The following is a 55738-nucleotide window of genomic DNA, read 5'->3' on the forward strand; positions in this document are numbered from 1 at the left end:
AGCTACGGCCGTCCGGCGCTGCCCTCACCCGTCCGTCGAACTCGGCGCTGCGTCCGGGGCCGCGCACCCGCACCCCGGACCGTGCCCGGAGAAGAGGAGAGCCGCGATGAGTGCTCCCGTCGTGGTCGGAGTGGACGGCTCGCCGTCCAGTCTGGCCGCCGTGGAGATCGCCGCGCGCGAGGCCACCCTGCGCGGCGTCGGTCTGCGGCTCGTCCATGCCTTCGGATGGCCGGGCGCCCATGTACCGTCGGGCGTGCCGCCCTGGAATCCCACCGGCGCGGGCCTGCGCGCGATGGTGGACGGCACGATGACCGAGGCGGAGCGACGGGCCCACACCGCGGCACCCGGTGTCGAGGTCACCCGTGAGGTCGTCGCGGGCGAACCGGTCCTGGTGCTGGAGATCGAGTCGCGCACCGCCGGGCTCCTGGTGGTCGGCAGTCGGGGAACGGGCACGTTCGCGACCCTGCTGCTCGGCTCCACCTCCGCGCACCTGGCCGCCCACGCGCGCTGCCCGGTCATGGTGGTGCGCGGCACCTCGGATCCGGCGGATCCCGTGCTGCTGGCGGTCGACGGCTCCCCGACGGGCGAGGGCGCAGTGCGGTTCGCCTTCGCCGAGGCCTCGGCGCGCGGTACGGACCTGGTGGCGCTGCACGTGTGGAACACCCGGACAGAACGCGTCTACGACGGCGCCGCCGATCCGCCCTTCGTGACGTACGACGAGGGCCGGCTCCGTGACGAGGAGGAGCGGGTGTTCGCCGAGGCGCTCTCGGGAATGCGCGAGAGGTATCCGGACGTGACCGTGCACCGTCGGCTGGTCCGAGGACGGGTGCGGGCCTCGGTGATCGAGGCGACCGCGCAGGCTCAGCTCCTCGTGGTCGGAGCACGCGGGAAGGGCGGCTTCGCGGGTCTGCGTCTGGGGTCGGTGAGCCATGCCGTGCTGCACCACGCGCACTGCCCCGTCGCCGTCGTCCGCTGGGCGAAGGAGTGACGGGCGCAGGAGCGACGAGCGAAGGCCCGACGGGCGGACGCACCGACGCCGCGGGCCCTCGTACGGCCCGGCTCACCGCGCGGGGCGGGAGGCCCACCGGCTGCCCCCGCACCGGATCCCCCCCGCCGGCCCCCCGCGCCGGCCCCCGCCCGGCTCGGGGCCCGGTGGCAGGATCGGGCCCGACTCAGCGGGGCAGAGGCAGCACACTCTCGTCCAGCACCTGCCCCATCGACCGGCGCGGTGAAGCAGGTCCTTCCGGGCCGTAGCCGAGACGGAGCACCATCTGGCGTGGGCGCGGCGGTCGCCCGCCGGCGGAACCAGCTGCTCGCGCAGGTCCGGCCATTCCAGGGCCTGGTGCAGCAGGGAGGCCCGCAGCCCGCGGGCGGTGGCCACCAGCAGGACGTGTTCGAGAGCCTGTCCGGCCCGCAGCCAGTCGGCCCTCCGGTCGTGGGCGCTGCACAGCACCGCGATCGACGGCCGCCTCTCGAAGGGGCGGCTGGTCAGCGCGGAGGGGTGCCGGTGGGCGCCGAAGTACCGCAGCGGGGTCCGCCACCCGTCCCTCGTTCCCTGCCGCACGGATGTCCCGGTCGGCGTCAGACGTCTGCCTCGACGCCCGTCACGTCGGCCTCGACAGCCGTGAGACGGATGCCGGTGACCAGATCCGGGCGGATGCGTACCGCGTGGTCGATGGATCCGCTCACCCAGGGCCGCAGCATCGCCTGATAACGGGCCAGTTCCTCGGGATCGGTGACCGGGCGGGCGTACCCCGTGACGACCACGCTCCAGCCGAGGTGGGTCTCCGGGTCGATGGAGTCGGCCTCGTACGCCACCACGACGCCCAGGTCGTCGGCCTCCTGGGCCCGCGCGGCGGTCAGCGCCGCGCCCTCGTGCGTACGGATGACGATGTCGCCGTCGTCCAGCACGTGGTTGACGGGGCGGACGGTGGGCAGCGCGTGCCGGGTGAAGACGATCCGCCCGAAGGACACACTGCCGAGCAGCCGCAGTGCCTCGTCGCTGTCGAGGTCGACTGACCGCCGGGGCTTGGCGGCTCCGTTGTGGTTGCTGATCGGCATCGTGATCTTCCGCGCGGGTGGGTGTGCGTGCTGAGGGGTGTGCGTGCTGACGGATTTCGGCTCGGGCGGCACTCCATGGAACGGCGGGCGTCCGGGTCGCGGTAGGGCCGTTCGGCCCGAGACCTCGGGCGAACCGGCCCCGGTCCCCGGGCGGGGACCCGTCGGGGCCGCTCAGCTCGCCGGCCGGGAGCGGCGCGACGTGCCCGGTGCCGGGTCCGCGCACGTGTCGGTGTCGTCGATCCGGTGGTCCAGGTCGGCGGAGACTTCGACCACTCCGTCGACGCCGCCGCACAGCCGCACGACGACCGACACCAGGGACCTGCGCTCGACGGTGCCACGGAGCGTGACGTGTCCGTCGACCACCCGGACGAGGATCGCGTCGGGCGCGATGCCCAGGGTGCGCGGCAGGACGTCTGCGGTGATCTCCTCGCGGATGGCGCGGTCGCCCCGCAGGAAGACGCGGAGCAGTTCGGCCCGGCTGACCAGCCCGACCAGCCGGTCGGCCGCGTCGACGACCGGCAGCTGCTTGACCCGGTGCCGCTCCATGACCTGGGCGGCCTCCACGGTCGAGACCGGCAGGAGCGGGTTCGCGTACGGCGCCGTTCGGGCTGCCACCGACCGCCCGCCGAGCGGGCCGGGCCACCATCGCCGTAGCGGGTCCATCCTCCGCTCGCTCCCCGACCCCGAGGGCCGACCGAACCTCCCACTCCGCCGGGAGCAGCAGGACGAGGACGTCGGCCGATGCCGGGGTGCCATGGCGTCCGGGCCGTCGGACTCGTCCGGTCAGGGCCGACCGGCCCCATACACGCCCCCGGTCAGCCCATGGGACCACCTCCCGGTCCGCCGGATGCTCGAAGTGTCACCGGCCCGGAGGAGAACCTGCCATGACGGACGACCTGCTCAGCCGCCCCCCTGTTCACGCCCCGCTCGTGGACGGCACGACCGTGCGCATCCGGGCCGTGCAGTGAGGCGATCGACCCAAATGCAAGGACTCTACGAGGAGATGTCCCCGGAGAATCCGCGGCTGCGGTTCTTCGCGGCGAGCCGGCGTTCGGCCCGGCTGGCGCCCGCCCGGACCATGGCCAAGCACCGAGTGAACGGCTGCCCGTCGTGGACGAGGAGGAGCGCCTCGTCGGCATCGTGCCCCGGCGCGACCTGCTCCAGGTCTTCCTGCGGCCGACGACGAGATCCGCGACATCCTGATCCGGGAAGTGCTGGAGCGCAGACGCAAGAGCGAGACGGAGATCGCCGTCTCCAGGACCCGCCAGGTCGACGGCGTGGTCGGCGTGGTCGGCGTGGTCGATGAAATCATCTGGCGACTGGACGGGCCCCCGCACCATCGAGCCCGCCGGACATGCGCTGCACGGAGTCACGGACCACTGCCTGCGCGGGCTGTGACGCGCAGGCGGTGAAAGGAGGCGTACCGCCATGACCGTCAAAGTCCTGGTCGCCTATGGGACGACCAACGGATCCACCGCCCGGATAGCCGAGGCCATCGCCGAGACGCTGACCGAAGAGGGGCTGACGGCCGAGGCCCGGCCCGCCGAATCCGTCGTCACCCTGCTGCCGTACGACGCCGTCGTGGTCGGCGCCGGGGTGTATGCCGGGCGCTGGCAGAAGAACGCTCGCCGGTTCCTGCGCCGGCACCGCCGCGAACTCCCGTCGCGCCCGCTGTGGTTGTTCAGCAGCGGCCCCCTCGACGCCTCCGCCTCCGAGCGGGACATCCCGCCCGTGCCCGGCGTCCGCAGGGCCATGATCCGCCTCGGCGCCAGGGAGCACATCACCTTCGGCGGCTGCCTGGAGAAGGGCGCCAAGGGCTTCATCGCCCACCGGATCGTGGAGTCCGGCAAGGGAGGCGACTTCCGGGACTTTCCCGCGATCGAGGCGTGGGCGGGCCGGATCGCGAAGGAACTGCGGGGGGCACCGCAGGAGGAGAGGAAGGGCTGACACCGGAGACGGGCGGGTACGGTGCGGCGGGCGGCGGGTCGCCCGCCGCACCGTGTCCGGATCGCGGGAGGCCCCCGCCGTGCCGCCGTCTCCAGCGCCCTGCCGCCTGCCGGCACCCCCGCGATCAGCACCCCGGCCAGGTGCTCGCGCACGCGTCAAGAGCCGGCCTCCTGGCCCCGTCCGACGCGGCTCCGATCGCTGGACGGGCCTCCGGGGAACGGCGAAACGATGTCCGTGTCGTACGAAGTCCCTGCTCCCGAACTGCCCACTCCCGCGCTCCCCCGGCCACGCGGCCCGGCCTTCCGTCCCGCCCGCGCCGCCACCCGCGCGGCCCTCGACCCGTGTGAGCGTCCGGACGAGGTGACGCAGCGGGCGGCTGTCCGAGGCGATGCCGCCGTCAGCGGTGCGAGAGGTCGAGACGGATGTCGACGACCCCCTCGACCGCCCGCGCGGACCGGGTCAGGACCGGTACGAGTCCCCGATCGGGCAGCGAACCGCCCAGTGTCACCACGCCCTCATCGACGGTCACCGTGATCGCCTCCGTGGCCGGGAGCGACGCGAGCACGGAGCCGCGCACCTCCTCCGCGATCTCCTCGTCGGGGCGCAGGAACACCTTGAGCAGGTCACCTCGGCTGACCACGCCCTGAAGCATCCCGAGCGCGTCGACCACCGGGAGCCTCTTGACCTTCCGGCGCGCCATGACGCGGGCGGCCTCGGCCAGCGTGGCGTCGGGGTGGACGGAGACGGCCGGCGCGTTCATCAGCTCGCCGGCGGTCACCGCGCCCGCCTTGAGACGGGCCGCGAAGTCGCCGGAGGTGTCGTCGGCGTCCCGGAACTCCTCCTTGTGCAGCAGGTCGGCCTCCGAGACCACCCCCACGACCCGGCCCTCGCCCTCCAGCACGGGCAGGGCACTGACCTTCCACTGATCGAACAGCTGGACGATCTCCTTAAAGGGTGCGTCGCGCCCCACGGCGACGACCGTATGGGTCATCACGTCGCTCACGGTGTACGGCGAGTCAGGCATCGGGGCCTCCTTCGGGTACGGACGACGGGCCCGGGGGTCATGGCAGCCTCTCCGGCTCCCTGCCGCCCTGGTCGAGCCGGAACGGTGGGTAGACGTCCGTGAGCAGCGACGTGTACGCGGCGACCCGCAGCACCCACCGGTCGAGGCCGATCACCAGATCGAAGATGCCGCGCGGATAGACGCCGGTGAAGAGCAGGGCGACCCCGGCGAAGAACGTCAGGAGCGCGATCAGCCCTCCCGAGGTCCAGGCGACCTGGACGCCGCCCGCGATGATCCCGAGCACCATGTAGTGGGGGATGGCCAGGAGCCACCACTTCACCAGGACCAGCCCTCGGGACAACTGCTCGGGGTACGCCACGTCCAGGTGTGCCGGGTAGTCCGGTACCTCGGCGAGCGTGAAGGGCGGGTAGCGGTCGGTGCCGAGGGCGCCGTACGAGTAGTAGGCCACCCGCCAGCTCCAGCGCAGCACTCCGGTGGTGAAGTCGAACAGAGGGCGTGGATAGCGGCCGGTGAACAGGATCGCGAAGAACGCCACCACGCCCACCAGCACGAACGCCACCCACAGGAAGACCAGGACGACGTAGTGGGGGAGCGCGAGCAGCCACTTCACCAGCCACAGCCAGCGGGACAACTGTGGATCACAGGTCGCGGTCAGCCGGACCGGCTGGACGGGGCTCACACTCGGCGGGACTGTTTCCGATGCCATGGTTCTCGGTCCTTTCCCAGCGGTTCTCGGTCCCCCCGGGGCACGTGCGGATCACTGCCGGGCCCCGGCCCTGCACGGGACAACAGGAGCCCTGGAGCGGACGGACCTCGGTGAGGTCCCCCGGTGGTGCCGGACGGCTCCTCGCTCCCAGCCTCGGACGGACGGAGCCCCGCTCCCAGGGCCTGTACGGGTACATGGGCGGGCCGGGCGTCCCTCGTCGGGCCCGCCCGGTCCCGAGGGCCCTCGCCCCCGTGGGGCCAGGTCTGCACGACGCCCGCCCTGACGAGTCGACCGGCACCGGCCGACGGTGACCGGTGGTCCGAAAAGGGGAGGGACACGTCATGCTTCCGCCTGTGGTCGCGGGTGTGGATGGATCCGCGCAGAGCCCGGCCGCCGCGGAGTGGGCGGCGCGCGAGGCCGCCCGCCGAGGGCGCGCCCTTCGTCCAGTACACGCCTGGAACAGGCAACCCCGCTCCTCGGAGGGCGAGGGCGAGCACGCCGCCCAGCGGTTGCTCCGCCCGGCGGGTCCTGCGCCGCGCGGAGGATCGTGTCGTGCCGGGTGCCCCGAGGTGCGACTGACCGACGAGCAGACCGAGGCCGCCTGTGCGGTGTCCCGTGGCGTCAGCTCCAGGAGTCGCCCTCGGCGAGCGCGGCCAGGGCGCTGTCGAGGCGGCGGGTGGCCTCCTCGGCGACGGGGCACAGGGCATCGAGTTCCGTCAGGGCGACCATGGTGTGCGGATCGAGCACCTGCACGGGGCGAACCCGGGCCGGGTCCGGCCGGAGGGATCAGAGGCGGCCGGTGAGCATGCCGCGCCAGTACACCGGCGGGAGCACGAACCGTGTGAACAGCCACATGTCGCGGCGTTCCCAGGGCCCGGTGATGCTGGAGAGGTACGGTCGAACGCCCTCCGAGGCACCTGACCGCCAGTGATGGCAAGCTGCTCGCCGCTCCCGAGGACCCGTGGCCCCATGCCCGACGCCCCCTACATCGTCAGCGATGTGATGACCTTCCCGGCGGTGGCCGTCCGTCGTGACACACCGTTCAAGGAGATCGTGCGGGCCATGACGGCGCGGCAGGTCAGCGCCGTGCCGGTGGTGGAGGGCGACGGTCGGGTCGTCGGTGTGGTGTCCGAGGCCGACCTGCTGCCCAAGGAGGAGTTCCGGGACCGTGACCTCACCCGGACCGAGCAGCTCCAGCGCGTGTCGGACCTCGCCAAGGCGGCCGCGTCGACCGCCGAGGAGGTCATGAGCACGCCCGCCGTCGTGGTGCGCTCGGACGTCACGCTGGGGCAGGCGGCCCGGATCATGGCGGTGCACCGGGTCAAGCGCCTGCCGGTGATCGACGACGAGGAACGGCTGCTCGGCGTCGTCAGCCGTGGTGACCTGTTGAGGGTCTTCCTGCGGTCGGACGAGGACATCGAGGAGGAAGTGCGGCGCACGGTGGTGGCCTACCTCTTCCCCGCGCTCACCCACACGATCCATGTGTCCGTGCACGACGGGGTCGTCACCCTGCGTGGAGAGGTCCGGGACCCCGCGCTGAGCTGGGTCGCCGAGCGCCTGACCCGCGCCGTGGAGGGCGTGGTGGACGTGCACGCCCGGCTCGGCGACCCGGACGCCGACCCCGGCCCGACGGAGGACGGTTGATCGGTCGATCGGTTCATCGGGGGCGTTTCGGCATCCTCTGTCCGCGGTGGACGACGCTCCAGGAACGCCCGGCCGGTCCGGTGCCGCGTCACTCGTCGGCTGTCGTGATCCGACGACCGGTCAGGCTCACGGTCCGGATCGACACCCACATGTCCCGTGCGCCTCCGGGCCAGGGCGCCGCGTGTGCCTGCCCGGTGAGGCGGCGCACGGCGTCGGCCTCCGTGACGACGCTCGCGGGGCCGACGGCGAGCACGCTCCAGCCCTGGCCCATCGGCTCGTCCACGTGGTCGACCTCGAAGGCGACCTCCGTTCCGACGGCCGCCGCGAGCAGCGAGTCGGGGGCGGTCCGGAAGACGATGGTGTCGTCGACGACCTCGTAGTTGACGGGGACGACCGCCGGGTGGCCGTCGGGTGAGGTCACCGCCACGCGTCCCACGCCGTGCGTGGACAGCAACGCGCGGCATTCGTCCGTGCCGAGGTCCCTCAGACGCGGATGCCGCGGTGCCTGCCCCGAGCCGGGCGGCAGGTCGACGCCTCCTCCGCGCAGAGCGGTGGCGGTGGTGCCCAGGGCGTCGGCCAGGCTGATGAGGGCCGCCTTGCTCGGGTCGGCGGGGTACTCCTCCAGGTACGCCAGGTAGCCGGGCGACATCCGGGCGCGCCGGGCCGTCTCCTCGCGGCTGAGGCCCTGCCGGTGTCGCTCCGTGATCACGCGTCGGCCGATGTCACCGGGACCGAAGGGATGCGCCGACGGCGCCTGTTCGGCGGCGGCCGGTCCGTCGTCCGCCGTGCGTGAGGAGGATCCGTGGGCCGTTCCGGGCGGGGTGTGTTCGAGATGGTTGACGTGGGCGTCGGGGCCGGGGAACACGAGCGTCACCTCGTTCGTGTCCGACCAGCGCACGTCGTAGGGCGGTGTTCCGTCCTCGTGGTGGAGTCCGACGATCTCGCCGTCCCGCCGAGTGGCGCCGGACATCGTGCTTTCGATGACGAGTTGGTCGCCGAGATGAGCTTCCATGGTGCCGCGCTCTCCTCCGGGTCGTCCTGCGTCTCATGCCGTGAACCGGGGCCCGTGGCCGCGGGGGGCCGGGCCGACGGTGGCCTTGCCGTCGGCCCTCGCGCCCGCACGACCGGGCTCAACCGGAGAGTTCGACGCGTCGTGCGTCCGTACCGGGCGGCTCCGGTTCCACCGGCTAGGCGCCGTCGGCGTCTCATGACGGTTCCCTCCTCGGGGCGTCACAGGGGCCAGCCGGTTTCCTGGGGTCTGCTCGGACAGGCGGCTCCCACGCCCTCGATGTCACGCTCGGCGGCCCTGATCAGCTGCCGGGCGACGTTGTTCATGGCACGGCCCGCCGCCAACTCGTCGCCGATCTCCGGCACGTCGCTGTCCGCGGGATGACGGTGCGCCGCGCCGCGCCCGACGATCTTCGTGGCGCCGGTCTCCAGCACCAGATGGGCCTGGGTCGTTCCCTCGTCGTCCTCGAAGAGATGGAGACGAACCTTCCATTCCGACGTGTGCGCCATCGCGTTCCTCCTCATCCGGGCCCGGACCGATGCGCCGCGACCCTGGTCTCGACGCGGTGCCGGACCTGTGCGGTGAGTCCGGTCAGCCGCTCCGAGAACGCGGCACGCGGCGCGACCGGCGCTCCGATCCGTCGGGCCGACGACGGCAGCTCCGCGATGTCGTCGGCGCACCTCGCCCGGCACTCGTCGAGCGTGGCGGGCCTTCCCGTGCGCCGCCCGTTGCGCATCACCGTCTCCAGCAACGCCACGGCGCCGTCCGGTGGCTCTTCGTCGGCGAGGCCGATCACATCGGCGCAGCCTCGTCGGCGGAACACCTGTTTGGCGCCGGGGGCCGTCACCTTCGCGGACGACAGCTTCATCACCGGGCGGCCGTCGTACTCCACCATTTTGTACGCGGAGTCCAGATACGGCGCGTCCGCCGACACCCCGACGCGAGTGCCGACGGCGTAGGTGTCGATCGGTGCCCCGGAGCGCACCAGTTCGTCGACGGCGTACTCGTCGAGACCACCACTGACGACGATCGGCACCCCGGAAGGCCCGCGTCGTCGAGGATCGACCGTGCCCGGACCGCCAGGTCCCCGAGGTCGCCGCTGTCCAGCCGTACGGCACAGCCGGGCGCCCCTGCCGCGAGGTCCGGGTCGCGCAGGACACGCGCCGCGACCCGGACGCCCTCCTCGGTGTCGGTGGTCGTCGCGTCCGACATCCTCGGTGCCTCCTCCCGACGGCGCCGCGCCGCGCCGGGCCCTGCGTGGTCCGGTCGCGTACGTTCACCGACGGAAGCGTGCAGACCACAGCGGCTCCACCCGGTCCCATTCGGCGTCCCACCGCGCGTACCTTCCCCGGTCCAGCAGCAGACGCGTGCCCGACCGGACCGCGTAGCAGCCGAGGGCCACGCCGAACGCAGCCATGCCGCCCGCCAGCCAGCCGCCGGCCTTCGCGTTGAGCGAGTTCATCGGAGGCGTGGTGGGGTTTCCTTCGCGGTCCAGCCACACGCGCACCGCCGCCCCTTTGTCCGTCCCCGCCTTGACCAGGGCGTTTTCGGTGCGCACGGCGCCGTCCTCGTCGGTCCAGCGGACCCGGGCGAGCTGCTTCGTCGCGTCGTTGTCGGGATCCAGGTCCTCTGCCAACCGGGCGGTGATCTCGTGCCGTTCCGCCGTCTGGACCCGTACGGCCTTCATCGACGACGCGTACACACTGGTCCCCGCGCTGTACGCGGCCACCGGCAGCCCGAGGACGAGCACGACCAGCAGAACACGGCGCAGCCACGCCTCGAACCTGTCGGACGGACGGCTCAGGGGGTTCGCGCCCTTGGGCGGGTGCTCGTCGCGAGGGGAGGGCGGCCCCGGCGTACACGGCGGTCCTTGTGCGGTCATGGATCGGCCTCCAGCGGCAAGCTGGTCGCTCCCCCGGTGTCGATCCCAGCGTCGGACGGCGACGGCTTCGGGCCATAGGGCCGAATGTCCCTGTTCTGAGGTAATCCGGCCTTGAGAGGCCGGCCGACGACTCCGGTTGTCAGGGGTCAGGCCGTTGAGGGGTCCGGCCGTGAGGAGCGCGGCCGTGAAGGGTGAGCACTGCGCGGCCTGGACCTTGGTCCACATGCGAGGCCGGGGGTATTGCGGTAGTTGTCGAAGAAGGGAACGCAGCAGCCGCTCGGCATGTCGACGAAGTCCGGGCCAGGGGTCATCGGATGCGTTCGCCGTCATCCACCGGCGTATCCAGCTTCGTACGAGACGGAGGCCGCGCCATGGAACCTGTCGTCACCGTGGGCCTGGACGGTTCACCCGCGAGCCTCGCCGCGGCCCGCTGGGCCGCCGAGGAGGCCGAGAAGCGCAGACTCACCCTGCGGTTGCTGCACGCGTGGCCGCTGCTGGCACCCGAACCGGTCCGCGCCCCTTCCGAAGTCGACCAGAACTACTGGGCCAGGCGCCTGGTCCACACCGCGCAGGCAGAGCTGAGCGCACGCCATCCGGGTCTGACCGTCGTCGGCAGCCTGATCGCGGACGACGCCCAGGAAGCTCTGCTCCGGGCCGCCTCGGAGTCCGAGATGCTGGTCCTCGGTTCGCGGGGGCTGGGGTCGGCCGAGAGCTATTTCATGGGCGACGTCAGCCTGCCGGTCGTGGCACGGGCCGAGCGGCCCGTGGTCCTCGTCCGCATGGGGGAGGCCACGGGTGACCCGGCCCCCGCCCAGGCCGGCAAGGTCGTCGTGGCACTGGAGCCGCACGGATCCGCCGAGGAACTGCTCGACTTCGCGTTCCACAGCGCCGCGGCCCGCGACGTCCCCCTCCTCGCCGTGCGCGGCCGCAGCGTGCCGCTGCACGCGCGCCTGCCCTGGGGCGTGGACCACGACGTCACCGAGGAGTTGACGAGGGAGGCGCGGGAGGAGCTGAGCAAGGCGCTGAAGCCCTGGCGCGAGAAGTACCCGCAGGTGGAGGCGGAGCACAGCATCCGTCTCGCGAGCCCCGCCAAGGCCGTCGTGCACGCCGCCGAGGGCGCCGCGCTGCTGGTCGTCGGACGGCGTGTGCACCGGCACGGCATGAACCACCATCTGGACCATGTGGCCCACGCGGCCATCCATCACGCACGCTGCCCCGTCGCCGTCGTCCCTCATGACTGAGCCCGGCGTCCCCGGGGAACGGTCGCCACGCGCGGAGGTGGCCGAGACCCACACCGCGATCGTCTTCTTCGCGGGCGATCGCGCCTACAAGGTCAAGAAGGCGGTCGATCCGGGCTTCCTCGACTACACGGAACGGGCGGGCCGTCGGGCGGCCTGCGCACGCGAGGTGGCCCTCAACCGCCGCTTCGCACCGGATGTCTACCTGGGCGTCGGCGAAGTCGTCGGCCCCGCGGGCGAGCCTCCCGAACCTCTCGTGGTGATGCGCCGCATGCCGTCGGACCGCCGCCTGTCCGCGCTGGTGCGCGCGGGAGCCGACGTCGACGAGGTCCTGCGTGCCGTGGCCCGGCGCCTCGCCGCCTGGCACGCGGCGGCGCCCCACGGCCGCGACGTGGACGAGCAGGGCACCCGCGACGCGCTGGCGTCGCGCTGGGAGGCGAGCTTCGCGCAGGTCCGTGCTTCGGCCGAGGGCGGTGCTTCGGCGGAGGTTCGTGACTCGGACGAGGGCGGTGCCGAGCCCGGGGGTGTGGCCGAGGCGGAACGGCTGGTGCGACGGTATCTCGGCGGACGCGAGGCGTTGTTCGACTCCCGCATCGAACAACGGCGGGTGGTGGACGGCCACGGCGACCTGCTCGCCGAGGACATCTTCTGCCTCGATGACGGTCCCCGCGTCCTGGACTGCCTGGAGTTCGACGACCACCTCCGCTACCTGGACGGGCTCGACGACGCCGCGTTCCTCGCCATGGACCTGGAACAGCTCGGCGCTCCGGAAGCGGCGGCTCGCTTCCTCGCCCGTTACGGCGAGTACTCCGCCGACCCCGCGCCGCCGTCCCTGTGGCACCACTACGTCGCCTATCGCGCGTTCGTCAGGGCCAAGGAGTCCCTCGTCCAGGCGGACCAGGGAGCGCCTGGGGCCCGGTCGTCGGCACGGCGGCTGATCACGACGACCCTGCGCCACCTACGCACCTCCGCCGTCGGCCTGACACTCGTCGGCGGGCTGCCCGGCAGCGGGAAGTCCACGCTCTCCGGCGCCCTGGCGGACCGGCTGGGCGTCACCCTCCTCAGCAGTGACCGCCTCCGCAAGGAACTGGCGGGCATCCCGCCGGACAGGCCCGCGGCGGCCGCGTTCGGGGAGGGGCTGTACACCGCGGAGTGGACGGCCCGGACCTACGACGCCCTCCTCGACCGCGCGGCGCTCCTGCTGTCGCGCGGCGAACCCGTGGTCCTGGACGCCACCTGGTCCACCGCGGAGCTGCGCGCGGCGGCGCGGCGGGTGGCCGAGCGCACCAGTTCCGATCTCGTGGCCCTGCACTGCCAGGCACCGGACGAGGTCTCCGCGGCTCGCCTGAACACGCGTTCCCCCGGACCGTCCGACGCCGACCTGGGCGTCGCCACCGCCCTCGCGGCCCGGGAACCGCCCTGGCCCGACGCCGTCACGGTCGACACCAGCGGCCCGCTGGAATCCGCCGTCTCCCACGCGCTGGCCGCCGTACGTCCCTGGGGGACGGACCAGGCCCCGGTCTTCCGCCGTCCCTACGTCGAGCAGCCGGACGAGGACTGACGCGTCGGCGCCGCGCACCGTGGCCCCGGAGACGGGAACCGCCCCCCCCACGCATCGACCGCGTCCGCCGCCCGGTGAACGGCACCGCGTGCCGCCCCTCTGCCCGGCCAGGTCCTTTCGGCCCTCCCGATGCCCCGGCGCGGACGCGACAATCAGAGGATGGACGTCGGCGCGGGCCGGGTTGAGGCTCACCGGGTTCGGCTCTCGGCCCTCGCCGACGCGCGCTGCGGGAGGCACGAGAGCCATGGCCGTCACCATCGCGCTGGCCGGAGACACCATGCTGGGCCGCGGGGTCGCCGAGGTACTGGCCCACCACAAGCCGCGTCCGCTCTTCACGCCGGCGGTGCACCGGGCGGTGGCCGACGCGGACCTGTTCCTGCTCAACCTCGAATGCTGCGTCTCCGACCGGGGTGCCCCCGTGGACCTGCCGGGCAAGCCGTTCTTCTTCCGAGCCCCACCCCACGCCGTCGACGTACTGGTCGGTCTCGGCGTGGACGCGGTGTCCCTGGCCAACAACCACGCCCTCGACTACGGCCCCGACGCGCTCCTCGACACCCGTGACCTCCTCGGCCACGCGGGCATCCGCACGGCCGGGGCGGGAGCGACGGCCGGTGAGGCCCGCGCCCCGCTGATCATGGAGGCGGGAGGGCTGCGCCTCGGCCTCCTCGCGGTCACCGACCACCCCGCCGAGTACGCGGCGGCCACCGACCGGCCCGGGGTGGCCCACGCCGACCTGTGGACCGAGGGAGTGCCGGACTGGCTTGTCGACGCCATCCGCACCCTGCACGGCGAGACCGACCTGGTCCTGGTCAGCGTGCACTGGGGCCCGAACATGACCACCCGCCCCGTTCCCCACGTGCGCCGCGCCGCCACCGTCCTCACCGCCGCCGGTGCCGACCTGGTCTTCGGCCACTCCGCACACGTCTTCCACGGGTTCACCCGGCAGGTCCTCTTCGACCTGGGGGACTTCATCGACGACTACGCCGTCCATCCGGCTCTCCGCAACGACCTGGGCCTGCTGTGGCTCGTCACCCTCGACGCGAGCGGTGTGCGGCGCACCGAGGCCGTCCCGATCGCCCTGGACTGCTGCCACACCCGCCTCGCCGACCAGGCCGAGTGCGTATGGATCACCGACCGCCTCACCGGCCTCTGCGCCGAACTGGGCACCCACGTCACCGCGCCGGAGGGCCGTCCCGCCGTCGCCTGGCCCCGGTAGACAGATGGTTCGCCCCGCCCCGGCCCGGCCCGGCCCGGCCCGCCCCGCCCCGCCCCGGCCCGGCCCGGCCCGATCCGGTCCGGGCCCGGTCCGGTCCGGCAGGCCCTCCGGTGGTCGGTCTGGAACAGTGGAAGACGGTGGAGACGGCGCGGGACGGGCCCGCGCGCGGCCGCGGCGGGCGAAGGAGGACGCGATGAGCCGTCCTGTGCTGGCGGGTGTCGACGGATCCGAGCACAGCCTGGCCGCGGTCGGCTGGGCCGCGCGGGAAGCCGTCCTGCGCGGTGTGCCCCTGCGTCTCGTGCAGGCATCCCCGTCCCTTCCCGACAAGGTCGTCCCGGACCTCGCAGCGGAAACGCTGCACCGCGTGGGGGAGCGGGTGCTCCAGCGGGCGACCACCGATCTGGGAGTCCGTTGTCCGGACCTGAAGGTGCTGGGTGAGCAGACCGCCGAGGCGCCGTCTGCGGCGCTCCTGGCGGCGGCGCGCGATGCCGCGCTCCTCGTGGTCGGCACGAGGGGCTCGGGCGGCTTCGACGGCCTAGCGGTCGGGTCGGTGGCTCTTCGTACGGCGGCGGCCGCCGCCTGCCCCGTTGTGCTGGTGCCACCGCGGCCGGTCGGGGGCTTCGAGGCCGGGAAGGGGGCGGCTCGCCCGGCCCAGGTCGTGGTGGGGTTCGACTCCCATCGTCCCGTCGGCGAGGTGGCGGACTTCGCGTTCACGGCAGCCGAGACCCGAAAGGCGCAGCTGCACGCGGTGCAGGCCTGGGCTCTGCCGGCCGAGTCCGTCTCTCCGCAGAGGCTGTTCGTGACCGAGGAGGACCGAGCCACCTGGGAGGACCAGGAGGTCCTGCGGGCGGCTGACGGCCTGCGCCCGTGGCGGGACCGGTACCCCGGCGTGACCGTCCGCACCGATGTCGTCCTGCTGCACCCGGCGCAGGCGCTGCTGAACGCCGCCCATGGGACGGATCTGCTGGTCGTGGGCCGCCGTAGCGATCCGCAGGCGGTCGAGGGCCGGCTGGGGCCGGTGACCCACGCCGTGCTGCACCACACCCGGTGCCCGGTCGCGGTCGTACCGCACGCGGGGTGACGGCGGACAGGACGTGCTCGACAGGGCAGCGGATCAGCCGAAGAACACCTCGAACTCCTCGTACAGCGACGGATCCACCAGCTTCGTCCCCTTCCTGGCCTCGGTGAGGGGAACACGTACGATCTCGGTGCCGCGCAGGGCCGTCATCGTGCCGAAGTCGCCGTCCTTGACCGCGTCGACCGCGTGCAGCCCGAAACGCGTGGCGAGCCAGCGGTCGAAGGCGCTCGGAGTGCCTCCCCGCTGGATGTGACCGAGGACGGTGGTACGCGCCTCAGTCGAGGTCCGCCCCTCGATCTCCTGGGCCAGCCACTCGCCGATGCCGGACAGCCGTACGTGACCGTACTCGTCCAGCGACCGGTCCTTGAGGACCATCTGCCCTTCCTTGGGCATGGCCCCTTCGGCGGCGACGACGATCGGCGCGTATCTGATCTTGAACCGGCTCTTCACCCACTCACAGACCTCATCGATGTCGAACGGCCGCTCCGGGACGAGGATCGCGTTGGCACCGCCCGCCACACCGGCGTGCAGGGCGATCCAGCCGGAGTGCCTCCCCATCACCTCCACCACCAGGGTGCGCATGTGCGACTCGGCGGTGGTGTGGAGACGGTCGATGGCCTCCGTCGCGATGCCGACCGCCGTGTCGAAGCCGAAGGTGTAGTCGGTGCCGGCCACGTCGTTGTCGATGGTCTTCGGTACGCCGACGAGGTTGATCCCCTGACGGCTCAGCTCCGTGGCCGCACCGAGCGTGTCCTCGCCGCCGATGACGACGAGCGCGTCCACCTCGTGCGCGGCGAGGGTGTCCTGGATGCGCCGGACCCCGTCCTCGTGCTTCAACGGGTTGGTACGGGACGAGCCCAGGATGGTGCCTCCGCGCGGGAGGATTCCCCGTACGTCGGAGATTTCCAGCGGTACGACGTCGTCCTGCAGTGCACCGCGCCAGCCGTCCCGGAGGCCGACGAAGTCGAAGGAGTACTCCTGAACGCCCTTGCGGACGACGCTGCGGATCACTGCGTTGAGGCCGGGACAGTCGCCGCCACCGGTCAACACTCCGACCTTCATGGCGTCCTCCCTTCTCTCTCGCACATGGCGCCTCCGCCGGCTGCCGGCAGAGGCGGCAGCCTCGGGACGGGAGCCGTGACTCTCTTCCAGCATGGGCGACGACCGCCCCGTCGGCGACCCGCCTCGGGGTCCGTCATGAAGGGCGGTCGGCCTGCGGCGGGAGCCTTTCGGGGCCGAGCCGACCGTCCACGACGGCCGGCGGAGACGCTGGTGTCTCGTCGGCGACCCGGGCGAACTCCAGGGCCGCGAGCGTGGCTCCCCGGTCCGTCCGTACGAGGGTCTCGCCGACATGGACTCGCCGGCCTGGTCATGGACTGGCGCGTCCCACGGGCACCAGCGCTTCCGGCAGTGCCGCGTGCTCGCGGGATTCCCGGACCCGCAGGCCGACGCTCACGGAGCCGGGCCCCGGACGGCGACCACCTCGGTGCGGTCCAAGGGGCTCCGTAGCCGCGACGCGCCGACTCGCTCGCGGCGACGACAACACCGAATCCGCGCGTGGGAACCGAGCCGCCGACGATCGCACCACCGGCCGCGCGACCGCCACCATCGTCAACCTCACTGACCGGCAGGCCTGTTGCGGTGGCGACGAGAAGCGCGGCCACGGTGGCCCGGACAACGGGCCGACGCCGACCAGGGCCCTGTCCCGGGCGCCGGTCGGCGTCGAACCCTGTCTCGTCGTGCGGATCAGGTCGGCTCCGGCAGGGTGCGCACGCTTCCCTCCGTGCTCGCCTGTTCCACCGGGGCCTTCTCGCCGGGCGCCCGGGGAACCAGTCCGATCAGTACGGCACCGATGAGGGCGGGTACCGCGAGGGCGTAGAAGTTCCACTGGAACGCCAGCCCCGCCCCGATGATGACCCCGAGCAGCGGCGGGGCGAGCATCGAGCCGAGGCGGCCGAAGCCCAGCGCCCAGCCCAGCGCCGTGGCGCCCATCCGCACCGGGTAGTACTTGGAGACGTACGCGAGGACGAACGTCTGCGTCCCCATGGCACCCACACCCCCGAGCGCGACGGCCGCGTACAGCACCGCCGTCGGCAGCCGCAGGCTGAGAAGCATCACGGCGACGCCTGCCAGCAGGCACGTCGTGACGATGATCGGCTTCGAGCCGAGGCGGTCGGCGGCCAGGGAGATCAGGAGCTGGCCGACGACGGCACCGAGGTTGAACATCAGCAGGAAGCCGAGGGCCGAACCGGAGGAGTAGCCGGCCCTGCGCATGATCTCCGGGAGCCAGGTGTTGTATCCGTAGATCATGAACAGGCACAGGCACGACATGGCCAGGAAGCACAGGGTCGCCACGATGTAGTCGCGTGAGAGCAGGGCCTTCACCGGTGACATGGTGTCCGTGCCGGCTCCGGTCGGCGCCTGCGCCGTTGCCGATGTCTCTTCGCGGGTGTCCCGGACGGGGACGTTCCAGCGCCGGGCCGTCCTCTCCGCCTCGGCGTGCCTGCCCTTCGCCCGGAGGAAGGCGATGGACTCCGGCAGGAACTTCAGAGCCACGGGCACGATCAGGACCAGGGGGAGCAGGCCGAGCAGGAACATGGCCTGCCAGCCGAAGCGGGGTATCACGAACATCCCGGTGAAGGCGGCGATGATGCCGCCCACGGGAAAGCCGCTGAAGATGATGGCGAAGACCAGGTTGCGGGCCTTGGGGTGTGAGTATTCGCCGCTGAGGGCGGAGGCGGTCGGCAGTACACCGCCGAGGCCGAGGCCGGCGAGGAACCGGAAGGCGCCGAACGCCTCGGGGGAGGTCGCGGTCGCGCACAGGCCCGTCATCACGGAGAACCAGATCAGGCAGCCGATCAGCATCCTGCGGCGGCCCAGGATGTCGGTGAGCGTACCGACGGTGGTGGCTCCGATGAGCATCCCGATCAGGGCGAAGGAACCGATCAGACCGGCTCCGGCGGGCGTCAGACCCCACCCGTGTTCGTGGAGCAGGGACGGGATGACGGCGCCGTAGATGACCACGTCGTATCCGTCGGCGACGATGGCGAGTCCGCAGATCGCGAGGACCAGCAAGGTCACCGGAGGCCAGGTGGCTTTGTCGCCACTTCCTCCGCGGCTCTCTTCCTGCATGGCAGTTCCTCTCACTGGGTTTGGGTCGGGGGTGGCTCTCTCGCACGGGAAGGCGGCGGGAACGCGCGCTGTGACGCGCGGACGTCCATGAGGCCGATGGCCTGTCTGCGTCGCCTGCGACCCTGCCTTGAACGCTAAGTGTGCACACTATTACGGGGCTGTAAAGAGGTGTGTGGCAAGACGTCCTGGAAGTTGGTGAAGTATGTCCGTCTATGCGGGGCTCGACGTTTACTTGTGTATGCACATTGAGCATGTGAGGGGTGCGGTGATGTCCGGGGTCGATGCCCTGGTCGCCGGTCGACGGACCCGCCCGGCGGACCGGGAATGCCTCACGTTCGCAAGCGCTCGGGAGCGGTCGATCCGAGCGGCGGTGGTAATCTTGCGGTCAATCTTCTGATATGCCCGATTGTTCGGTGAAGCGGCCCCCACCGTAGCCCTCGCCGCACCGACTCGGGGGACAGGAGGCACGGTGACGGCTGAGAAGGCCGGCCCGTGAGCCGCACGGAGCAGCCCGAGTCGCCATTCTCCGGCGCCCCGGTGGTCGCGGGCGAAGACCTCTGGAGGGGCGGAGCACGCGGCTCGGAGGCGCTTGCGCTCCTGCTCCCCCTGGCGACGACGTGCCTGGCCGGTCTGGGCGCCCTCGTGCACCGGCACGACCGGGCCGCGGGTCGGCTGCGCCTGGTCGCGGCCAGCGGACTTGCCCGCGCCGGCGCGGCCGAGTGGGCGGATCTGCCCGACGATCGGGATGCAGCGCCCGCACTGGCCCTTCGGCGGGGTGGTTTCGTCTTCGTCGTCGGGGACAGCCTGGGCACCGGGGCGGTCGGCACGGCTGCCGTACCCCTCACCGGTGCCGAGGGAGCAGTCGGTGTGTTGTCCGTCCTCACGACGGGCCACGGTGAGCCGGACGAGGCACAGCGGTCCCTGCTGAACGTGTTGGCGGGCTGGACCGCCGCGCGCCTCGGCGGCGGGCCGGACACCTGGCCCGGCGCGGAGCAGGACACCTCGCCCGGTCCGGAGCCGCATGCCTCACCCGGTCCGGAGCCGCACGCCTCGCCCGGCGCGGAGCCGGTCACCGGGCCGGAACGCTCCGTCCCCATGGGCGAGCTGACCGCCGCGCTCGCCGAGGCCGTCACCTCGCACGACGTGGTCGAGGCCGTCGCCCAGTTCGTCCTGCCTCCCTTCGGCGCCGACGGGCTCGTCTTCCAGACCCTGGAGGGCGGCCGACTGCGTGTCGTCGGCTCCGCCGGATACCCGCAGGACTTCCTCGCCCTGCTCGACGGGATGCCGCTGGCCGACCACGCCCCCATCCGCGACGTACTGGGCACCCGGACTCCTCGGTTCATGGAATCGAGGGCGGAGATCGCCCGGCGCTATCCGACGATGCGGCGGGTGAACGAGGTGTCGCCGAAGCAGGCCGTGGCGTTCCTGCCCATGATCGCCTCCGGTCGTGCCATCGGCCTGTGCGTGGTGTCCTTCAGCGAGCCGAGGTCCTTCAGCGACGAGGAACGCGCCCTGCTGACGGCGTTGAGCGGTCTGGTCGGTCAGTCGCTGGAGCGCGCCCGCCTGTACGACCTGGAGCACGACCGTGCCCGGGAATTGCAGCGTGGTCTGCTGCCCAGGACGCTGCCGCGTCTGCCCGCCGCCAGCGCCGCCGCCCGGTACCTGCCCGCCGGCCGTGGCGAGGAGGTGGGCGGCGACTGGTACGACCTGATCCCGCTGTCCGCCGACCGGGTCGCCATGGTGATCGGCGACGTCATGGGTCACGGCATCGCCGAGGCCGCCACGATGGGCCGGTTGCGCACGGCCGTACGCACCCTCGCCGACCTGGAGATGCCGCCCGACGAACTGTTCAGCCGCCTCAACGACCTGGTCTCCGACCTCGGCGAGGACTTCTACGCCACCTGCCTCTACGCCGTCTTCGACCCCGTCGCCCGCACCTGTACGTACTCCCTGGCCGGGCATCCTCCACCGGTCGTCGTCCACCCCGACGGCACCGTGCACAGTCCGGATGTCGCCCCGGACCCGCCGCTGGGCGCCGCGCAGCCGCCCTTCGAGACGCACGAGTTGCAGCTGCCCGACGAGAGTCTGCTCGTCCTGTGCACCGACGGACTCGTCGAATCGGCCGCCCGGGACACCGACCAGGGACTGGCGCAGCTGCGGCAGATCCTGCCCCGGGCCACGGCCGAGACCGCCTGCTTCGAGGCCACCGACGAGGACGGCGACATCCGATGCCTGGAGGAGTTGTGCGACTCGGTCGTGTCGGCTCTGCTGCCGGACCATGAGCAGACGACCGACGACGCCGGTCTGCTCATCGTGCACGCCCGGTGCACGGCCGCCCACGACGTCGCCTGCCTCGACCTCCCCGACGATCCCCGGGCAGCGGGCGTGGCCCGGCAGTACATCAGGGAACAGCTCGGCGCATGGGGGCTCGGTGATCTCGTGCTCAGCACCGAACTGCTGGTGAGCGAACTGATCGGCAACGTCGTCCGGCACGCCAAGGGCCCGATCCGGCTCCGCCTGCTGCGCAGTCGTTCCCTGACCTGCGAGGTCTACGACGGCAGCCTCACCACTCCCCGCATCCGCCACGCCGGCCACACCGACGAGGGCGGACGCGGCCTGCAGCTCGTCGCCGCGATGTCCCGACGCTGGGGCGCCCGCTACCTCCAGGACGGCAAGTGCATCTGGACGGAGCAGGACCTGCCACCCGCCGCCGATTGCGAGGGGAACAGGTCCCGCGGATCGGCGACGAGTCGATGAACCGCGGTGGCCGGCGCCTATCGGTAGGAGAGGGGGCGGCGGTCTGCGACCGATGTGCCCCAGGGCGCCTGCCGGACCTGAGTCCGGTTCAGGCGCCCTCCCGCGTGCGGCGGCGAGCAGTGGCGGGCAGGCCTCCGGGTATGCGGCTCCCCGTGCCCGTGCCCGTGCCCGTGCCCGTGCTCGGCGTGGCCGATCCGCGAGGCCCCGCGCCCGCTACCCGTCCCAGTCCTCGGCGCGCAGACTGAGTGCCACGCGCCCGAGGCTGTTGTCCTCCTCCATGTAGCGGTGGGCGTCGGCGGCGCGGGCGATGGGGAACGTGCGGTCCACGACGGCACGGAAGCCGTTCTCCACCTGTGTCCACAGTTCCGCCACCGCGGCCGGGTTGCCGGTGCGGACCCCGATGATGCGGTGGCAGTCGGAGTACACCCGGCGCAGGTCGATCTTGACCTGGCCACCGAGGAACGCGCCCGAGGTCACCACGGCACCGCCACGGGTCAGCGAGTCGAGGGTGGCGTCCCAGACGGCCGGGTCGCCCAGGTTGTCGACGGCGATGTCGACGCCGCGGCCTCCTGTCGCCTCCCGGACCCGCTCCACCAGGTCCGGGGCGTTGGTGTCGAGCACGAGGTCGGCGCCCGCCGCGGCCATGGCGGCCCGCTTCTCGGGCGAGCGGGAGGTCGAGATGATTTTCGCGCCGAGGTGCTGGGCGTAGGCGGCGGTGGTGGAACCGAGGGCGGACGAGGCGCCCTGGACGAGGACCCAGTGTCCGGGGCGCAGTCCCGCCTGGGTCATCTGGTTGGCGGCGACCGGGCCGAGGAGGGCGAGCGCGGCGGCCATCGCGGCCGGAATGCCGTCCGGGACCTTGTGGACGTTGCGCGCCGGCACGGCACAGTACTGGGCGTAGGCACCGGGGCGATGGGTGCCGATCACGGTCAGGGAGTCGCAGACCTCCTCGCGGCCTTCCGCGCAGTAGGCACAGGTGCCGCAGGCGACACCGGGCAGGACGGCCACCCGATCGCCGACCCGCACGGAGTCCACGCCCTCGCCCAGGGCGGCGACGGTGCCCGCGTGGTCCGCGCCCAGGATGTGGGGCGGCTCGATCGTGGCGTAGGGATGGTTGCCCGCGCGGGCGGTGAGGTCGAGCAGTCGTCCGATGCCGACCGCGGCGACCTGGACGAGGACCTCTCCGGGGCCCGGGCGCGGGGTGTCCACGATGGCCTGTTCCAGGACGTCGGGCGGTCCGAACCGGCGGAACAGCATGGCCTTCATGGTGGTGGGCACCGGCAGCGCCTGCGGCCAGCCGAGCTCGGAAGCCGTCGGGGTGCTGCTCATGACGCCACCACCGTGTTCTCCAGGCGACCGATCCGGTCGATGTCGATGACTATGTCATCCCCGGCGGCCAGGAACTCCCCGCGCGGAACTCCGCAGCCCGCCGGTGTGCCCGTGAGGATGACGTCTCCGGGTTCCAGCCGGGTGATGCGGCTGGCCGCCGCGATCACCTCGGGGATCTTCACCATCATCTGCGCGGTGGAGGAGTCCTGCTTCAGCACGCCGTTGACGCTGAGCTGGATCCTCAGGTTCTGGGGGTCGGTGATCTGCCAGGCGGGCACCAGCCCGGGGCCGAGCGGGCAGAAGCCGTCCTGTCCCTTGTGGCTGACCCAGTCGAAGGTGAACGGCTCGGCGACCGGCCTGTCGGACCTGATCCGGTCACGGGCGGAGATGTCGTTGGCCACCAGGTAGCCGGCCACGTGGTCCATGGCCCGCTCCGACGTGAGGTCACGACCGCCGCGGCCGATGACGACGGCCAGTTCGGCCTCCCAGTCGACGCGTGCGCCCGGGTAGGCGGGGAGCGGCACCACGTCCCCCGGTCCCGTCACCGTCGTCGTCGGCGGCTTGAGGAAGAAGAACGGATCTCCCAGCTCGGCGGGGCGTTCGCACCCCATCTCGGCGATGTGGTCCCAGTAGTTGGCGCCCGCGCAGAGCACCTTGCCGGGGTACGTCAGCGGCGGCGCGAGCCGGGCGCCGACGACGGCGTCGGAGGCCGTCGGTGTCCAGTCACGCAGGAGTGGCGCGAGCGACTCCCATCGGCCCAGCACCTCCATCAGGGTGAGGCCTTCGGTCCCGGGTGGGCCCGGGACCACGGTTTCGTCGGTGTACGCACCGACGGTGACCTTCTCCGAGTCGGCGACCCGGTACTGCACCAGCGACCATTCAGGCGGTGTCATGTTTCCTCCGGCAAAGCGGCTCTCTGAAGCAGCAGCACCATAGTGCATACACATTGAGAGAGGAAGGGGCTGCTTCCCGGTGTGATGACGGGGTCCGGAGTTGATCGGATGGCGTGGACATTACTATTCGGAACGGTCATTCCTCGGGAAAGGTTCGTGCGAGCTCTGGACTTGGGAGGCGCTAGGTGTACACACTTAAATCGGTGACCGTGTGGGACGCGGATTCACCGGAACCATGAGGAGTACACATGTTGCGTGTCAAAGGTCTCCTGCACTACGGACTCCAGGTCCCGTCGCTCGACAAGGGCGCGGACTTCTACGGCGCGTTCGGGCTTCAGGCGGCGGAGCGCGGCAACGCGGTGGTGATCCGCTGCGACGGCCGGGAGCAGGACCAGACGGTGCTGACGGAGGGGCCGGTCAAGCGGCTGCACCACGTGGCGTTCGCGGCGGACCCGGACTCGCTGCCCGACTGGCAGCGCCATCTGGAGGGCCTGGGCCTGAAGCTGCTGGACGCGCCGAAGGAGGTGCCCGGGGGTCTGTGGTTCCGTGACCACGAAGGAAACCTGGTCAACCTCCGGGACGAGGGGATCGCCCCCTGGCGAGAGTTCGGCACCACGGACGCCCAGGACGCCAACGTCGGCGACCGGGTCCGTCGCATCGACCGGGCCCGCTGGCTGACCGCGACGGAGCAGACCCGCCCCCAGCGTCTCGGCCACATGCTGATCTTCAGCTCCGACGTGCGCGCCTCCGAGGCCTTCTACACCCGCACGCTCGGACTGCGCCTGTCCGACCGCATCGTGGGCGGGCCCGTTTTCATGAACTCCGGGCCGGGTGACCACCATGTCTTCGGCTTCGTCCCGGGGGAGTACCCCGGCCTCCACCACTCCAGCTGGATGGTGTCCGACATCGACCAGATCGCCAGGGGCGCGCAGGGCATGGCCTCCGTGGGTTACGCGAAGGGCTGGGGCCTGGGCCGCCACACCCTCGGCTCGAACCTCTTCCACTACATCCAGGACCCCTGGGGCAGCTGGATCGAGTACTCCAGCGACATGGACTGCATCACCGAGAACTGGCAGCCGAACGACTGGGAGGACCTCCCGGCCGCCATCTGGAGCCCCGAGGTGCCGGCCGACTTCATCACCAACCAGGAGGAGAAGCCCGCCTGACCGTCGGCGTCGGCCCATGACACGAAGGAACCACCCCATGGACGAAGAAGGGGACCACCCCATGCAGGAAGGCTCGTCATGCCTCCCGCGCTGAGCGCACTCCGCCCGCCCGGCGGGTCCACCCGACACCTGACGGTGGGCGTCTTCCCCGGTGCCGGCACCGTGCACCTCCACCACGCCCTCCACCGCGGACACTTCCGGCAGGCAGGGCTGGAAGTGAACCTGGTGCCGGTCGTCTCCTCCGACCAGCAGCTGGCCGGCTGGAACGACGACGACTTCGACCTCATGCACACCTCTCCCGACCATCTGCTGCGCGGCCTGCTGAAGCGGGACCCGGTGGCCGTCCGGGCCGAGGGCATGGGCGAACTTTCGGTGCACCGGCGTCCCGGAGCACCGCTGCCCACGGACCGCTGGGCGGTCGACAACGCGCACAGCGCCTTCGCGTTCGTGCTGCGCGCCGTGCTCGCCGACGTCGCCGACTCCCCGGTGAACGACGGCCAACTCGTCCCCGTCGGGGGTACGTTGCAGAGGTTCCGGGCCCTGCCGACGGACGCCGTGGACGGGACCACGCTGCACCCGCCGTTCGACGTCCTGGCCGCCGAGCAGGGGTTCCCCCGCGTAGGCGGCCACCTCCAGGTCGCACCCGACCTCATCACCAACGTCGTGGTCGCCCCGCGAGAGACCGCCACCGCGTGGCACACCCGGGTCTATGTCGAGGTGTGCCGCAGGAGCACCGAGGAACTGCTGGCCTCCGGCGAACCGGGCATCGAGGCCGCCCTGCTGCGACAGGGCCTGCCCGAGGCCGTCGTGCGGGCCGCGCTCCCCGGCCTCCTGGGGCCCGTCGGCCTGGCGACATCACCCGAGGTGACCCCGCGCGGCATGGAGGCGGTGGCCGACCTGCGTCGCCGCTTCACCCCCGACCGGCGACCCGTAGGCCCGCTCACGTCCCTGATCGGCCCGCAGGAGGCGGACACGAACGCACACCAGCCGACCGTGGGACAGGCCTGACATGCACAACAACCGCGCGCCATGGATTCGGGACCAAGGTGGCGAGGGCTCCACAGGTGGATACAGTCACACCTCCTCCAATCCCACTGACAGCCACGTGGACAAGCCCCAGTCGCGTAGTTGAGGCGGCCTGCCGCTTCGTCTGCATACACCCTGGGTAGACTGTCGGCGTGAGCAGGAGCAGAAACGAGTCCCCCGAGGACCAGCAGCCGGTCGACGAGCCGAACGAGGGGCAGGCCCGATCCGTGGCGTCGGGCGGAAGCCCCGCGGCCGCCGCAGGCGGGCGCCGCCTGGCCCTCGATGTGCACGGCCGGCTGCGCGCCATGATCCTCAACGGCGAGCTGCCTCCGGGGTCGGTGCTGCTCCAGGCCGAGATGGCCCGGAAACTGGGCGTCAGCCGTACCCCCATGCGCGAGGCGTTCCGGCTGCTCCAGGAAGAGGGGCTCATCGACGCGCGGCCCGACCAGCGGGCGCGGGTGCGGGCGGTTGACCCCGAGGACCTGGATGCCGTCTACGGCGCTCGCATCATGCTCGAAACGCTGGCCGTCAGCATGACGGCCAAGTCGTTCACGGCTGTGGACATCGAGCGCATGAGTGACGCCCTGAAGCGGATGCAGGGCGTGACTGTCGACGAGCATCCGGACGAGTGGCACGCGGCGCACCACGAGTTCCACGGCATCGCCACCCAGGCGGTGGGGCCCCACCTGCAGCGCATGCTCGCGTCGCTCGGCGAGCACAGCGAGCGTTACATCCGCCTGGCTCAACTGGGCGCGCCCGCTACCTGGGGCAAGGCGTACGCCGAGCACGAAGCGCTCCTGGAGGCACTGAGCCAGAGCGACCCGGCCGAAGCCGCACGCGTGGTCGCCCGTCATCTGGCACGCACCGCGCTGAGTGTCCTGGCGGACATCGCCCCCGAGTACGAACCCGCCGCCACCCGGACGGCCCTGGGCATCGCGGCCAACGGCCAGTCCTGACGGGGCGCCCGGCCCCGCCGCAGCGCGTGAGCGGGCGCGGGCTCGGGCGCGGAGCATGAGTGGCTGTCTTCGGCGGCATGTCGGTCGATCTCGTGGGGAGGATGCACGCTCCCGTGTCCTTGGGCGGGCTCCTCGCGACCGCTCGGGTCATCGGGAACTGGGCGCCACGCTGGTTGGCGCGCGCACCGGTGGAGGCGGTGTTCAGTCCCCCGCGGACGCGTGCCGGCGGCGTGACCGCGACCGCACTCGCCCTGGCCGCCGGCAGCCTGGGAGGTGGTGACATGATCCAACTCACGCGCCTGCCCGACCGTGGCGAGGACCTGGCCGCCCGGTGTGAGCCCTTCATGCGTCAGTTCACCGGGGCCGCGAACGCGACCGGAATAGAGTTTGACATATGAGCATGAACCAGGACATGGGGGCCGACCACGACAACCCTCCCGCTCGGGACCCGGACGCGGGCAACCCGGCCGACGACGCCGAGCGCCGGGCCGCGGAGAAGTACATCGGTGACCTGCTGGCGCGGGGAGAAGCGGTGTACGAGGGCGAGGAGCCGACGCCCGGTACGACGCACGTCGTCCGGCGCGAGGACGACGGACGGCTCACCGTCCGTCGTCTGCGCTTCCGCGGCTGACTGTCGACCTGCCGACCTATCGACTTGCCTCGCTGCCGACTGGTCAGGCGAAGCGGCGCCGGACCAGGGCCAGGCCCTCGGCCGCCTCGCTGCGGGCGATCTCGTGCGTCGTGAACCGGGAGGGGTTGTCGTCGACGACCGCCGTGTCGGAGCGGTACTCCTGGGGTACGTCGACTCGGCCGCGGCGCAAGAGGTCCTCGAGGTAGGACGTGGCGACCTGCTCGGGATCGGCGGGTCGCAGCGAGCCGCCGACGGGATCGGAGCCGGCGATGCCGAACCGTCGCACCTCTCCGGGCGCGTTGAGGACGAGCGGCCCCTTGATGCCGTACGCCATCCCCTGGACGGTGACGGTCGTGAGGCCCTGGTCGTCGCTTCCGCCGGGCATCGCCTCGGCGAGACCGGCGCCGCGGCGCGCCACCTCGGCGGCGGTGAGGGACGTGGCGGCTTCCAGGGACAGGATCCCGTGCCGGACGAAGGCCGAGCGCAGGGCCCGGCCGTGGGCGCCGCCGAACCGACGCTGGTCGGCGGCGATCATGTGCCCCGCGAGCTGCGCGTAGTAGGCGGACACCACGGGGGCGGCCACGATGGCGTCCACCAGCAGCTGACCGGCGATCTCCCCTGCCCTCGCCAGGGCGGCCTGGTCCTGTGCGGGCTGCTGCCGGAAGATCCCGGCGAGGGCCTTCAGGAACGCGCCGCTGAACACGCGGGAGAACGAGTGCGGCGCGCTGGTCAGCGTGTTCGCGGGCCCGTCCGGCGGCAATTCCACCGGGTCGCGGTAGAAGAAGTGGTTGGACATGTTGCGCAGGCAGTCGGGGTCGACCGCGTCCCGTTCGAGCTGGCGGATCGCCCAGCCCAGTTGTTCGGCCATCCTCGACAGCTGCGAGGACAGCTCCAGGTTTCCCTGGGTCTCGGTCAGGACGGTGACCCGCAGCGACTCCAACTGCAGGGCGGTCAGCAGCGCGCTGATGTCACCGAATGCCTCGTGCACGCCGTCGGCCTCGTGCATCGCCGCGTTCCACAGCTGGGGGCGCAGGGCGTCGAGCACCGCGTGGCCCAACTCGTGCCGCACGATCTCGGGGCTCTGGGCCGAGAAGACCTCCACGCCCGCCACGGTCCGGTGGAAGAACTCGAGGCCCGTGCGGGTGTAGAAGGCGTTGAGGTCGACACCCTCGTCGAGGTGTGCGGTGAGCACGCGTCCGACCGAGGGCACCCACTGCGTTCCCGACGGAACCAGCGCACCCCACATCCGGCTGCCGCTGCTGAGCGCGTCGGCGGCCACCCAGTAGCGGAACGCGGGAGTGCCCGGCCCGGCGCTGTCCGGCTGCGGGGCGGGCTGGGCGATGGCGGTCGGAAAGGGCTGCGTCTCCAGTTGCGGCACGGGGTGGCGTACCGGCGTGACACCGGGGGGTTCTCCGGGATCGCTGGCGTACACCAGAACGGTCTGGTCGGCCATCTGCTGCGGTTGCACCGTCATCGCGGCTCCAGGAAGAGGGAGGAAGGGGGCGGGGCAGGGGCAGAGCGCGCCGCAGCGGCGACACTCGGCAAGAACCCCTTACGCCTAGTACGCGATCTATTACTTTCCGTGTCAATTCGAACGCCGCCGTGATGTCGGTGTGCTCCTCGGCCGCAGCCGCGCCGTCGTCATGTCGTCGTGGCCGCTTCGGCGCGGGAGAGGGCGACGTCGAGCACGACGAGGAGGGCGTCTCGGACGGAGCCGGTCCTGCGGGCGTCGAAGACGACCAGAGGTACGTGCTCGGCGATGTCCAGTGCCCACCTCACCTCGTCCAGGTCGTGCTCGATCTCTCCGTCGAAGGCGTTGACGGCGACGGCGAAGGGGATGCGTCTGTGCTCGAAGTAGTCGACGGCGGCGTAGCAGTCGTCGAGGCGGCGGGTGTCGACGATGACCAGGGCCCCCAGAGCGCCGTCGACGATGTCGTCCCACATGAAGCCGAAGCGGTCCTGGCCCGGAGTTCCGAACAGGTACAGCTTCAGAGTCGGGTCGAGGGTGATGCAGCCGAAGTCCATGGCGACGGTGGTGGTGGTCTTGTCGGGCGTGTGGGTGAGGTCGTCGACGCCTGCGGCGACCTCGGTGATGGCGGCTTCCGTGGTGAGGGGCCGTATCTCGGAGATCGCGCCCACGGTGGTGGTCTTGCCGACCCCGAAGCCGCCGGCGATGACCAGCTTGACGGGCAGCGGCGGCTGTTGCCGCGCCTGCTCAGCCGCTGTCGCGGAGTGTGCCCGTGGAGTCGGGGACGGCACGGAGACCATTGATGACCCTTCGCAGTACGGAGATGTCCTGGGCGATCCTGGCGTGTGGCACGTGGACCGCCAGGTGTCCCGCGGCACACAGATCCTCGGCGAGCACCCGGACCACGTTGAGGTGCAGTCGCAGGCGGGCGGCCAGTTCCGCGACCGACTGCGGCTGTCGGCACGCGGCGACGATGTCGTGGCGTTCGAAGGTGAGCGCGCCGAGGACGGAGAGTCCGGCGGAGGTCGACACGATCTGGGTCTCGATCGGGAGGGGGGCCGCCGTGTCCGCCCCCGACACCCGGCCCGCGGTCAGCAGGAACGGCCGGACCGCAGGAGCGCGTCCGACCGGGTCCGGCGGGCTGCTCCGAGCGTCTTCCGCTGTCTCATGGGGTTCTCGCCCACCGACGGCCATGGCGACCTCCTGCCTCGTGGGGTGGTTCAGCCGGCTGCCGCGGAGCCGACGTTGTTCTTCAGCTCCATCACCAGTTGGGGAGTGAGCGCGGCTCCGGCGCGGTTGGCGAAGAGGGTCATCTCGTAGGCGATGTTGCCCAGTTTCGCCTCCTTGGAGGCGACGACGCCCAGCACCGCTCCGTTGCCGATGGCGGAGACCAGTACGTGGCCGCCTTCCAGGTCGATGATGACCTTGTTGAGGCCGCCCAGCGCGTAGTTGCCGGAGACCCCGGCGGCGAGGCTGGTGATACCGGACACGATCGCGGCGAGCCGCTCGGAGTCGGCCCTGTCGCGGAGTTGGGAGACAGCGATCAACAGCCCGTCGGAGGACACGGCTATGGCGTCGACGACGCCGGCGGTCTCCGTGGCGAAGCGGTCGAGCAGCCAGGTGAAGTCGTCCGCCGCGGTGCGCAGGTCGGTGGGCTTCGCCTGTTCTGAGGTGCTGTCATCTGTCGACGGGGTCACTGCCGGTCTCCTTCTGGACTTCTGAGGGTTTCCCGTGTCGCGGTGGTGTCGGGCGCCTGCGGGGGCGCGGCGCTGTCCTGTTCGGCTCTGCGTACGGCAGCCTCGAACTCGTCCAGCTCCGCGCGGACGGCGTCGGCGTCGGCGGGTCGCCGGTCCGCCGCGATGCCCCGGTCCGCGGCGAGGGTGGCCACGGAGAGGGTCGCGCCGCGCACTCGGCGCCGCAGTGGCCGGGTCGTCTCGGCCGGGGGAGGTCCGTCGGCGGTGTCGGGGGTGTCGGCCCTGGTCGTGCCGCCGTGGGGCGGGATGCGCCGGGGCAGGTCACGTTGCGGGGACCGGACGATCGGCCGCCGTTCGGGGGTGGTGCCGGTGGCCGGCACGGGGACGACGGTCTTCCGCTCCGGCTTCGGTCCGGGCGTCGTCGTGGACCGTGCCACGGTTGCCGCAGGGTCGGAGGCAGCCGGTGCGGTGTCCAGCGGGCTCATCGTCAGCAGGAGCGTGGACGGGATCCAGACGGTGCTGGTGACGCCGCCGCCCGAGGTACGGCTCAAGGTGACCTGGAGTCCCAGGTTGCGGGCGAGGCTGCCGACCACGAAGAGGCCGAGCACCTTGGTCGGTACCAGGTCGAGGCGTTCCCGGCGGACGAGGCGGGCGTTCTCCTCCGCGATGCGTTCCGCGCTCATACCGAGGCCGTGGTCGATGACCTCGATCAGTGCCCCGCCGTCCTTGGTGACGTCGGTGCCGGGCCGGACGACCACCTCGACGGTGGTGTCGGACGGGGAGAAGGAGACCGCGTTCTCCATCAGTTCGGCGAGCAGCAGGGTCAAGTCGCCGATGATGTCGGGCCCCACTGTGACATCCGTCTCCGAGCGCAGGGACACCCGCTGGTATCCCTCGATGCGGCCGAGTCCGGAGCGGATGGCGTCGGCCAGGGTGGTCGGCCGGGCCTCGACGTCCGTCTCCCGGATTCCGGCGAGCAGCATCAGGCTGTCGGCGTTGCGCTGGAGTCGTACGGCGATGTGGTCGATGCGGTAGAGCCGGTCGAGGAGGTCGGGGTCGGTCTCCTCGCGTTCGACGGCGTCGATCAGCAGCAGTTGGCGTGTGGTCAGATTGCTGACCCTGCGACCGACGTTGCCGAACATCTCGGCGATGTTGCGGCGGCTGAGCACCTGCCGCTCCAGCAGTGCGGCGGCGGTGACCTGTACGCGGTTGAAGGCCTCGGCCAGCTCGCCGATCTCGTCGCGCACCGGGACCGGTATCGCCCGAGGGCTGAACGGGGCGCTGTCGGCGCGCTCGTCGTCCCCGACCCGGGCGAGCTCCTCGTCGGCGGCCTCGACCACCTGCTGGGCCGATCCCGTCAGGGCCGTGAGGGGACGGATCACCGAGCGTCGCACCAGCACGCAGAATCCCAGCCACGCGGCGAATCCGAGCAACGCCACACCGAGCAGGACCCACGCCTTGTACAGGGCGCTCGCGGACGCGGAGTCGGCTCGTGCGGCAGTCTGCTCGATCAGTGTCCGGGTGATGCCGAGACGGGTCCCGGCCTGCCGCTCGCCGGTGGTGATCTTCTTGCGCAGTTCCCGCGTCGTCTGCGACTGCAGTGCGCCCGGTTCGATCTGGAGTTCCGCGAACTGGGAGGTGATGCCGTTCGTCTCGGCGCTGCGCTCGATGCCGGCCATGCTCAGCACCTGCCCCGGTGTGGCGATCCGGCTGAAGCGGTCCGCCTGGTAGGTGTACAGCTCGTGGGCGCCGGCCGCGCGGGTGTACTCGGTGAGGGCGTTCGCGTCCGGTGTCTGGGCGGAGAACACCGCGCTCTCGAACGCCGCGTGGGCGGCGTCGGCGCGCAGGATCGTGTCCAGCAGGTTGGTGACCGGGGACGTCGAGGTCGTGGAGAAGCGGTCGAGCCCGATGCCGTCGATCAGATAGCCGACGGCGGCGGCGTAGGCGGGGTCGATGTTGGCCGCGGGCACGTAGTCCCGGCCGAGCTTCTCGCGCAGGATGTCCAGACCGGTGATGTATTCGAGAGCCTGCTTCTCCTCGGCGGGCAGGCTCGACCCGAACGCGGACCGTACGGCGGCGACTTGTGCGTCGGTGGCCCGCTGTGCCTCGCGGTAGGCGCTGGTGGACGGCCGGGCGTCTCCGGGGCGGGCCGCCTCGTACTGCACGGACAGCAGCAGCGCCAGCCGGTGTTCGGCCTGTACGTCGTTGATGAGGGTCGCGACCTGCTCGCTGTCGCGCACGAGTTCCGCGACCCGGTCGGCGTCGCGGGCCTGCTCCATCTGGTCGGTGACGCCGACGGCGAGCAGCGCGCCGACCACGGCGATGGGTGCGATGACGAGGACGTTGAGTTTCCGCCGGAACGGCCACCGGGCGAGAAATGCTCCCGACTTCCTGCGGAACGGAGGAGTCCGGTCCCGGCGTCCGGGCGGCGGCTCCACTGCGTCCGTGGGCACGCTGGCCTCCTTCGATGTTCGGGTGAGTGGCGTCCGTGGTGTCGTTGCCGAAGAAGCGTCAACGACCGGGCAGGAGCCCGACGCTCGCACGGTGTCGCCGGGCTCGAGCGAACGGACAGGCAGCTGGAACGACGGGATCACGTCATGTGTCCGGATCTGGTCGGTGGGAGACTACCGCCTGTGTGATCGCTTTGAGCCTGTGTGTAATCAAGAATTGATTACGAATTGTTCGCACGTGCCTACTGAGCGATGCGACCGCCGTGGAGGGCCTGGCCGGGACCCTGCTACATTCCCACCGCGACAACCCGCCGGGCCCCATTCCGAGGCCGACGTGCAGGCGTCGTCGCGCTTCCGGCCGTCTGCCGGATCGTTCTCCTCCCCCCACACAACCCGTACCCCCTCGTGTCCAGTTGAGGAGACCCCGTGCATCCCACCCGCAGAGCGACCGCGGCAGCCGTCGCGATCCTGGTCGTGGCCTCCGCTGTCGCCGGCTGTGACAGCGACTCGACCACCCAGGTGTCCACCGCCGGTTCGCGGGAGCCGGGTTGCCCTGCCGTCCTCGCCGAGGCGCGACAGGCCGTCAAAGCGGCCGAGGACATCAACGCCCCCTGGGGCGGCCCCACCAGAGGCCCCGACGCGGTCCCCGGCAAGACCATCGCCTACGTCGCCCAGACCATGACCAACCCCGGCGTCTCCGGTGTCGCCAAGGGCGTCCAGGAAGCGGCCGAGGTCATCGGCTGGGACGTGCGCACCTTCGACGGCCAGGGCACGCCCGCCGGGATCCGGAGTGCCTTCGCCGAGGCCCTCGCCTCCAAACCCTCCGGCATCGTCATCGGCGGATTCGACCCCAAGTCCGTGACCGAGCGGGCCGATCAGGCGAACGCCGCGGGCATCCCGCTCATCGGCTGGCACGCCGCGGCCACCCCCGGCCCCAGCACGGATCCGAAGCTCTTCAGCAACGTCACCACCAGGGTCGAGGAGGTCGCGGAGATCAGCGCCGACTGGATCATCGCCCGGTCGTCCGGCCACGCCGGCGTGGTGCTGTTCACCGACGCCTCCATACCGTTCGCCAAGCGGAAGTCCGACCTGATCAGGAAGAGACTCGCCACCTGCTCCGACGTCGAACTGCTCAGCTACGAGGACATCCCCATCCCGGAGGCCAACAGCCGCACCGTCGACAAGGTCGCCTCCCTCCACTCCCGCTTCGGCGACAGATGGACCTACTCCGCCGCCATCAACGACCTGTACTTCGACCACGCGGCACCGGCGCTGCGTGCCGCCGGTCACAAGGGCGGCGGCGCCCCCTACAACATCGGTGCCGGTGACGGCGATCCGTCGGCCTTCGAGCGGATCAACGGCAAGCAGTACCAGTCCGCCACCGTTCCCGAGCCGCTGTCCGAACAGGGATGGCAGATCATCGACGAGTTCAACCGCGCCTTCGCGGGCGAGCCGGCCAGTGGCTATGTCGCCCCCGTCCACATCACCACCGCGAACAACAGCGGCGGCGCGCTCTCCTGGGACTCGGAGGGCTACCGTGAGGCCTACCGCAAGATCTGGGACAAATAAGGCCAGCCTGATCGCAGGACCACATGCCGGTGCCTCACCGTCGTGCCCCCCGCCGTGCGCGCCCTGCTCGTCGTCACCCTCAGCGGCGTCACCCTCGGCCGCCGGACGCGCGATTGAGTGCACCGGCCCCGTATCCACCCCGTACTCCTGGGGCATGGGTCATCAAGCGGGAACAGGAACCCCAGGGAAGAGAGGCAGAGGATGGTCCAAGTGGAACCCGAACCCCAGAGCATCGGCGTCCCGGCCGAGTCCACCGCGGGCGAGACCAGGGTGGCGGCGACGCCGGTCACCGTGGGCAGACTCGTCGCGCTCGGGTACCACGTGGTCGTCGAACCGGGGGCGGGGGAGTCGTCCCGCTTCTCCGACGCGGCCTACGAGGAGGCCGGCGCCCGGCTCGGCGACCCGTGGGCGGCGGAGATCGTGCTCAAGGTGAACGGCCCCTCCACCGAGGAGATCGGCCGGCTGCGGGACGGGGCGACGCTGATCGCGCTGATCAGCCCGGCACTCAACCCGGAACTGGTCGAGGAACTGGCCCGGCGGCCCGTCACCGTCCTCGCCATGGACGCCGTTCCCCGCATCTCCCGGGCCCAGTCGCTCGACGTCCTCAGCTCGATGGCGAACATCGCCGGATACCGTGCCGTCGTCGAGGCCGCGCACGCCTTCGGACGCTTCTTCACCGGCCAGGTGACCGCCGCCGGCAAGGTGCCGCCCGCCAAGGTGCTGGTGGCCGGCGCCGGGGTGGCGGGACTCGCGGCGATCGGCGCGGCCCGCAGCCTCGGCGCCGTGGTCCGCGCCACCGACCCCCGGCCCGAGGTCGCCGAGCAGGTCCGCTCCCTGGGCGGCGAGTTCCTCACGGTCTCCGCCGCGCAGGAAGTCAGCACCGACGGCTACGCCAAGGCCACCTCGGACGACTACAACCGGCTCGCCGAGCGGCTGTACACCGAGCAGGCGGCCGACGTCGACATCATCATCACCACCGCGCTCGTCCCGGGCCGTCCGGCGCCCAGGCTGATCACCGCACAGGACGTCGCGCGCATGCGGCCCGGCAGCGTCATCGTCGACATGGCCGCCGCCCAGGGCGGAAACGTCGAGGGCACGGTCGCGGGCAAGGCCGTCGTCACCGACAACGACGTGACGATCATCGGTTACACCGACCTCCCCGGTCGACTCCCCGCCCAGGCCTCCCAGTTGTACGGCACCAACCTCGTCAATCTGATGAAGCTGCTCACCCCCGGCAAGGACGGCCGTCTCGTCCTCGACTTCGACGACGTCGTGCAGCGCTCGATGACCGTGGTCCGCGAGGGGGAGAAGACCTGGCCCCCACCCCCGGTGCAGGTGTCCGCCGCGCAGACCCCCGACGGATCTCCCGAACCCCCGGCGTCGTCCTCCTCCGAGGCGGCGTCGAAGCCCGCGCGCCCCGCCTGGTCCGCCTACGCCCTCGTCGGCGCGGGAGCGCTCGCCCTGTTCCTGGTGACCGCCTTCTCACCGAGCGAACTCATCGGCCACTTCACGGTGTTCGTACTGGCCATCGTCATCGGTTTCTACGTCATCGGCCAGGTGCACCACGCGCTGCACACCCCGCTGATGTCGGTCACCAACGCCATCTCCGGGATCGTCGTGGTGGGCGCGCTGCTGCAGATCGGGCACGGGAACACCGCCGTCACCGTGCTGTCGTTCGCCGCGATCCTGCTGGCGAGCATCAACATCTTCGGCGGATTCGCCGTCACCCGCCGCATGCTCGGCATGTTCTCGAAGGGCTGATCAGGGATGACCACCGTCACGGCCGCAGAAGCCGCCTACGTCGTCGCCGCGTTGCTGTTCATCCTCAGCCTCGCCGGGCTCTCCCGGCACCGGACGTCCCGCTCGGGAGTCGTCTGGGGCATCACGGGCATGGCCATCGCCCTGGCCGCCACCATCGGGCTCGCCTCCCGGAGCATCACGGCCACCGGCCTCGTCCTGATCGCCGTCGCCACCGCCCTCGGCGCGGGCATCGGACTGTGGCGCGCCCGGGTCGTCGAGATGACCGGCATGCCCGAACTGATCGCCATCATGCACAGCCTCGTCGGCCTCGCCGCCGCGTTCGTCGGCTGGAACGGTTACCTCGACGTCGACCCGGAGCTGACCGGGTCGCTGCTGGGCATCCACCACGCCGAGGTGTTCATCGGCGTGTTCATCGGCGCCGTCACCTTCACCGGCTCCGTCGTCGCGTACCTGAAGCTCTCGGCCCGCATCGACTCCCGGCCCCTCATGCTGCCCGGCAAGCACGTCCTCAACGTGAGCGCCCTGGTCGCCTTCGTCGTACTCACCGTCGCCTTCGTGGCCCGCCCCGGCATGGGCCTGCTCATCGCCGTCACCGTGATCGCGCTCGCCCTGGGCGCGCACCTGGTCGCCTCCATCGGCGGCGGTGACATGCCCGTCGTGGTCTCCATGCTCAACAGCTACTCCGGCTGGGCCGCGGCGGCCTCCGGTTTCCTCCTCGCCAACAACCTCCTCATCGTCACCGGCGCGCTCGTCGGCTCCTCCGGTGCCTACCTCTCGTACATCATGTGCAAGGCGATGAACCGCTCCTTCCTCTCGGTGATCGCGGGCGGCTTCGGCACGCCCGCGGCGGCCGACGACGGCGAGCAGGGCGAACACCGGGAGATCAACGCCGAGGAGACGGCGGAGCTGCTGCGCGACGCCTCCTCGGTGATCATCACGCCCGGCTACGGCATGGCGGTCGCCCAGGCGCAGTACCCGGTGGCCGAGCTCGCCCGGAAGCTGCGTGAGCGGGGCGTCGAGGTGCGCTTCGGCATCCACCCCGTCGCCGGCCGGCTGCCCGGACACATGAACGTGCTGCTCGCCGAGGCCAACGTGCCGTACGACATCGTCCTGGAAATGGACGAGATCAACGACGACTTCCCCGCCACCTCGGTCGTCCTCGTCATCGGCGCCAACGACACCGTCAACCCGGCCGCCATCGACAACCCGGCCAGTCCCATCGCCGGCATGCCCGTGCTGCACGTGTGGGAGGCCGCCCATGTGGTGGTCTTCAAGCGGTCCATGGCCGTCGGCTACGCGGGCGTGCAGAACCCGCTGTTCTTCCGTGAGAACACCCAGATGCTCTTCGGCGACGCCAAGCAGCGGGTGGAGGACATCGTGCGCGGCCTCGACGCCCTCGACGCACCGGTGCCGGAGATGGCCGCCACGTCACGCTGAACCGCGAGGTGCGACGCGTGTCCCGGACGGTACGTCGTCCCGGACATGCGTCGGCACCACCGCACCGCTCAGTCGTCCTTGCCCGTGGTCCTGCTCGGCAGGCAGACCCGGCGGGCCCAAAGAACGAGGAGAGCCATCCCGCCGACCAGCAGCGGTACCGGGTCGACGGCCAGAGGTGCCAGCGCGTAGCCCAGCGCCGACACCGTGCAGACGGTCAGGGGAATGAACGCCGCGGCACCTTCCATCCCTGACCGCAGCATCGGCCGGCCGGCGCCCAGGACGCTGTCCCCGCCGGCCACCCAAGGGCCGACAGCGACGATCAGCAGTCCCGCGGTGGCGCAGACATCGGCCACCGGGGAGGACATCGCCTCCTCGCCCGGCGCACCGACCCGCACCAGGCGCAGGGTGTCGCCGATCAACATGAGGAACACTCCGCCGATCGCTGCCCACAAGGTGGCCTGCTGATCGGCCCGTACAAGACGTCGCAGGGCGAGCAGAAAACCGAGGAACACGACTTCCGAGGCCCACAGGACGCCGAGCATCCCCGTCTCCGGCCGCCAGCCGTCACCGCTCCTGCCCAGCAGCACCCATCCCGCCATGAACACGGCCCCGGCCATGACGGTCCCGTCGAGTACGCGCCGCAGCCACGCCTGCCAGCCCGTACCGGCGTCGGCCGCGACCACCAGACCCGCCATCCCCAGTCCCACCGTGATCGTCACCCCGGCGACCACCGCCAGACCCGCCGACCCCGGTGCGTCCGGAACCGGTGACGGTTGGCCCGACAGCGCGACGAGGGAGGCCCGATAGACACCCCCTGCCGTCGCGGAACCCGCCACCAGGAGCAGACGGGTCCGCACCCGCCCGCGTGTGCCCCGGGCCCGGAGCAACAGGGAGAGGGTCAACACCAAGCAGCCGACGGACGGCCCCACGAACATCGTCATCCCCCCTCCCACGGCCGCCGGATCCCGACACAGACCGTACGAAACCCGCACCGGCACCGAGCGAGGAAGCCGGCTGATTCACTCGTGTTGCGTAAGGACAGGCGGTGACCCTGCGCGATCGGTCGTCGGCGGACCAGGTCTTGGGCCGACCAGCAGCTCTGCCGGTCATCGGCCGTCACTTCGTGCGGGTGAAGGGCGCGCGACCATCCGGACGTCGACCGCGTGGCGTGCCGGCGGCCGTGGCGCGTGTGGTGTGCCCTGACGTACTCGGGACGCTCACGCGTGAAGGAGACACACGGCATGTTCGGACAGACACAGGCGTTCAGCGGCTTCGCGGTCGACGACCTCGGCGAGGCCCGCCGGTTCTACGGGGAGACTCTCGGGCTGCGGGTGGAGGAGAGCGGGCAGGGGGACATGCGGATGCTGACCCTGACACTCGGCAGCGGCGCGCGTGTCTTCGTCTACCCGAAGGAGACGCACACCCCCGCGACGTTCACGCTGCTCAACTTCCCCGTGGACGACATCGAGTCCGCCGTCGACGAACTGGCGCGGCGCGGCGTCGACCTCGTGCGCTATCCCGAATTCGACCACGACGAGAAGGGCATCGTCCGGGTCGGCGACGGCGGGCCCGCGGCGATCGCGTGGTTCACCGACCCCGCCGGGAACGTCCTCTCCGTGCTCCAGGAGAACTGACGAAGCTCCGCAGAACTGACGGACGGGCCCGTTGAGCTGAGTGACGCTCCGGTGCCGGCGGGCACGTGTGCTCCGGAGGGAGCGCGTGTGCCCGCCGGTTGCGGCGCTGCTCGGTTCCGGGGGCCTCACCGCCCCCGACGGGACCGACGGTTCAGGCCAGGTCGAACCGGTCGAGGTTCATCACCTTGTCCCACGCGGCCACGAAGTCACGCACGAACTTGGGTCCCGCGTCCTGGGCCGCGTAGACCTCCGACACCGCTCGGAGCTGGGAGTGCGAACCGAAGACCAGGTCGACCGCGGTGGCGGTCCACTTGAGTTCACCCGTGGCGCTGTCCCGGCCCTCGAACACGTTCTCGTCCGAGGTCGACGCCTTCCACTCCGTGCCCATGTCCAGCAGGTTGACGAAGAAGTCGTTGGTCAATGTCTCCGGCCGGTGGGTGAAGACACCGTGCGGGGATCGCCCGAAGCCGGTGTTCAGGGTCCGCATGCCACCGATCAGCACCGTCATCTCGGGAGCCGTCAGCGTCAACAGGTTGGCGCGGTCCAGCAGCAGTGTCTCCGGAGACAGCTTCTCTCCCGCCCGGAGGTAGTTCCGGAACCCGTCGGCCCGGGGTTCGAGCACGGCGAACGACTCCACGTCGGTCTGTTCCTGCGAGGCGTCCGTGCGCCCCGGTGCGAACGGGACGGTGATGTCGTGACCGGCGTTCCTCGCCGCCTGCTCGACCGCCGCGCAGCCGCCGAGGACGATCAGGTCGGCGAGCGAGATCCTGGTACCGTCGGCCTGTGCGGCGGCGAAGTCCTCCCGGATCCGCTCCAGTGCCTCCAACACCTCGACCACCTCGGGCAGTTGGTTGACCTCCCAGTCCCGTTGCGGCGCGAGCCGGATCCGGGCCCCGTTGGCGCCGCCCCGCTTGTCGGTGCCGCGGAAGCTCGCCGCGGACGCCCAGGCGGTGGTGACCAGCTGGGAGACCGACAGTCCCGAGTCGATGATCCTGCTCTTCAGCGCGGCGATGTCCGCGTCCCCGACGAGCTCGTGATCGACCTCGGGTACGGGGTCCTGCCACAGCTGCGGCTCGGGCACCCACGGGCCGAGGTAGCGCGTGATGGGCCCCATGTCACGGTGCAACAGCTTGTACCACGCCTTGGCGAAGGCCTCCGCGAGCCTGTCCGGGTTCTCGTGGAAGCTCTTCGAGATCGGGCCGTAGACCGGATCCAGCTTCAGCGCGAGATCCGTCGTCAGCATCATGGGAGCGTGGCTCCTCGACGGATCATGGGCATCGGGCACCGTCCCCCTGGCCGAGGGATCCGTGGGTGTCCACTGCTTGGCCCCGGCGGGGCTCGTCGTCAGCTCCCACTCGTACCCGAACAGGTTGTCCAGGTACCCGTTGTCCCACCGGGTCGGCGCGGTGGTCCAGGCACCTTCGAGCCCGCTGGTGAGCGTGTCGGGGCCCTTGCCGCTGCCGTACCTGTTCCGCCAGCCGAGCCCCTGCTGCTCCACGGGCGCGGCCTCGGGTTCGGGGCCGATGTGCTCGGGGCCGACCGCGCCATGGCACTTGCCGAACGTATGGCCGCCGACGATGAGCGCGACCGTCTCCTCGTCGTTCATCGCCATGCGCCCGAACGTCTCGCGGATGTCCCGTGCGGCGGCCAGCGGATCCGGATTTCCGTTCGGGCCCTCCGGATTGACGTAGATCAGTCCCATCTGCACGGCACCGAAGGGAGCGGCGAGTTCCCTGTCGCCGCTGTAACGCTCGTCCCCGAGCCAGATGTCCTCGGGCCCCCAAAAGATCTCCTCGGGTTCCCAGATGTCCTCTCGTCCGAATCCGAACCCGAACGTCTTGAACCCCATTGATTCCATGGCACAGTTACCGGCGAAAACCAGAAGGTCGGCCCAGGAGATCTTCTGTCCGTACTTCTGCTTCACCGGCCACAACAAACGGCGCGCTTTGTCGAGACTCGCGTTGTCCGGCCAACTGTTGAGGGGCGCGAAGCGCTGAGCGCCGCTGCCGCCACCGCCGCGGCCGTCGGCGATCCGGTAGGTGCCCGCGGCGTGCCAGCTCATCCGGATGAACAGGGGTCCGTAGTGGCCGTAGTCGGCGGGCCACCATTCCTGCGACGTGGTCATCACGTCGAAGACGTCCCTCTTCAGCGCGTCGACGTCGAGGGTCGCGAACTCATCCGCGTAGTCGAAGTCCTCGTCCATGGGATTCGAGCGGGACGAATGCTGGTGGAGAACTTGGAGGTCCAGCTGATTCGGCCACCAGTCCCGGTTCGTCCTGGGTCGAGTCGCCGTGGGGGTGGGGGAGGGGATTGCCGGGTTCTCGCTTTCGCTGCCGGACACGTCGTCCTACTTTCTGTCTCGGTGTTTCCGCGCACCATGCCGAGGAAGGTGATGTCGGCGTCCGTATGGTCGCGTACCGCGGACGGCACCGCCACGAAACACGCAGGGCGCCCTCGCATGACAAACGTGCGAGGAAATCCCTGCTCGTACCGCACTCTCCCGGCCGTATCCCCACGGCAGCGCGCCCTGTGCGACCGGTGTGCCCACGCCCGCGGAGGGGCGTGAGGCGGTCGGCGGACGTGCTCCTCACGCCTCCTGCTTGCCGCTGACGATGCGGCCGCGGGCCTCGCCGAAGCCGATCCGGGTTCCGCCGGCGCCCGGGGCCGTGGCGGTGAGGACGACCTCGTCCCCGTCCTCCAGGAACGTGCGCGGTCGGCCGTTGACGGTGACGGGCTCCTTGCCGCCCCAGGTCAGTTCGATGAACGCGCCCCGCTGCTCCTTCTCCGGGCCGGAGACGGTGCCGGAGGCGAACAGGTCACCGGTGCGCGTGGGCGCGCCGTTGACGGTCTGGTGCGCCAGCATCTGGGCGGGGGACCAGTACATCGCGGAGTACGGCGGCCGGGAGACCACCTGGCCGTTCCAGGCGACCGTGAGGTCGACGTCGAGCCCCCACGGCCGTGCCATCCGCAGATACGGCAGCACGGCCGGCTCCTGCGGCGGGACCGGGACCCGGGCGGCGTCCAGGGCGAGCAGCGGCACCACCCACGGCGAGATCGTCGAGGCGAACGACTTGCCCAGGTTGGGGCCGAGCGGGACATACTCCCAGGCCTGGATGTCGCGTGCGGACCAGTCGTTGAAGAGCACCACCCCGAAGATGTGCCGCTCCGCGTCCTCGGCGCCGATGCGGTCGCCCATGGCGTTGCCGGTCCCGACGACGAAGCCGAGTTCGGCCTCGATGTCGAGGCGGGTCGAGGGTCCGAAGACCGGCGTCGGGTCCTGCGGGCCCTTGCGTTGCCCCGAGGGCCGCGCGATGTCCGTTCCGGAGACGACCACGGAGGCCGCCCGTCCGTGGTAGCCGACCGGAAGGTGCTTCCAGTTCGGCAGCAGCGGGTCCGGGTTGTCGGGCCGGAAGAGCCTTCCCAGGTTCGAGGCGTGGTGTTCGGAGGCGTAGAAGTCGACGTAGTCGGCGACCTCGAACGGCAGGTGCAGGGTCACCGTGCCCAGGTCGTGGACCGCCTCCGTGGGGACGCGGTCCGCGAGCCGCTCGGTGATCGCTGCCCGGACCTCGACCCAGCGCGCGTGGCCCTGTGCCATGAAGGCGTTCAGGCTCGGCCGGGCGAAGACGTCGTCGTCCAGCAGCAGGGCCAGATCGATGACGTGGTCGCCGTAGCGGGTCGCCACGCGCGGTTCCCGACCGGGCACCGAGTAGACGCCGTAGGGCAGATTGGCGGGGCCGAACAGGGAGTCGGCGGGGACGGTCGGCCGGATGGTGCTGGTCATGCGGACACCTCGGTCAGGTCGGTGATCGTCGCGGCCGGCAGCAACCCCAACCGGGCCGCCTCGATGGCGGGTTCGGCGACGGAGCAGGTGCCGAAGGAGCGGAACAGCTCACGGACTCGGGGCGACAGGGCGCGCACCCGCTCGGCGATGCGTTCGCCGTCGCGGTCGGCCAGCAGCTCGACCAACGTCGCCTCGTCGGCACCGTGGAGGGCGGCATCGGTGGCCACGAGCAGGTTGAGGAACCCGTGTTGTTCGTACCCGGTCCCCGGATCGGTGTTGCGCAGCGCGTGGTGCAGGCCCGCGGTCGCCTTGAACGCCACTGCGGACCGCGTCGCGGCCAGGACGGCCGTCGCGAGTTCGCCTTCGTCGGGGTAGAGGTCGGCGCGTACGCCTCCGGTGCGGAACTTGGCCAGGTAGGGGGTCCCGGCGAGTGCGGCGAGCAGCGGCTCGCGCCGGGCGTCGCGCGGCACCTCGACGTAGACCGTGGCGTCGGTGGCGTCGACGACCGCCTCGGCCAGGGCGGGAACGACCGCGTCGGCGGCGACCGTGTCCGGGACGGAGACCTCCAGCCCGACCAGCCGCACGGCCGGGATCCGGTGTGCGGCGGCGACAGCGTCGGAGACACCAGGCAGCGGCACGGTCACCGAGAGGTCGAAGGACCCTTCGGCCAGGTTTTTGGTCAGTTCGCCCAGCCGGTCGACGTCCTGGGCGGCGAGGACGAACGCTCCGACCAGCCCGGCGTGGGCGCCACGGGTGTGTGCCACGTGGGTCGGGACGGCCTCGTCGAGGGGCAGGCTGCCGGGCGGGAAGACGGCCGCGTCGTCGAACAGACCGGCGAGCACCGGGGGGATCTCCGGTGGGCGTGGGGCGCTCATCGGTTCTGCTCCCACGAGTAGACGTACGTGCCGTCGTCCGTCGCACGGGCGGCCTCACCGAGCTGGAGAGGGCGGAAGGTGTCGACCATGACCGCGAGTTCGTCGAAGAACTCCGCCCCGATCGACCGCTCCATGGCGCCCGGCTGGGGACCGTGGGGGTGACCGCCGGGGTGCAGGGAGATCGAACCCTGTCCGATTCCGGAGCCCTTGCGGGCCTCGTAGTCCCCGCCGCAGTAGAACATCACCTCGTCGGAGTCGACGTTGGAGTGGTAGTACGGCACCGGGACGGCCAGCGGGTGGTAGTCCACCTTGCGCGGCACGAAGTTGCAGATCACGAAGTTGTGGCCCTCGAAGACCTGGTGGACCGGCGGCGGCTGGTGGACCCGGCCGGTGAGGGGCTCGAAGTCACGGATGTTGAACACGTACGGGTAGAGACAGCCGTCCCAGCCGACGACGTCGAAGGGGTGGTTCGCCAGCGTGTGGACGGTCCCCACGACGCCGCCCGCTCCCCGGTGCTTGATGTACACCTCGACGTCCTCGCCCTCGACGGGGCTCGGCCCGTCGGGGAGGCGGAAGTCGCGCTCGCAGTACGGCGCGTGCTCCAGCAGCTGGCCGTGCCTGGACAGATAGCGCCGCGCGGGCCCCAGGTGCGAGTTGGCCTCGATCGCGTAGATCCGTACGGACCCGTCCGGGACGATCCGGTACGTGGTCGCCCGCGGGACGATCACATAGTCCCCGTCGCCGACCTCCAGGTCGCCGAAGACCGTCTCCACGTGGGCCCGGCCGTCCTCGACGTAGAGGCACTCGTCGCCGATCGCGTTGCGGTAGTAGGGACTGACCGTGTCGGCCACGACATAGGCCAGCCGTACGTCCTCGTTGCCCAGCAGCAGCCTGCGGCCGGTCACCGCGTCGATGCCGGACTCGCCGTCCGCGAACAGCTTGTGCGTGGAGAGGTGGCGGGGCACCAGCGGGTGGTTGGGGACCAGGGACTGGTCGCCGAGGTCCCACACCCGGAACCCCCGCACCGCCGACGGGATGTGCCGGTGGTAGAGCAGCGAGGAGTCCGAGGAGAACCCCTCCTCGCCCATCAGCTCCTCGTAGTAGAGGTTCCCGTCCGGGTCCCGGTGCTGGGTGTGCCGTTTCGGCGGAACCTCGCCCGCCCGGTGGTAGTACGGCAAGTCTCTCTCCTCGTGACTCGGAGTCGCGGTGCCGCGTGTGAGATGTTTGTGCGCTCAGCGCACAATTGTGTGCGATGGCAGCGACAAGGCGAAGCTAGGTCCCGGGGGCGGCTCAGTCAAGGTCGGTCGGCGTCACTCGCAGGTGTGACGTGCCCTAACGTGGCGCCCGAGGAAGATCTGTCGGTTTCCGCGAGGGCCGTGCGCGGCCGCGGGATCAGGAGGTGTCGATGGCCACCCTGCAAGGCCTGGATCGTGGGCTTCGGGCTCTGGACCTGATCTCGCTGACGGCCGACGGCCTGACGGTGGCGGACCTGGCGGCGCAGTTGGAGATCGACCGGGCCATCGCGTACCGGATCGTGCGGACTCTGGAGGAGCACGCGCTGGTCTCCCGGCAGGGCAAGCGGGTGCGGCTCGGCGCCGGGGCCGCGACGCTGGCGGGGCGGTTCCAGCATCAGCTGGTCCTGGCCGCTCAGCCGGTACTGCAGGAACTCGCCGACGGCACCGGCACCTCCGCCTTCCTGACGGTGGCGCACGGCGCGCGGGAGTGCGTCCCCCTGGCGGGTGCCCAGCCGACCGTCCAGCACGGCCCTGTCCAGGTGGGCTACCGCATCGGCGTCCGGCATCCGCTGGAGCGCGGGGCGAACGGCATCGCGATTCTCGCGTTGCAGCCGCCGTGGCCGGACGAGCCCGAGGAGATCGCGCGCGCCAGGGAGTTGGGCTACAGCGTCACCTCGGGGCAACTGCAGCAGGGCGCCACCGGGATCGCGGTGGGCTTCGACGTGCCCGGCGCGGTGGGTGCCTCGGTCGGTGTCGTGGCCATGCACGACTTCGACATCGAGTCGGTCGCCGCCCGGGTTAAGGAGGCGGCCGCGCGGCTGGCGTCCCTCGGTAGGGCCTGACGGGGCCGGGCGTCACCGTACGCTCCGCCGCGGACGCCGCCGCGTTCCACGGTGACTGGTCAGATTGTATATAAGAGGCCGAGAAGAGCAGGGCAAACTGAGCAGCTTGAACAGCCCGGAAGGTGACTGTTGTGCAGGTGCGGGGGGTCGGTGTCTCCTGACCGCCACACGTTGCAGACAGGCACGCCGAAAGGGACGACGCATGAGTGTGGAAGAGACCCTCACGAGCCAGGAACGTCTGGCGGAGCTCGACCTGCAGCAGCTCAAGCAGTTGGTCGGGCTCGTGGAGTACGACGCACAGGGCGACCCCTTCCCGGTGACCGGGTGGGACGCGGTGGTCTGGTCGGTGGGCAACGCGACCCAGGCGTCGTCGTTCTTCCAGGTGGTCTTCGGGATGGAACTGGTCGCCTACTCCGGACCAGAGACCGGCAACCGCGACCACCACGCGTTCGTGCTCCGCTCGGGAGCGATCCGATTCGTGCTCAAGGGCGGCGTCGATCCGGACAGCCCCCTGCTGGACCACCACCGCCGCCACGGTGACGGCGTGATCGACATCGCCCTGGAGGTGCCCGACGTCGACAAGTGCGTCGAGCACGCCCGCGCGCAGGGTGCGACCGTGCTGGAGGAACCGCGCGACATCGCCGACGAGCACGGCACCGTCCGCACGGCGGCCATCGCGACGTACGGCGAGACCCGCCACACCCTGGTGGACCGCTCCCGCTACTCCGGCCCCTACCTGCCCGGGTACGTGGCCCGGACCTCGGGCTATGTGAAGCCCGAGAACGAGCCCAAGCGCATCTTCCAGGCACTCGACCACGTCGTGGGCAACGTCGAGCTCGGGCACATGGACGAGTGGGTCGACTTCTACAACCGTGTCATGGGCTTCACCAACATGGCCGAGTTCATCGGCGACGACATCGCCACCGAGTACTCGGCGTTGATGAGCAAGGTCGTCGCCAGCGGGAACCACCGGGTGAAGTTCCCGCTCAACGAGCCGGCGATCGCGAAGAAGCGTTCGCAGATCGACGAGTACCTCGACTTCTACCGCGGCCCCGGCGCCCAGCACCTCGCCCTCGCCACCAACGACATCATCAGGACCGTCGACGTGCTGCGGGCCAAGGGCGTCGAGTTCCTCGCCACGCCGGAGAGCTACTACACCGACCCGGGACTGCGCGCCCGCATCGGCCACGTCCGCGTACCCATCGAGGAACTGGCCTCGCGCGGCATCCTCGTCGACCGCGACGAGGACGGTTACCTGCTGCAGATCTTCACCAAGCCGATCGGCGACCGGCCCACCGTGTTCTTCGAGTTCATCGAACGCCACGGCTCCCTCGGCTTCGGCAAGGGCAACTTCCAGGCCCTCTTCGAGGCGATCGAGCGCGAGCAGGAGAAGCGCGGCAACTTCTAGCGGCAAAGGCGCCTTTCGACGCGACGCGGACCACGGCCGAACCCGGCGGTGGTCCGCGTCGCGTCGTCGCGGGTGTCAACGGCCGCTCCACCGTGGCCACTTCGGCGGTCGGGGCAGCGTGCCCGAGCGCCGGGCGTCACGCCTGCGGTCGGGTGAGCTTGGCGGCCACGGCGTCGAGGATCCACTCCAGGCCGGTCGCGAAGGAAGCCTCGGCGTCCACGTCCGTGCCGTCGTACACAGCTTCGGCCAGCGCCGGGAAGCGGCCCGTGGCCAGCATCTTCGTCACGTGCGGGCCGGAGGCGCGCTGCCATGCGAGCTTGGACAGGCCCGTGGCGCGCTCGGCCCGCAGATGCGCGACCTCGCGCCTGATGGCGCCGGTGAAGTAGGCGCTGACCGTCTCCACGGCGCGCATGACGGTGTCGATGTCGGCACGGCCGACCAGGGGGGCCAGCGTGGCCTCGGTGACGGCGAGGGCGTTCGGCCCCAGGGCCGGGCGGCCGCCGAGCAGGTCGGCCAGCCACTCGTGCCGGAGAGCGGCCCGCTGCCCCCACTGGGGGCGGGCGCGAACCTCGCGATGCTGGACGGCGCCGAACTCGCCGAGGCCGTCGCCGCTGCTTCCGGCCCCGGAGACCTGGACGAGGCCGTCCGCGCCTTCGAGGAACGGATGTGGGCACGGGCCATCCAGTCGTCCTGACCACCGGGCGCGAGAGCGCCGCCGCCCCCGGACGGGAGATGCGCCGAACACACCCCTCAGTCCGCCACCGCCACGAGTCGGCCCGATCCTCCTCGCGGGCCCTCCCACTGCCGGAGCAGGCTGTTGACAGCCTGACGCCCCGCGCGGTTGGAGCCCACGGTGGACTGGGACGGGCCGAAGCCGACCAGATGAACGCGCGGTTCGCCGGCCACCTGGGTGCCCCGCATGGTGATCCCACCGAACTCGTTGCGCAGCCGCAGTGGGTCCAGGTGCGCCAGCGCGGCCTTGAAGCCCGTGGCCCACAGGATCGCGTCGACGGTCGTGAAGGAACCGTCCGCCTCGCGCACACCGCCGGGTTCCAGCGCGGTGAACATGGGGCGACGCACGAGGGCCCCGCGCTCCTTCGCCGCCACGGCGTACGGGGTCCAGCCCAGGCCGGTGTACGAGACGACGCTTCCGGTGGGCCTGCCCGCCGCCACGTCGTCCGCGACCCGGGCGATGATCCGGCGGCCTTCGACCTCGGGGTCGAACCCGCCCTCCCGGAAGACGGGTTCGCGCCGCGTGTACCAGTACGTGGTGGCCACCCGGGAGATCTCCTCCAGCTGTTGGAGGGCGGAGATGCCACCGCCGACGACGGCGACCCTGAGGCCCGCGAACCGGTCGGCCGAGACGTAGTCGTGGGTGTGCAACTGGAGCCCGGTGAAGCTCTCCTGCCCCGGGTAGCGGGGACGCACGGGGTTGGTCCAGGTGCCGGTGGCGTTGATGACCGCCCGGGTGATCCAGGTCCCCGCGCTCGACTCCACGGCCAGGTCACCGTCGGGGCGGCCGTCCAGCGGCCGTACGGCGCCGACGGTCACCGGTCGCAGGATCGGCAGGTCGGTCGTCTGCTCGAACGCGGCGAAGTAGCGCGGCACGGCCGTACGGCTGGGTTCGTCGGGGTCCACCGGCGGCTGCGGGAAGTCGGGCAGGTCGAAGATGCCGTTCACGGTGTTCATCCGCAGCGACTCCCAGCGGTGCCGCCACGCCCCGCCGGCCGCCGGTTCGGCGTCGAGCACCACGAAGGTCCGAGCGCCGTCCGGGTCAGTCGGAGCGCCGGTGAAGCCGCGCCGCTTGAGGTGGTAGCCGGCCGAGAGACCGGACTGCCCACCACCTATGACCACGACGGTCGCGCGCCCGCCGTCAGTGTCCATCGGGCCGCTCACCACCCTGCGGGAGCGCGCTTCCGCCGGTGGCGAGACGCATGAGGTCGGTGCCGAAATCGACGTCCTCCGCAGACCGCTCCGCCCGTGTGGCGTTGCCACCGAACCGGTGCGAGTAGCCACCCCAGTTGCCGTCGGCCATCTGCCGTCCCGCTCCGCTGCGCACCAGTACGGAGAGCTCCTGCGCGGCCCGGGAGATCCGCTTGCCGAGGTCGGTCGACCCCCAGTCCTCCGGGGCGGCGTACAGGGAGGTCGGCACGGGGATCGCCCGGAGGAAGGCGAACAGGGGCCGGAGTTGTTCGTCGACGACCATGGCGTGCCGTCCGCTGCCACCCGTGGCGGCGACGACGACCGGCCTGGCGATCAGCAGGTCGTTGTCGATCAGATCGGCGAACGACTTGAACAGGCCGCTGATGCCCGCCTTGTAGACCGGGGTGGCGGCGATGACCGCGTCGGTCGAGGCGAGCAGTTCCATGACGGACTGCACCTGCGGGGTGAGCATGCCGGTCACGATGCCCTGGGCGATGTCGGTGGCGAGGGGAGCGAGATCGATCGAGCGCACCGTCGCCGACGTGCCGGACTCCCGGAGGGCGTCGACCGTCCTCTGGGCTGTGCGGTCGGCGAGCAGCCGGGTGGAGGAGGGGTCGCTGACACCGGCGGTGACGACGGCGATCGTCACCGACGCCGAAGCCGAAGCCGAAGCCGAAGCCGAAGCGGGGGAGGGGGCGTTCATACGGGGCTCCTTGTCGGTGCCGTACGGGTGGGGCGGTGGGCGCCGGCCGTCAGAAGGCGGCCGGGAAGTCGGCAGCGACGGCCGGGTCGCTGTCCAGGTACGGCGAGGTACCGGACAGGTTGTCGCCGCGGTTCGGGTTCGGACGCGGCCTGCGCGGCTCGGCGTCGCCGTACTTCGCCTTCACCAGGGACGCATGCGTCGGAGCGTCCGGGACGCCGGGCTTGCGACGGGCCGCCATCTCCTCGCGCAGCACCGGCACCACCTCGGTGCCCAGCAACTCGACCTGCTCCAGCGCCATCTCCACCGGCAGTCCGCCCGCGTCGACCGCGAACAGTTGCCGCTGGTAATCCCCGAAGCCCTCTTGGAAGGTGAGGACCTTGTCGATCACTTGCTGCGGGCTGCCGACGGTGAGGGGCGTGGCGGCCATGTAGTCCTCCAGCTTCATGCCGCGGAAGAGGGGGTGGTGCTCGAAGTAGGGGCGGTAGGTGTCCACCGCGTCCTGGGACCGCTCGGCGATGAAGGCCATGCCGCCGAGGCCGACGATGGCCTGTTCCGCGGTGCCGTGGCCGTAGTGCTCGTACCGGCGCCGGTAGAGGTCGACGATCGGCTTGAAGTGGAAGTTCGGTGCCAGGATGTGGTTGGCGAAGAACCCGTTGCCGTAGTACGCCGCCTGTTCGGCGGTCTCCGGGCTGCGGATGGAACCGTGCCACACGAACGGCGGGACGTCGTCCAGCGGGCGCGGGGTGGAGGTGAAGCCCTGCAGCGGGGTGCGGAACTGTCCTTCCCAGTCGACGACGTCCTCGCGCCACAGCCGGTGGAGCAGGTTGTAGTTCTCCAGGGCGAGCGGTACGCCCTGGCGGATGTCCTTGCCGAACCAGGGGTAGACCGGGACGGTGTTCCCGCGACCGAGCATCAGGTCCAGGCGTCCCTTGGCGACGTGCTGCACCATCGCGTAGTCCTCGGCGATCTTGACCGGGTCGTTGGTGGTGATCAGGGTGACGGCCGTGCTCAGGATGATCCGTTCGGTCAGGGCCGCGATGTGCGCGAGCAGGGCCGGGGGAGAGGAGGGCACGAAGGGCGGGTTGTGGTGCTCGCCCAGTGCGAAGACGTCGAGCCCCACCTCGTCGGCGCGCCGGGCGACCTTGATGATGTTGTCGATCCGCTCGGCCTCGCTCTGGGTCTGACCGGTGAGCGGGTCGGGCGAGATGTCACCCACGCTGAAAATGCCGAAGTGCATCGTGAACTCCTCGGGTCTACGGGACCGCATGCAAGGGTGAACAAGATGATACGTCATCTATTCCTTGCTTCCGGACCCGTTGAGGCGCCCGGGGCGGCCAGGGCGATTGTCGGTTGACGTGTCAACGGACACCTGCTTTAGTTGATGCGTCAACACAATTCTCTCCTCGACAGGGGTAGCTGGCATGAGTGACAAGAAGGTCATCGCGGTCGCCGGAGCCACGGGCGCACAGGGTGGCGGTGTCGCGCGGGCGATCCTGGCCGACGCGGACTCGGGCTTCACCGTGCGCGCGCTGACCCGGAACCCGGACGCGCCCGCTGCCAAGGAACTGGCCGAGCTCGGCGCGGAGGTCGTACGGGCGGACTTCTACGACGAGCCGTCCGTGCACAAGGCGTTCGAGGGGGCGTACGGCGCCTTCCTGGTCACCAACTTCTGGGCGCACGGCTCGGCCGCCAAGGAGATCGAGGAGGTCGAGGTCCTGGTCCGGGCGGCCGAGGCCGCGGGGCTGCGGCACGTGGTGTGGTCGACGCTGGAGGACACCCGCGAGCTGCTGCCGCTGGAGGACGAGCGGATGCCCGTTCTCCAGGAGAAGTACAACGTGCCGCACTTCGACGCCAAGGGCGAGGCCAATGAGTTGTTCCGCCGGGCCGGGGTGCCGACCACCTTCCTGAACACCACCTTCTTCTTCCAGGGCTTCCAGTCGATGATGGGCCCCAAGCGGGGCGAGGACGGCGTGCTGACGCTGACCCTGCCCCTCGAGGACGGCAAGCTGCTGGCCGGCGTCGATGTGAACGACATCGGCCACACCACACTCGCCATCCTCAAGGACGGCGACCGCTTCATCGGGCACACCGTCGGACTGGCGGGCGACCACCTGACCGGCGCGCAGTACGCGGAGAAGATCGGGGCCGCCATCGGCGAGCCGGTGCGCTTCCAGGCCGTGCCCTACGACGTCTTCCGCTCCCTCGGCGTTCCGGCGGGCGACGAGATCGGCAACATGTTCCAGTACTACGGCGACTTCGACCAGGAGTTCACCGGCGCCCGTGACCTGGACGGAATCCGGAAGATCCATCCCGCGCTCAAGAGCTTCGACGACTGGCTTGCCGAGAACGCCGCCGGCATCCAGGTGGGCTGACCCGACGTCCCACCCGCCTGCTCGCCCCACCCGCCCCACCCGCTCCACCCGTCATCCCGGCAGGCCCGCCCGGCCTGCCGGGATGACGGCGTTTCGCTTTCGCGCACCGGGCTCGCACCGGAGTCCAGGCATTCGATGAACTGTCAACTACGTTTACACTCTCTTCATGGGAGAGACAGTGCGATGGCTGACGCCTGAGGAGCAGCGCGCGTGGCGCGGCTTCGTGCGGTTGCATGAGCGGCTCGGCGGCCGCCTGGGGCGCCTGCTGCAGTCGGAGTCGAATGTGTCGGCCGCGGACTTCGCGGTGCTGGTCCATTTGACGGACTCGCCGGACGGACGGCAGCGGTACCAGGACCTGGCGCGTGCGCTGGAGTGGGAGAAGAGCCGGATGTCCCACCACATCGCCCGGATGGCCGGTCGGGGCATGGTGGTGCGGGAGGAGTGCGCCGAGGACGGGCGCGGGGCCTACGTGGTGATCACGGACGTCGGTCGGGCGGCCATCGAAGCAGCCGCCCCGCGTCATGTCGAGGCGGTGCGTGAGCTGTTCATGGACCATGTCACGCCGGCCGAGCTGCGGGTCCTGGCCGAGATCTCCGAACGCGTCATCGGCAAGCTGGACGAAGACCAGGCCTGACCGGGCCTGGTCTGGGTGAATCTCCCCGACCGGAGGTGGCCCCCCGGCTGGAGGATCCGGCCGACCTGACGGGGGAGCGGTGACCACCGGTTCGGTGGACCGGCCGCCCGCTGGCCCGCGCCGCGCTCACATGGCCAGTCCCAGCGTCACCGCGGTGGCCGCGGCGAGGAGCAGGAAGGCGACAGGGCTCAGGGCGTTGTTGCGGGTGCTCGGGTCGGCGTAGTCGCCGGCCTTGGTGTGGAAGCCCACCGCTCCGATCATGGTGACGACCATGCCCAGGGCCGCCGCGATGCCCAACGGCTGCCAGGAGAGCCCGATGACCAAGCCGACGGCTGCGGCCACCTCGGCCACGCCTATGAAGCGGACGAGGCCCGCGCTCAGGCCCATGTGGGACTGGAGCGCCGCGGGTACGTCGCCCTTCAGCAGAGCCTTGGGCGCACCCGCGGCGAGCGAACCGAGGGCGAGAAGCACGCTGAGAACGGCGGCGGCGATGTACATGGGTCGAGTCCTTCCGAGGGGGCCATGCCGGAGTGGCAGGCCACACGTGATGGTTGATGCATCAACGCCGCAGCTTAGAGAGCAGTGGATGACTCGTCAATCAAAACTCTGCGGAGTCCGAACGGGGTGCCTCTATGGGATGCCCGCTCATGATGGAGACGCGATTGAACGCGCCGATGGTGATCGCCACCCAGATCACCGCCGAGATCTGGTCCTCGGTGAGGACCCGGCGGGCGCCTTCGTACGCGGCCTCGTGCGCGGCGGAGTCGGTCGGATCGGTCGTCGCCTCCGCCAGCGCCAGCGCCGCGCGCTCCACGGGGGTGAACAGGCCGGTGTCCCGCCATGCCGTCAGAACCCCCAGTCTCCGCGCCGACTCGCCCGCGCGCAGCGCCCTTCGGGTGTGCAGGTCGAGGCAGTAGGCGCAGCCGTTCAGCTGGGACACGCGGAGGTTGATCAGCTCCACGGTCGTACGGTCGAGGCCCGCCTCCGCGGCCGTCGCACCCACCGCCTCCGAGGCCCTCACCATGGCCCGGAAGGCCTCGGGACTCTGCTTGTCGACGAAGATCCTGCGCGGTGCGGATCCGTCGATGTGCTCGCTCACTTCACGTCTCCCGGGTGGGCCGGCGTCGCACGCCCTCTGCGTGCTGTAGCCACCGGACCGCTCTCGTGGCATCATAGTTGATGTGACAACTAGAAGGTTGGAGAGGGATCCCCGGTGAGCAACGTGGAAGTGGAACCCGCGGCACTGGCGTGCGGATCGACCGTCGAGGGCGACCGCTCGGCCCATGGGCCACGGGTCGAGGTGCTGTCGGCGCGTGACGTGCCCCTGGGCGGGCCCCGCGCCCTGCGCGTACGCCGGACGCTGCCGCAGCGCGCCCGCACGCTGATCGGGGCCTGGTGCTTCGCCGATCACTACGGCCCTGTCGACGCCGGTGTGACGGGCATGGACGTGCCCCCGCATCCGCACACCGGTCTGCAGACGGTGAGCTGGCTGTTCAGCGGCGAGATCGAACACCGCGACACCCTCGGTACGCACGCCCTCGTCCGGCCCGGTGAGTTGAACCTCATGACCGGCGGACACGGCATCGCCCACTCGGAGGTCTCCACCCCGGACACCTCCGTCCTCCACGGCGTCCAGCTGTGGGTGGCGTTGCCCGAGGAGCACCGGAACGCCGCCCGCGACTTCCAGCACCACGTGCCCACCCTCGAGCGGGTCGACGGGGCCGAGCTCAAGGTCTTCCTCGGGTCGCTGGCCGGCAGCACGTCGCCGGTGCGGACCTTCACGCCGCTGCTCGGCGCCGAGATCGTCCTCGAACCGCACGCGACCGTCACTCTCGCGGTGGACCCCGCCTTCGAGCACGGGCTCCTCGTGGACAGTGGGGACGTCCGCCTGGCCGACACCGTGCTGCGACCCGCGGAACTCGGATACGTCCCCTGTGGCGCGCACACCCTGGCCGTGGTGAACGAGTCGGACGCCCCGGCGCGCACGATCCTGCTCGGCGGCCCTCCTTTCGAGGAGGAGATCGTCATGTGGTGGAACTTCATAGGCCGCAGCCACGAGGACATCGTCCGGGCCCGGGAGGAGTGGCAGGCGGGCTCCGACCGTTTCGGCGAGGTCGAGGGCCATCCCGGACCCCGTCTTCCGGCCCCCGCCCTGCCGAACGCCGTCATCGCGCCGCGTAGCAACCCCCCGCGCCGCTGACCTTCGTACGAAAGGCATTGCATGAGTGAGTCCTCGGCCGACCGGATCGTCCAGCGGGCGGACGCCGAACGGCTGTACGAGATACGTGTCGACGGCCGACGCGTCGGGCTGACGGCCTACCGGAACCGCGGCACACAACGCGTCTTCTTCCACACCGAGGTCGACGAGGCGTTCACCGGCCAGGGCCTGGGCGCCGAGCTGGTCCGGTGGGCGCTCCTCGACGTGCGCGAGTCCGGACAGCGGATCGTGCCGGTCTGCCCGTACGTGGCCGCGTACCTCAAGCGGCACGACGAGTTCGCCGACATCGCCGACCCGGTGACGCCGGACGTCCTGACCTGGCTGGAGGGGGAACTGCGCTGACGAGGGAGTCCCGAGTGACCGACACGCCACCCTGGCTCAGCCCGGCCGAGCAGCACGGCTGGCGTCGCTTCGTCCGGATGCGGGAGAAGCTCGGCGAGCGGCTCTCCCGCGCCCTGCAGGCGGAGTTCTGCTTGTC

The 55738-nt window shown here is 71.1% G+C and carries 52 protein-coding genes and 3 pseudogenes (1 of these 55 running past the window's edge); 26 read left to right on the forward strand and 29 right to left on the reverse strand.

All coding sequences use genetic code 11. The features are described from left to right. Nucleotides 1-106: 106 nt before the first annotated feature. On the forward strand, nt 107-988 hold the full coding sequence (locus tag RM704_RS01415) for a universal stress protein (RefSeq protein ID WP_033527741.1): 882 nt from the start codon (nt 107-109) through the stop codon (nt 986-988). Nucleotides 989-1581: 593 nt separating this feature from the next. Here RM704_RS01415 and RM704_RS01425 read toward each other — a convergent pair. Continuing rightward, nucleotides 1582-2061, reverse strand: a complete 480-nt coding sequence (locus RM704_RS01425; protein WP_033527740.1) for a pyridoxamine 5'-phosphate oxidase family protein — start codon at nt 2059-2061, stop codon at nt 1582-1584. Between the two features lie 171 nt (nt 2062-2232). Further along, on the reverse strand, nt 2233-2676 hold the full coding sequence (locus tag RM704_RS01430; protein ID WP_438828876.1) for a BON domain-containing protein: 444 nt from the start codon (nt 2674-2676) through the stop codon (nt 2233-2235). A 454-nt stretch (nt 2677-3130) separates the two neighbouring features. Between RM704_RS01430 and RM704_RS45420 the strand changes: the two are divergent. Together RM704_RS45420 and RM704_RS01440 are read left to right on the forward strand one after the other, a co-directional pair. Continuing rightward, nucleotides 3131-3459: pseudogene (locus tag RM704_RS45420) on the forward strand (CBS domain-containing protein); the annotation flags it as partial. A gap of 30 nt (nt 3460-3489) precedes the next feature. After that, on the forward strand, nt 3490-4008 hold the full coding sequence (locus tag RM704_RS01440; protein WP_033527739.1) for a flavodoxin domain-containing protein: 519 nt from the start codon (nt 3490-3492) through the stop codon (nt 4006-4008). Nucleotides 4009-4405: 397 nt separating this feature from the next. On the opposite strand, the gene RM704_RS01445 is transcribed toward RM704_RS01440, so the two are convergent. Both RM704_RS01445 and RM704_RS01450 read right to left on the reverse strand, forming a co-directional pair. Continuing rightward, nucleotides 4406-5032, reverse strand: coding sequence for a CBS domain-containing protein (locus RM704_RS01445; RefSeq protein WP_033527738.1), 627 nt, complete (start codon nt 5030-5032; stop codon nt 4406-4408). 37 nt (nt 5033-5069) lie between these two features. Then, nucleotides 5070-5738, reverse strand: coding sequence for a DUF4389 domain-containing protein (locus RM704_RS01450; RefSeq protein WP_033527737.1), 669 nt, complete (start codon nt 5736-5738; stop codon nt 5070-5072). Nucleotides 5739-6079: 341 nt separating this feature from the next. Between RM704_RS01450 and RM704_RS01455 the strand changes: the two are divergent. Then, a pseudogene (locus tag RM704_RS01455) lies at nt 6080-6238 on the forward strand (universal stress protein); the annotation flags it as partial. A gap of 121 nt (nt 6239-6359) precedes the next feature. Here the strand turns inward: RM704_RS01455 and RM704_RS01460 are convergent. Next, nucleotides 6360-6491: a hypothetical protein gene (locus RM704_RS01460; protein WP_438828883.1), complete on the reverse strand. Its 132-nt coding sequence runs from the start codon at nt 6489-6491 to the stop codon at nt 6360-6362. Nucleotides 6492-6707: 216 nt separating this feature from the next. Here RM704_RS01460 and RM704_RS01465 point away from each other — a divergent pair, with 216 nt between their 5' ends. Next, nucleotides 6708-7382, forward strand: a complete 675-nt coding sequence (locus RM704_RS01465) for a CBS domain-containing protein (protein WP_192829669.1) — start codon at nt 6708-6710, stop codon at nt 7380-7382. 88 nt (nt 7383-7470) lie between these two features. Here RM704_RS01465 and RM704_RS01470 read toward each other — a convergent pair whose 3' ends face one another. The 4 genes and pseudogenes from RM704_RS01470 to RM704_RS01485 form a co-directional block, all read right to left on the reverse strand. Next, nucleotides 7471-8394 carry a DUF1918 domain-containing protein gene (locus tag RM704_RS01470; RefSeq protein ID WP_033527736.1) on the reverse strand — a complete coding sequence of 308 codons (924 nt, stop codon included), beginning with the start codon at nt 8392-8394 and terminating at the stop codon, nt 7471-7473. Nucleotides 8395-8612: 218 nt separating this feature from the next. Then, the gene (locus RM704_RS01475) at nt 8613-8900 is read right to left on the reverse strand and encodes a DUF1876 domain-containing protein (RefSeq protein WP_033527735.1); all 288 of its coding nucleotides are present in this window, start codon (nt 8898-8900) and stop codon (nt 8613-8615) included. Between the two features lie 11 nt (nt 8901-8911). Continuing rightward, nucleotides 8912-9588, reverse strand: a pseudogene (locus tag RM704_RS01480) (beta/alpha barrel domain-containing protein); the annotation flags it as partial. Nucleotides 9589-9667: 79 nt separating this feature from the next. After that, nucleotides 9668-10273 carry an Rv1733c family protein gene (locus RM704_RS01485; protein WP_033527734.1) on the reverse strand — a complete coding sequence of 202 codons (606 nt, stop codon included), beginning with the start codon at nt 10271-10273 and terminating at the stop codon, nt 9668-9670. A gap of 371 nt (nt 10274-10644) precedes the next feature. Here RM704_RS01485 and RM704_RS01490 point away from each other — a divergent pair, with 371 nt between their 5' ends. From RM704_RS01490 to RM704_RS01505, 4 genes are all read left to right on the forward strand, one after another. Then, on the forward strand, nt 10645-11514 hold the full coding sequence (locus tag RM704_RS01490) for a universal stress protein (RefSeq protein WP_033527733.1): 870 nt from the start codon (nt 10645-10647) through the stop codon (nt 11512-11514). Continuing rightward, complete coding sequence (locus RM704_RS01495) at nt 11507-13072, forward strand: bifunctional aminoglycoside phosphotransferase/ATP-binding protein (RefSeq protein WP_311588832.1); 1566 nt, start codon at nt 11507-11509, stop codon at nt 13070-13072. The genes RM704_RS01490 and RM704_RS01495 overlap by 8 nt, the downstream gene beginning before the upstream one ends. A 244-nt stretch (nt 13073-13316) precedes the next feature. After that, nucleotides 13317-14288 (forward strand): CapA family protein, encoded by a 972-nt coding sequence (locus RM704_RS01500; protein WP_311588833.1) that lies wholly within the window; start codon nt 13317-13319, stop codon nt 14286-14288. Nucleotides 14289-14481: 193 nt separating this feature from the next. Beyond that, a complete protein-coding gene (locus tag RM704_RS01505; protein WP_033527792.1) occupies nt 14482-15369 on the forward strand; it encodes a universal stress protein in 888 nt (295 codons plus the stop codon). A 33-nt stretch (nt 15370-15402) separates the two neighbouring features. On the opposite strand, the gene RM704_RS01510 is transcribed toward RM704_RS01505, so the two are convergent. Both RM704_RS01510 and RM704_RS01515 read right to left on the reverse strand, forming a co-directional pair. After that, nucleotides 15403-16428, reverse strand: a complete 1026-nt coding sequence (locus RM704_RS01510) for a 6-phosphofructokinase (RefSeq protein WP_033527731.1) — start codon at nt 16426-16428, stop codon at nt 15403-15405. A gap of 684 nt (nt 16429-17112) precedes the next feature. Continuing rightward, on the reverse strand, nt 17113-18498 hold the full coding sequence (locus RM704_RS01515; RefSeq protein WP_078937147.1) for an MFS transporter: 1386 nt from the start codon (nt 18496-18498) through the stop codon (nt 17113-17115). A gap of 492 nt (nt 18499-18990) precedes the next feature. Between RM704_RS01515 and RM704_RS01520 the strand changes: the two genes are divergently transcribed. Further along, complete coding sequence (locus RM704_RS01520) at nt 18991-21255, forward strand: SpoIIE family protein phosphatase (RefSeq protein WP_311588840.1); 2265 nt, start codon at nt 18991-18993, stop codon at nt 21253-21255. A gap of 213 nt (nt 21256-21468) precedes the next feature. Here RM704_RS01520 and RM704_RS01525 read toward each other — a convergent pair whose 3' ends face one another. Both RM704_RS01525 and RM704_RS01530 read right to left on the reverse strand, forming a co-directional pair. Next, the gene (locus RM704_RS01525; RefSeq protein WP_033527729.1) at nt 21469-22584 is read right to left on the reverse strand and encodes an alcohol dehydrogenase catalytic domain-containing protein; all 1116 of its coding nucleotides are present in this window, start codon (nt 22582-22584) and stop codon (nt 21469-21471) included. Further along, nucleotides 22581-23477: a fumarylacetoacetate hydrolase family protein gene (locus RM704_RS01530; RefSeq protein WP_033527728.1), complete on the reverse strand. Its 897-nt coding sequence runs from the start codon at nt 23475-23477 to the stop codon at nt 22581-22583. Before RM704_RS01530 ends, RM704_RS01525 begins: the two co-directional genes overlap by 4 nt. A 248-nt stretch (nt 23478-23725) precedes the next feature. Here RM704_RS01530 and RM704_RS01535 point away from each other — a divergent pair, with 248 nt between their 5' ends. The 5 genes from RM704_RS01535 (at nt 23726) to RM704_RS01555 (ending at nt 27256) form a co-directional block, all read left to right on the forward strand. Further along, complete coding sequence (locus tag RM704_RS01535) at nt 23726-24643, forward strand: VOC family protein (protein WP_033527727.1); 918 nt, start codon at nt 23726-23728, stop codon at nt 24641-24643. A gap of 78 nt (nt 24644-24721) precedes the next feature. Beyond that, on the forward strand, nt 24722-25651 hold the full coding sequence (locus tag RM704_RS01540; RefSeq protein ID WP_033527726.1) for an ABC transporter substrate-binding protein: 930 nt from the start codon (nt 24722-24724) through the stop codon (nt 25649-25651). Nucleotides 25652-25821: 170 nt separating this feature from the next. After that, on the forward strand, nt 25822-26625 hold the full coding sequence (locus RM704_RS01545) for a GntR family transcriptional regulator (protein WP_078937146.1): 804 nt from the start codon (nt 25822-25824) through the stop codon (nt 26623-26625). A gap of 59 nt (nt 26626-26684) precedes the next feature. Next, nucleotides 26685-27023: a hypothetical protein gene (locus RM704_RS01550; RefSeq protein WP_033527725.1), complete on the forward strand. Its 339-nt coding sequence runs from the start codon at nt 26685-26687 to the stop codon at nt 27021-27023. After that, the gene (locus tag RM704_RS01555; protein WP_311588845.1) at nt 27020-27256 is read left to right on the forward strand and encodes a hypothetical protein; all 237 of its coding nucleotides are present in this window, start codon (nt 27020-27022) and stop codon (nt 27254-27256) included. The genes RM704_RS01550 and RM704_RS01555 overlap by 4 nt, the downstream gene beginning before the upstream one ends. A gap of 43 nt (nt 27257-27299) precedes the next feature. Here the strand turns inward: RM704_RS01555 and RM704_RS01560 are convergent, their stop codons facing one another. The 5 genes from RM704_RS01560 to RM704_RS01580 form a co-directional block, all read right to left on the reverse strand. Beyond that, entirely contained in the window at nt 27300-28730 is a 1431-nt protein-coding gene (locus tag RM704_RS01560; RefSeq protein WP_311588846.1) for a hypothetical protein, read from the reverse strand. 167 nt (nt 28731-28897) lie between these two features. Further along, nucleotides 28898-29524 carry a GTP-binding protein gene (locus RM704_RS01565; protein ID WP_033527723.1) on the reverse strand — a complete coding sequence of 209 codons (627 nt, stop codon included), beginning with the start codon at nt 29522-29524 and terminating at the stop codon, nt 28898-28900. Then, nucleotides 29472-29918, reverse strand: coding sequence for a DUF742 domain-containing protein (locus tag RM704_RS01570; protein WP_033527722.1), 447 nt, complete (start codon nt 29916-29918; stop codon nt 29472-29474). The genes RM704_RS01565 and RM704_RS01570 overlap by 53 nt, the downstream gene beginning before the upstream one ends. Nucleotides 29919-29944: 26 nt before the next feature. Beyond that, nucleotides 29945-30421: a roadblock/LC7 domain-containing protein gene (locus RM704_RS01575; protein WP_033527721.1), complete on the reverse strand. Its 477-nt coding sequence runs from the start codon at nt 30419-30421 to the stop codon at nt 29945-29947. Continuing rightward, the gene (locus RM704_RS01580) at nt 30418-32871 is read right to left on the reverse strand and encodes an ATP-binding protein (protein WP_107072302.1); all 2454 of its coding nucleotides are present in this window, start codon (nt 32869-32871) and stop codon (nt 30418-30420) included. Before RM704_RS01580 ends, RM704_RS01575 begins: the two co-directional genes overlap by 4 nt. A 423-nt stretch (nt 32872-33294) precedes the next feature. Here RM704_RS01580 and RM704_RS01585 point away from each other — a divergent pair, with 423 nt between their 5' ends. The 3 genes from RM704_RS01585 (at nt 33295) to pntB (ending at nt 37635) form a co-directional block, all read left to right on the forward strand. Next, complete coding sequence (locus tag RM704_RS01585; protein WP_033527720.1) at nt 33295-34437, forward strand: substrate-binding domain-containing protein; 1143 nt, start codon at nt 33295-33297, stop codon at nt 34435-34437. Nucleotides 34438-34638: 201 nt separating this feature from the next. Next, nucleotides 34639-36198: a Re/Si-specific NAD(P)(+) transhydrogenase subunit alpha gene (locus RM704_RS01590; protein ID WP_033527719.1), complete on the forward strand. Its 1560-nt coding sequence runs from the start codon at nt 34639-34641 to the stop codon at nt 36196-36198. Nucleotides 36199-36204: 6 nt separating this feature from the next. Further along, nucleotides 36205-37635, forward strand: coding sequence for a Re/Si-specific NAD(P)(+) transhydrogenase subunit beta (gene pntB / locus RM704_RS01595; protein WP_033527718.1), 1431 nt, complete (start codon nt 36205-36207; stop codon nt 37633-37635). Between the two features lie 68 nt (nt 37636-37703). Here the strand turns inward: pntB and RM704_RS01600 are convergent, their stop codons facing one another. After that, nucleotides 37704-38576 (reverse strand): hypothetical protein, encoded by an 873-nt coding sequence (locus RM704_RS01600; protein ID WP_033527717.1) that lies wholly within the window; start codon nt 38574-38576, stop codon nt 37704-37706. A gap of 300 nt (nt 38577-38876) precedes the next feature. Between RM704_RS01600 and RM704_RS01605 the strand changes: the two genes are divergently transcribed. Then, on the forward strand, nt 38877-39269 hold the full coding sequence (locus RM704_RS01605) for a VOC family protein (RefSeq protein WP_033527716.1): 393 nt from the start codon (nt 38877-38879) through the stop codon (nt 39267-39269). 151 nt (nt 39270-39420) lie between these two features. Here the strand turns inward: RM704_RS01605 and katG are convergent, their stop codons facing one another. From katG to RM704_RS01625, 4 genes are all read right to left on the reverse strand, one after another. Further along, a complete protein-coding gene (gene katG / locus RM704_RS01610) occupies nt 39421-41610 on the reverse strand; it encodes a catalase/peroxidase HPI (protein ID WP_033527715.1) in 2190 nt (729 codons plus the stop codon). Between the two features lie 246 nt (nt 41611-41856). Further along, on the reverse strand, nt 41857-43050 hold the full coding sequence (gene fahA / locus RM704_RS01615; protein ID WP_033527714.1) for a fumarylacetoacetase: 1194 nt from the start codon (nt 43048-43050) through the stop codon (nt 41857-41859). Further along, nucleotides 43047-43925 carry a hypothetical protein gene (locus RM704_RS01620; RefSeq protein ID WP_033527713.1) on the reverse strand — a complete coding sequence of 293 codons (879 nt, stop codon included), beginning with the start codon at nt 43923-43925 and terminating at the stop codon, nt 43047-43049. Before RM704_RS01620 ends, fahA begins: the two co-directional genes overlap by 4 nt. Next, nucleotides 43922-45103: a homogentisate 1,2-dioxygenase gene (locus RM704_RS01625; protein WP_033527712.1), complete on the reverse strand. Its 1182-nt coding sequence runs from the start codon at nt 45101-45103 to the stop codon at nt 43922-43924. The genes RM704_RS01620 and RM704_RS01625 overlap by 4 nt, the downstream gene beginning before the upstream one ends. A 227-nt stretch (nt 45104-45330) precedes the next feature. On the opposite strand from RM704_RS01625, the gene RM704_RS01630 reads away from it, so the two are divergent. Continuing rightward, nucleotides 45331-46002 (forward strand): IclR family transcriptional regulator, encoded by a 672-nt coding sequence (locus tag RM704_RS01630; protein ID WP_033527711.1) that lies wholly within the window; start codon nt 45331-45333, stop codon nt 46000-46002. Between the two features lie 202 nt (nt 46003-46204). Beyond that, a complete protein-coding gene (hppD, locus tag RM704_RS01635; protein ID WP_033527710.1) occupies nt 46205-47410 on the forward strand; it encodes a 4-hydroxyphenylpyruvate dioxygenase in 1206 nt (401 codons plus the stop codon). A 136-nt stretch (nt 47411-47546) separates the two neighbouring features. Here the strand turns inward: hppD and RM704_RS01640 are convergent, their stop codons facing one another. Genes RM704_RS01640 through RM704_RS01655 form a run of 4 tightly spaced genes read right to left on the reverse strand, consistent with a single transcriptional unit; the run spans nt 47547 to nt 51273 of the window. After that, nucleotides 47547-48155, reverse strand: a complete 609-nt coding sequence (locus RM704_RS01640; RefSeq protein ID WP_311588853.1) for a TetR/AcrR family transcriptional regulator C-terminal domain-containing protein — start codon at nt 48153-48155, stop codon at nt 47547-47549. A gap of 5 nt (nt 48156-48160) precedes the next feature. Beyond that, complete coding sequence (locus RM704_RS01645; protein WP_052146072.1) at nt 48161-49294, reverse strand: NAD(P)-binding domain-containing protein; 1134 nt, start codon at nt 49292-49294, stop codon at nt 48161-48163. Continuing rightward, complete coding sequence (locus RM704_RS01650) at nt 49284-50036, reverse strand: CE1759 family FMN reductase (RefSeq protein ID WP_052146061.1); 753 nt, start codon at nt 50034-50036, stop codon at nt 49284-49286. Before RM704_RS01650 ends, RM704_RS01645 begins: the two co-directional genes overlap by 11 nt. 49 nt (nt 50037-50085) lie before the next feature. Then, nucleotides 50086-51273 (reverse strand): CE1758 family FMN-dependent luciferase-like monooxygenase, encoded by a 1188-nt coding sequence (locus tag RM704_RS01655; protein ID WP_033527709.1) that lies wholly within the window; start codon nt 51271-51273, stop codon nt 50086-50088. A 184-nt stretch (nt 51274-51457) separates the two neighbouring features. On the opposite strand from RM704_RS01655, the gene RM704_RS01660 reads away from it, so the two are divergent. Together RM704_RS01660 and RM704_RS01665 are read left to right on the forward strand one after the other, a co-directional pair. Next, on the forward strand, nt 51458-52408 hold the full coding sequence (locus RM704_RS01660) for an NmrA/HSCARG family protein (RefSeq protein ID WP_033527708.1): 951 nt from the start codon (nt 51458-51460) through the stop codon (nt 52406-52408). A 166-nt stretch (nt 52409-52574) separates the two neighbouring features. Further along, complete coding sequence (locus RM704_RS01665) at nt 52575-53042, forward strand: MarR family winged helix-turn-helix transcriptional regulator (RefSeq protein WP_078937145.1); 468 nt, start codon at nt 52575-52577, stop codon at nt 53040-53042. A 126-nt stretch (nt 53043-53168) separates the two neighbouring features. Here RM704_RS01665 and RM704_RS01670 read toward each other — a convergent pair whose 3' ends face one another. Both RM704_RS01670 and RM704_RS01675 read right to left on the reverse strand, forming a co-directional pair. Continuing rightward, complete coding sequence (locus RM704_RS01670; protein WP_033527707.1) at nt 53169-53540, reverse strand: DoxX family protein; 372 nt, start codon at nt 53538-53540, stop codon at nt 53169-53171. A 100-nt stretch (nt 53541-53640) separates the two neighbouring features. Next, a complete protein-coding gene (locus RM704_RS01675) occupies nt 53641-54141 on the reverse strand; it encodes a carboxymuconolactone decarboxylase family protein (protein WP_438828877.1) in 501 nt (166 codons plus the stop codon). Between the two features lie 114 nt (nt 54142-54255). Here RM704_RS01675 and RM704_RS01680 point away from each other — a divergent pair, with 114 nt between their 5' ends. The 3 genes in view from RM704_RS01680 to RM704_RS01690 are tightly spaced (at most 21 nt apart) and all read left to right on the forward strand, a layout consistent with a single transcriptional unit that may run on beyond the window. Then, nucleotides 54256-55242: a pirin family protein gene (locus tag RM704_RS01680; protein ID WP_033527706.1), complete on the forward strand. Its 987-nt coding sequence runs from the start codon at nt 54256-54258 to the stop codon at nt 55240-55242. Nucleotides 55243-55263: 21 nt separating this feature from the next. Further along, nucleotides 55264-55602, forward strand: coding sequence for a GNAT family N-acetyltransferase (locus RM704_RS01685; RefSeq protein WP_033527705.1), 339 nt, complete (start codon nt 55264-55266; stop codon nt 55600-55602). A 14-nt stretch (nt 55603-55616) separates the two neighbouring features. Further along, nucleotides 55617-55738, forward strand: partial view of a MarR family winged helix-turn-helix transcriptional regulator gene (locus RM704_RS01690; RefSeq protein WP_033527704.1) — the beginning only. 337 nt of this gene lie beyond the right edge of the window; the window shows 122 of its 459 coding nt (coding positions 1-122); its start codon is at nt 55617-55619; the stop codon falls past the right edge of the window.

Source organism: Streptomyces gottesmaniae, from assembly GCF_031845845.1.
Classification (GTDB): domain Bacteria; phylum Actinomycetota; class Actinomycetes; order Streptomycetales; family Streptomycetaceae; genus Streptomyces; species Streptomyces akebiae.

Excerpts from the sequence above, each read along its gene's own strand:
- RM704_RS01415 (WP_033527741.1), top strand. The coding sequence starts at position 107 with ATGAGTGCTCCCGTCGTGGTCGGAGTGGACGGCTCGCCGTCCAGTCTG.
- RM704_RS01425 (WP_033527740.1), bottom strand. The coding sequence starts at position 2,061 with ATGCCGATCAGCAACCACAACGGAGCCGCCAAGCCCCGGCGGTCAGTC.
- RM704_RS01440 (WP_033527739.1), top strand. The coding sequence starts at position 3,490 with ATGACCGTCAAAGTCCTGGTCGCCTATGGGACGACCAACGGATCCACC.
- RM704_RS01445 (WP_033527738.1), bottom strand. The coding sequence starts at position 5,032 with ATGCCTGACTCGCCGTACACCGTGAGCGACGTGATGACCCATACGGTC.
- RM704_RS01450 (WP_033527737.1), bottom strand. The coding sequence starts at position 5,738 with ATGGCATCGGAAACAGTCCCGCCGAGTGTGAGCCCCGTCCAGCCGGTC.
- RM704_RS01465 (WP_192829669.1), top strand. The coding sequence starts at position 6,708 with ATGCCCGACGCCCCCTACATCGTCAGCGATGTGATGACCTTCCCGGCG.
- RM704_RS01470 (WP_033527736.1), bottom strand. The coding sequence starts at position 8,394 with ATGGAAGCTCATCTCGGCGACCAACTCGTCATCGAAAGCACGATGTCC.
- RM704_RS01475 (WP_033527735.1), bottom strand. The coding sequence starts at position 8,900 with ATGGCGCACACGTCGGAATGGAAGGTTCGTCTCCATCTCTTCGAGGAC.
- RM704_RS01485 (WP_033527734.1), bottom strand. The coding sequence starts at position 10,273 with ATGACCGCACAAGGACCGCCGTGTACGCCGGGGCCGCCCTCCCCTCGC.
- RM704_RS01490 (WP_033527733.1), top strand. The coding sequence starts at position 10,645 with ATGGAACCTGTCGTCACCGTGGGCCTGGACGGTTCACCCGCGAGCCTC.
- RM704_RS01495 (WP_311588832.1), top strand. The coding sequence starts at position 11,507 with ATGACTGAGCCCGGCGTCCCCGGGGAACGGTCGCCACGCGCGGAGGTG.
- RM704_RS01500 (WP_311588833.1), top strand. The coding sequence starts at position 13,317 with ATGGCCGTCACCATCGCGCTGGCCGGAGACACCATGCTGGGCCGCGGG.
- RM704_RS01505 (WP_033527792.1), top strand. The coding sequence starts at position 14,482 with ATGAGCCGTCCTGTGCTGGCGGGTGTCGACGGATCCGAGCACAGCCTG.
- RM704_RS01510 (WP_033527731.1), bottom strand. The coding sequence starts at position 16,428 with ATGAAGGTCGGAGTGTTGACCGGTGGCGGCGACTGTCCCGGCCTCAAC.
- RM704_RS01515 (WP_078937147.1), bottom strand. The coding sequence starts at position 18,498 with ATGCAGGAAGAGAGCCGCGGAGGAAGTGGCGACAAAGCCACCTGGCCT.
- RM704_RS01525 (WP_033527729.1), bottom strand. The coding sequence starts at position 22,584 with ATGAGCAGCACCCCGACGGCTTCCGAGCTCGGCTGGCCGCAGGCGCTG.
- RM704_RS01530 (WP_033527728.1), bottom strand. The coding sequence starts at position 23,477 with ATGACACCGCCTGAATGGTCGCTGGTGCAGTACCGGGTCGCCGACTCG.
- RM704_RS01535 (WP_033527727.1), top strand. The coding sequence starts at position 23,726 with ATGTTGCGTGTCAAAGGTCTCCTGCACTACGGACTCCAGGTCCCGTCG.
- RM704_RS01540 (WP_033527726.1), top strand. The coding sequence starts at position 24,722 with ATGCCTCCCGCGCTGAGCGCACTCCGCCCGCCCGGCGGGTCCACCCGA.
- RM704_RS01555 (WP_311588845.1), top strand. The coding sequence starts at position 27,020 with ATGAGCATGAACCAGGACATGGGGGCCGACCACGACAACCCTCCCGCT.
- RM704_RS01560 (WP_311588846.1), bottom strand. The coding sequence starts at position 28,730 with ATGACGGTGCAACCGCAGCAGATGGCCGACCAGACCGTTCTGGTGTAC.
- RM704_RS01565 (WP_033527723.1), bottom strand. The coding sequence starts at position 29,524 with ATGGTCTCCGTGCCGTCCCCGACTCCACGGGCACACTCCGCGACAGCG.
- RM704_RS01570 (WP_033527722.1), bottom strand. The coding sequence starts at position 29,918 with ATGGCCGTCGGTGGGCGAGAACCCCATGAGACAGCGGAAGACGCTCGG.
- RM704_RS01590 (WP_033527719.1), top strand. The coding sequence starts at position 34,639 with ATGGTCCAAGTGGAACCCGAACCCCAGAGCATCGGCGTCCCGGCCGAG.
- pntB (WP_033527718.1), top strand. The coding sequence starts at position 36,205 with ATGACCACCGTCACGGCCGCAGAAGCCGCCTACGTCGTCGCCGCGTTG.
- RM704_RS01600 (WP_033527717.1), bottom strand. The coding sequence starts at position 38,576 with ATGACGATGTTCGTGGGGCCGTCCGTCGGCTGCTTGGTGTTGACCCTC.
- RM704_RS01605 (WP_033527716.1), top strand. The coding sequence starts at position 38,877 with ATGTTCGGACAGACACAGGCGTTCAGCGGCTTCGCGGTCGACGACCTC.
- fahA (WP_033527714.1), bottom strand. The coding sequence starts at position 43,050 with ATGACCAGCACCATCCGGCCGACCGTCCCCGCCGACTCCCTGTTCGGC.
- RM704_RS01620 (WP_033527713.1), bottom strand. The coding sequence starts at position 43,925 with ATGAGCGCCCCACGCCCACCGGAGATCCCCCCGGTGCTCGCCGGTCTG.
- RM704_RS01630 (WP_033527711.1), top strand. The coding sequence starts at position 45,331 with ATGGCCACCCTGCAAGGCCTGGATCGTGGGCTTCGGGCTCTGGACCTG.
- hppD (WP_033527710.1), top strand. The coding sequence starts at position 46,205 with ATGAGTGTGGAAGAGACCCTCACGAGCCAGGAACGTCTGGCGGAGCTC.
- RM704_RS01645 (WP_052146072.1), bottom strand. The coding sequence starts at position 49,294 with ATGGACACTGACGGCGGGCGCGCGACCGTCGTGGTCATAGGTGGTGGG.
- RM704_RS01650 (WP_052146061.1), bottom strand. The coding sequence starts at position 50,036 with ATGAACGCCCCCTCCCCCGCTTCGGCTTCGGCTTCGGCTTCGGCTTCG.
- RM704_RS01655 (WP_033527709.1), bottom strand. The coding sequence starts at position 51,273 with ATGCACTTCGGCATTTTCAGCGTGGGTGACATCTCGCCCGACCCGCTC.
- RM704_RS01660 (WP_033527708.1), top strand. The coding sequence starts at position 51,458 with ATGAGTGACAAGAAGGTCATCGCGGTCGCCGGAGCCACGGGCGCACAG.
- RM704_RS01665 (WP_078937145.1), top strand. The coding sequence starts at position 52,575 with ATGGGAGAGACAGTGCGATGGCTGACGCCTGAGGAGCAGCGCGCGTGG.
- RM704_RS01670 (WP_033527707.1), bottom strand. The coding sequence starts at position 53,540 with ATGTACATCGCCGCCGCCGTTCTCAGCGTGCTTCTCGCCCTCGGTTCG.
- RM704_RS01685 (WP_033527705.1), top strand. The coding sequence starts at position 55,264 with ATGAGTGAGTCCTCGGCCGACCGGATCGTCCAGCGGGCGGACGCCGAA.